Here is a 57,003-nt window from a genome sequence, read left to right as displayed (position 1 = left end):
CTCACTCAACGCCGCCCTGAGACGACCAAGCTTGCTCTGGGTATCGTCGATCAGCAGGATGCGCAACATGTTCGTCCCCCCCTCACGCGCCGACACGGGCATCGGGCAGGTCGCCCAAGGCATGCAAGCTGAAACTGCGGGCATAGCCGAAGGGGTCGCTGCCGTCCCAGCGGGAGCCATCGATCAGCAGGCTGCTGCGCATCGGTTGGTCCGGGCAAGTGATGTCCAGGCTCTGTGCGGCCTCGCTGTACAACTGCAGTTGCTGGACCTGCCGGGCCACGCCGAGGTAGTCGGGGTCCTCGCGCAGCAGGCCCCAGCGGCGGAACTGGGTCATGAACCACATGCCGTCGGACAGGTAGGGCAGGTTGGCCCGGCCCTGGTCGAACAGGCGCAGGGCGTGTGGGTCTTGCCATTCGTTGCCCAGGCCATCCTCATAGTGGCCGAGCAGGCGGGGGGCTATGCTGTCCAGCGGGGTGTCCAGATAGGCGCTTGCGCTCAGCAGTTGCGCGGTGCTGCGGCGGTTTTCCGGGCTTTGCTCGATGAACCGGCTGGCGGTGAGGATCGCCTTGATCAGTGCACGGGCGCTGTTGGGGTATTGCTCGGCAAAGACGCGCGCGCAGGCCAGGACCTTTTCCGGATGATCCGGCCAGATCGACTGGCTGGTGGCCAGGGTGAAGCCTTGGCCTTTGGCCACGGCGTCGGCGGCCCAGGGCTCACCAACGCAGAAGCCGTCAATGCGCCCGGCCTGGAGGTGTGCAGCCATTTGCGCCGGTGGCACCACGACGCTTTCGACGTCGCGCAGCGGGTGGATGCCCTGGCTGGCCAGCCAGTAATACAGCCACATGGCGTGGGTGCCTGTGGGGAAGGTCTGGGCGAACGTCAGGCGTGCGCCATGCTGGTGCACCAGGCGCGCCAGTGCCTCAGGGTTGGTCACGCCCTTGCGCTGCAGGGCAGGGGACAGGTTGATAGCCTGGGCGTTCTGGTTCAGCCCCATGAGCACGGCCATGTCGCTGGCAGGTACGCCGCCAATGCCCAGGTGCACGGCGTAGACCAGGCCATACAGGCAATGCGCGGCGTCCAGTTCGCCGCTGACCAGCTTGTCGCGCAGCCCGGCCCACGAGCCCTGGCGCTTGAGGTTGAGGGTAAGGCCGTGCTGCTGGGCGAAGCCCTGGGTGGCGGCGACCACTACCGAAGCGCAGTCGGTCAGGGCCATGTAGCCGATGTTCAGGCTGGTTTTTTCCGGCGCATCGCTGCCGTTGACCCAGGCCAGGGGCGTTGCTCGGGGTACAGTGTTCACAAGAGTCCTCGCCCTTACTGATAAGGCTGTGGGCTGAACGGGTGCAACCGATGTGCCAAGCGCTCCACGATTTGCTGTCCTGTCAGCCCCTCGCTGGCTATAATCGCCCCCTCACTCACCCTGAGCCTTGCCCGCCCATGTATACCCTGGCCCGCCAGCTGCTGTTCAAGCTTTCCCCGGAAACTTCCCACGACCTGTCCCTGGACCTGATCGGCGCCGGTGGCCGTATGGGCCTCAACGGCATGCTGTGCAAGCAACCGGCGTCATTGCCGGTTTCGGTCATGGGCTTGAACTTCGCCAACCCGGTGGGCCTGGCTGCTGGGCTGGACAAGAACGGCGCGGCCATCGACGGCTTCGCCCAGCTGGGCTTCGGTTTTGTCGAAATCGGCACTGTCACTCCGCGTCCGCAGCCAGGTAACCCCAAGCCGCGGTTGTTCCGTCTGCCGGAAGCCACGGCCATCATCAACCGCATGGGCTTCAACAACCTGGGCGTTGATCACCTGCTCGAGCGTGTACGCGCTTCGCGCTACAAGGGGGTGCTGGGCATCAACATCGGCAAGAACTTCGATACACCGGTCGAGCGTGCCGTCGATGACTACCTGATCTGCCTGGACAAGGTCTACACCGCCGCCAGCTACATCACGGTCAATGTCAGCTCGCCAAATACCCCGGGCCTGCGCAGCCTGCAGTTCGGGGACTCGCTCAAGCAGTTGCTCGACGCCCTGGCCGAGCGCCGCGAGCAACTGGCCGGCACGCATGGCAAGCGCGTGCCGTTGGCAATCAAGATTGCGCCGGACATGAGCGACGAAGAAACCGCGCTGGTGGCCGCTGCGCTGATGGAGTCGGGCATGGATGCGGTGATCGCCACCAACACCACGCTGGGCCGTGAAGGTGTCGAAGCATTGCCATACGGTGGCGAGGCGGGCGGCCTGTCGGGCGCGCCGGTGCTGGAAAAGAGCACCCATATCGTCAAGGTGCTGGCAGGTGAGCTGGGCGGCAAGTTGCCGATCATCGCCGCCGGTGGCATTACCGAAGGCCGCCATGCTGCTGAAAAGATCGCGGCCGGGGCGAGCCTGGTGCAGATTTACTCGGGCTTTATTTACAAGGGGCCGGCGCTGATTCGCGAAGCGGTGGATGCTATCGCGGCAATGCCGCGCTGACCTGACAGGCCCATTCGAGGGGGCGTGGATACAGCTGATGAGGTTTGCCAAGGCATAAAAAAGGGCCCCTTCAAGGGGCCCCTGGGCCTTCGCCCGCCGCCCGGATGGGGCGTGCATGGTAAATCGAATTCAGTGTCCTCGTTCAGCCAACGGCGTGATTTTCGTTGAGTCTATGGATGCCAGCGGTGCCAGTCATTCCGTCCCAGTTATCACCGCGACCTTCACGCCAGCCGTTGATCCAGGCTTGGCGAACAGAAGGAAGATTGAAGGGGCAAAGTTCGCGGGATTTGCCGGTGACCCCGTATTGGTAACCACGTGAATATGCTCTTTCCAACGGATCACGCTTAAGTCTTCTCATAGGGTGTTGCCCTCACTTGTTGACTGTAATGTCCCGTCGGCCTCTCCGAGGCCGGGCAGAGTCGTTCTGCCGGTTTGCGCTCGCTGCCGGCGTGGCGAGCTGAAAGTGCCGCCTCGTTGCGAAGTGGCCTGAGACCAGTTCTATCGAATGCGAGTCACGGTGTGAATGACCGTTTTGTCATAAGCACGTAACCTTTCCAAGGGTCAGGGGATAAGTAAATAAATGCGACTCAACCTTGTTTGGTGTTTAGCCCCGTAATGATCGGGTTTTGCCGTTCTTTGACGTCATTTCGCCAGCGTTGTTTGCGGATGACAGAAATAATTTGAAATGCGACGAAGGGTCACATCGGCCCGCAGATCGCCAGAATTTCTCGTACTGCCTGATGATCTAAGCTGTCTTTGCCACTGGGCCAGGCACGGATCGGTCAGGCGGCCCGGCTTTTCTGCTGCACTTTGTGTGCGCAGAGGGCCACCCGCACGCCTGCTGGAAAGGTGTACGGGCAAACATCGCGGGGCGATGCGTCGCCCCGTCAGTCAAATAGCCTAAGGCGCTGGAATACTCATGTCGGACCGTTTCGAACTTTACCTCACCTGTCCCAAAGGCCTTGAAAGCCTGCTCGCCGAAGAGGCCAAAAGCCTCGGCCTTGACGAGGTGCGCGAGCACACCTCGGCCATTCGCGGCGCCGCCGACATGGAAACTGCCTACCGCCTGTGTGTCTGGTCGCGGCTGGCCAACCGCGTATTGCTGGTGCTCAAGCGCTTCTCGATGAAGAACGCCGACGACCTTTACGACGGTGTGCACGCGGTTGACTGGGCCGACCACCTGGCAGCCGACGGCACCCTGGCTGTGGAGTTCAGCGGCCATGGCTCCGGCATCGACAATACCCACTTCGGTGCGCTGAAGGTCAAGGATGCCATCGTCGACAAGCTGCGTAACCGTGAAGGCCTGCGCCCGTCCGTGGAAAAGATCGACCCTGACGTGCGTGTGCACCTGCGCCTGGACCGCGGCGAGGCCATTCTGTCCCTCGACCTGTCCGGGCACAGCCTGCACCAGCGTGGCTACCGCCTGCAGCAAGGCGCCGCGCCACTGAAGGAAAACCTGGCGGCAGCGGTGCTGATCCGTGCTGGCTGGCCGCGTATTGCTGCCGAAGGTGGTGCGCTGGCCGACCCGATGTGCGGTGTGGGTACCTTCCTGGTCGAGGCAGCCATGATCGCCGCCGATATCGCCCCTAACCTCAAGCGCGAACGCTGGGGCTTCAGTGCCTGGCTCGGCCATGTGCCGGCGCTGTGGCGCAAGGTACATGACGAAGCGCAGGCGCGCGCGCAGGCCGGCCTGGCCAAGCCACCGTTGTGGATCCGTGGCTACGAGGCTGACCCGCGGCTGATCCAGCCGGGTCGCAACAACGTCGAGCGTGCCGGCCTGGGCGACTGGGTGAAGATCTACCAGGGCGAAGTCAGCACCTTCGAGCCACGTCCGGACCAGAACCAGAAAGGTCTGGTCATCAGCAACCCGCCCTACGGTGAGCGTCTGGGTGACGAAGCCAGCCTGCTGTACCTCTACCAGAATCTGGGCGAGCGCCTGCGCCAGGCCTGCATGGGCTGGGAAGCAGCGGTATTCACCGGCGCGCCGCAACTGGGTAAGCGCATGGGCATTCGCAGCCACAAGCAGTACGCGTTCTGGAACGGCGCACTGCCATGCAAGCTGCTGCTGTTCAAGGTGCAGCCTGACCAGTTCGTCACGGGTGAACGCCGCGAAGCGCAGCCTGAAGGCAGCGAAACCCGTCAGCAGGCGCCGCAGGCCAGCGAGCCAGCGCGGCTGTCGGAAGGCGCGCAGATGTTCGCCAACCGCCTGCAAAAGAACCTCAAGCAACTGGGCAAGTGGGCCCGTCGCGAGCAGATCGACTGCTACCGCCTGTACGATGCCGACATGCCCGAATATGCCCTGGCGGTCGACCTGTACCAGGACTGGGTACACGTGCAGGAATACGCCGCGCCACGTTCGGTCGACCCGGACAAGGCTCAGGCGCGCCTGCTCGATGCACTGGCGGCCATCCCGCAGGCACTGGGCATTTCGCCGCAGCGCGTAGTGCTCAAGCGTCGCGAGCGGCAGAGCGGCACGCGCCAGTACGAACGTCAGGCCACTGAGGGCCGCTTCCAGGAGGTGAACGAAGGTGGCGTCAAGCTGCTGGTCAACCTCACCGACTACCTGGATACCGGCCTGTTCCTTGACCACCGCCCGATGCGTATGCGCATCCAGCGCGAGGCCGCCGGCAAGCGCTTCCTCAACCTGTTCTGCTACACCGCCACGGCCACCGTGCACGCGGCCAAGGGCGGTGCGCGCAGCACCACCAGCGTCGACTTGTCGAAGACCTATCTGGACTGGGCGCGGCGTAACCTGGCGCTCAATGGCTATTCCGAGCGCAATCGCCTGGAACAGGGCGATGTAATGGCCTGGCTGGAAGGCAACCGTGACAGCTACGACCTGATCTTCATCGACCCGCCAACCTTCTCCAACTCCAAGCGCATGGAAGGCGTATTCGACGTGCAGCGTGATCATGTGCAACTGCTGGACCTGGCCATGGCCCGTCTGGCACCGGGTGGCGTGCTGTATTTCTCCAACAACTTCCGCAAGTTCCAGTTGGACGAGCACCTGATGGCGCGGTACGTGGTAGAAGAAATCAGCGCTCAGACCCTGGACCCGGACTTCGCCCGTAATAACCGTATCCATCGCGCCTGGCGTATGCAGCTTCGGTGAGGCGACGAGGTACATTGCGCGGCTAATGGCCAATAGCTATAACTGAGGGCAGGGCAAGATAATCCGCAGGACGCTGACGTGACGAGATGGGTGTATGTCAAAGTGTGGCGTGCGTGCGCGGTTGCTTGGCTTGTGCACAGAGAGGGTGTCTGCCTGGGCGATGGCGCTGATCGCACTGGTGGCCGGCGGCTTGTTGACCGCTGCCTTGGCATTTGCCGCGCATTCCTTCTACAAGCAGCAGCTGCGCCAGCGCTTCGAGCTGCTGGCCAGCGAGCGCTTCAGCCGTATTGCCGAGCGCTTTGACGAGCAGCAGCAGCGCCTGGACGGGCTTCGGCGGTTTTTCAGCTTTTCCAACGAAATCACCCCGCGCGAGTTCGACGGCTATGCCCGGCCACTGCTGCAGCGCACCCTGGCCTATGCCTGGGCGCCGCGCGTCGAGGCTGCGCAACGCGCCGAATTCGAGCGCATGGCCAGTGCCCACACCGGCCCAGGCTATGTGATCCGTGACCAGGACGCGCAAGGTCAGTGGCGCCCGGCGTCGCAGCGCGACCATTACTTCCCGGTACTCTATACCCAATCGGGCAAACTGCCCGGGTTGCCCTACGGCCTGGACCTCGCTGGCCGAAGCGAGCCTCAGGCGGCTTTGGCGCGCGCGCTGGGACCTGGCAGCATGGCGGTGTCCGAGCCATTGGCCCTGTTCGATACCCTCTCGGCAGAGCCCGGCCTGCTGATGGTGGCGCCGGTATTCTCCGATGCCGACCCCCGCGGTGCGGCAGCGGGCTATGTGATGGCCTTGCTGAGCATGCGCGAGCTGGTCAGCGATGGTCGGCCGGTAGCGGCTGATGACAACCTTGTCGTGCGCATCACGGACCCGTCTGGGTTACAAGGCCCTGTCGTGATGTTCGATTCGCAAAATCCGGTCGCGCCCTTGGCGCTGGCCAGCAACCCGGTGTTGCGCCTGGCCGATCACCATTTCCAGCTGAGCATTCAACCGAGCCAGGCGTTCGTGCAGGCGAACCGCACCTCGGCAGTGCTGGCGGTCGGTTTGCTGGGCGGGTTGTTGAGCCTGTTGCTCAGCGTGCTGCTCTACAGCCTGTTAAGCCAGCGTCAGCGCGCCCTGGCCCTGGTTGCACAGCGTACTGCCGAACTGCAGGTCAGCGAGCAGTCGTTGCGTGGCACCCACAACCAACTGCGCAGTGTGCTGGATGCCGCGACCCAGGTGGCGATCATCGCCACTAACCTCAAAGGGGTGGTCAGCACGTTCAACGCCGGTGCCGAACGCATGCTCGGTTACGCGGCCATCGAAGCGATCGGCCGGTTGCGCCTTGAAGATCTGGTGCTACCGGAGGAGCTGAACCTGCGTGCCCAGGCCTTGAGCTTGCGCTTTGGCCGCGCCATTGCTGGCGGCCAGGCGATGTTCGCTGAAACGGTGCAGGCGCACGGGGCCGAGCCTGGTGAGTGGACCTTGCTAAGAGCCGATGGCAGCCAGCTGGTCGCCAACATGCTGGTGACTGCCATGCTCGACGAACAGGGGTTATGGGTTGGCTACCTGGCCATCTGCATTGACGTGACCGAACGGCGCCGGGTGCATGAGGCGTTGGCCGCGCGTGACCGGTTGCTGGAAAAGCTCAGTGCCGAGGTGCCGGGCGGTATCTACCAATATCGCCTGGATGCCAATGGCCATTCGTGCTTTCCATACGCCAGCATGGGCCTGTATGACATTTATGAGGTCGACCTGATGCAGTTGCGTGAGGATGCCGCGGCGGTGTTCGAACGTATCCACCCTGATGACCTGGAGCGCGTGCGCCGCTCGGTGCGCTATTCGGCCGAACACCTGTCACCCTGGCGCGAGGAGTATCGTGTCTGCCTGCCACGGGCCGGACTACGCTGGGTGCGTGGCGAGGCGACGCCGGAAGTGGGCGAGCAGGGCTGCACCCTGTGGCATGGCTACCTGACGGATATCTCCGACCTGAAGGGCGTGGAAGAAGAGTTGCGGGCGCTGTCGGTCACCGACTCCCTGACCGGTATCCATAACCGTCGCTACTTCCAGGAGCGGCTCAAGATCGAACTGGAGCGGGCCCAGCGCGATGGTTTGGCACTGTCGGTGATCATGCTCGACATCGATCACTTCAAGCGCATCAACGACCGCTTCGGGCATGCTGTCGGCGACCGGGTGCTGCGCAGCCTGTGCCAGCGCATCAGTCAGCGTTTAAGGCGTACCGATGTGTTTTGCCGTTTGGGCGGGGAAGAGTTCATGGTGCTATGCCCGGGCAGCGATGTTGACCAGGCGCGGCTGCTGGCGCTGGAGTTGTGGCAAGGGGTGCGCAATGTGCCGGTGGAAGGCGTGGGCCAGGTGACCGCGAGCTTTGGTGTGGCGCAGTGGCGGTCGGGCGAGGGCGCCGATGCCTTGCTGTTGCGCGCCGATGCCGGCGTGTATGCGGCCAAGCAGGCCGGGCGGGACCGGGTGGAGGGGGAGCCGCTATAAAACCGCGCGCGCGGACGGCGTAGGGGCCGCTTTGCGGCCCTTGCACGACCCAAGGCCGCTCCTGCGTCGAGCGCGGGAGCCGGCCCGGGTGATGGCAGGTGGAGTCAGTTGGCCGCTGTGCTGCCAGCCAGCTTCGGCTGGCGATACAGGTCAAGCAGCACCTGGTCCAGCACCTGCGAGGCACCCCACGGTTTCGGGTCGTTGAGGATCGCCGCCACCGCCCAGGTATGGCCGTTGCGGTCGCGGCTGAAGCCGGCAATCGCCCGTACAGTGTTCAGTGTGCCGGTCTTGATGTGCCCTTCACCGGTCATCGCGGTGCGCTTGAGACGCTTGCGCATCGTGCCGTCCATGCCCACCAGCGGCATCGAGCTCATGAACTCGGCGGCGTAAGGGCTCTTCCAGGCGGCTTTGAGCATCTCGGCCATTTCCCGGGTACTGACCCGTTCGGCACGCGACAGGCCAGAGCCGTTTTCCATCACCAGATGCGGCGCGGTAATACCCTTTTTCGCCAACCATTGGCGTACCACGCGTTGGGCAGCACGGGCGTCGTCGCCATCGGCATCGGTGCGGAACTGCGCGCCAAGGCTCAGGAACAGCTGCCGGGCCATGGTGTTGTTGCTGTACTTGTTGATGTCGCGGATCACTTCCACCAGGTCGGGCGAGAAGGCGCGGGCCAGCAGGCGAGCACTCTTGGGCACATTCTCGATGCGGTCGCCGCCCTGGATGTTGCCGCCCAGTTCGCTCCAGATCGCGCGCACGGCACCGGCGGCGTAGGTTGGGTGGTCGAGCAGTGACAGATAGGTTTGCGAGTTGCAGCCGTCACCCAGTTGGCCGCTGACCGTTACACTGATGCCGTCGGCCTGAGGCACCGGGTTGTAGCGTACCTCTCCGGTGCATTTCTTCGAGGCTACCGGCTTGACCTGGTTGTCGATGCGGATGCGGGCAATCGGCGGCTCGACTGCGACGGTGACCTTGCCACCATCATTACGGGCCACGAAGCGCAGGGCCTTGAGGTTGACCAGCAGCGAGTCGGGTTTGACCAGGAACGGCTTGTTTTCATCGCCGCCGTCGTCGTTGAACTGCGGCAGGTTGGGTTGCACGAAGTGGCTGCGGTCCAGCACCAGGTCACCGGTGACGGTGCGCACACCATTAGCGCGCAGGTCACGCATCAGCAGCCACAGCTTTTCCATGTTCAGTTTGGGGTCACCGCCACCTTTAAGGTAGAGGTTACCGTTAAGCACACCGTTGCTCAGGGTGCCGTCAGTGTAGAACTCGGTTTTCCACTGGAAGGTCGGGCCAAGCAGTTCGAGGGCGGCATAGGTGGTGACCAGTTTCATGGTCGACGCCGGGTTCACCGACACATCGGCATTGAACACGGTCGGGGTGCCGGGGCCGTCCAGCGGCAGCATCACCAGCGACAGCGCTGTGTCCTGCAGCTTGTTGGCCTTGAGCGCCTGCTGCACTTTGGCAGGCAGGGTGGTATTGACGGCGGCGTGGCTGGGCAAGGCAAGCGGCAACAGCAGGCCGGCAAGAATGAGGGGTCGAAGCGTTTTGATCATAGTGAGCGAATACCCTGCGGCGAGGGAAAAGGGCTTTGGGGCTGGAAGAGATGATGGCCCCACGACGTAAACAGTACGCATTATGCCCCAAGCGTAGCCGCGATGCGTCACGTTCGACGGAAAAGCAACGCCAATAAAAAGGCCACCCGAGTGGGGTGGCCTTTTCAGCAATCAACCTTTTCAGCCCGAAGCTGACAAGTATCACTCAGCCTTGTTGATCGGCTTTTCCGGGTACCAGGCGTCCAGCAGCGGGCTGACTTCGATCTTGGTCAGTTCGCCACGGCCTTTGAGCCAGGCTTCAACAGCAGCGCGCTGTTCTTCGCTGACCGAGCCGCGTTTGACCGAGCACACCAGGCCGAAATCGTCACCGCCTACATAATCCAGGCCGTTGGCGTCCATGGCTTCTTCCAGGAACGCGTCGAGGAAAGCATCGATTGCCTGGTCATCCAGATCTTCCTTGAATTCCAGGTTCAGCTCGAAGCCCAATTCCTGAAACTCGTCGACACACAGCTTCTTGCGCAGACGACGGGAGCGGTTTGTGGCCATGAAACAATCCTCTTAGGTAATAACGCCGCGCAGTCTACCAGTTAACACGCCTGGCTGCCTGCCTGAGTAGCTGTGCTTGTGGTCAATTCCCTGGCCAGGGCACGTTCCACCCTGCACATATGCCGTGCCAGTGCCTGGCGCCGCAGGCGCACCTGGGCAGTGGTCAAGCCGCTGGCCTCGAGGGCTTCACAGGCCGCCATCAGGTCAGGGGCTTCCAGCATGCGCGCGGCGCTGAGCACTTTGTGGGCCTGCTCGGCAATGGCGCCGCTGTCATGCTGCGGGTGCAGCGCCATCAGGCTGGCCAGGTCGATCTGAAGGCTCTGTTGCAAGGCCTCCAGGAAGCGCTGGCGGTCGACCGGGTCAGGCCCGACCACAGCGGCCAGGCCGTCCAGTTGGTACAGCTTGCGTCGGGGGCGTTGCTGGCGGCGCGGGCAAATGCCAGCCAGGCGCTGGCTGAGGGTGCTCAGGCTGATGGGCTTGAGCAGGCAGTCGTCCATGCCGGCGTTCAGGCACTTGCGGCGTACCTCCGGCTGTGCGTTGGCGGTATAGCCGAGGATGGTGCAGCGTGGCCGCCTGCCATGGCGTTCTTCGGCGCGCACGGCAGTCGCCAGTTGGTAACCGTTCATGTGCGGCATGTTGCAGTCGAGTACCAGTACATCGAAGTCGCCTGCCCGCCAGGCGGCCAGGCCTTCCCGGCCATCGCGGGCGCTGGCGTGTTCCAGGCCCAGGTAGCCAAGTTGTTGCGCCATCAGTTGCAGGTTGGCCGGGTGGTCATCAATGACCAGCACGTTCAGCCGTGGGTCGGGCACGTCGAGCTGCTCGGGCAACGGTGTCGGCTGCGCTGCGGCATCAACCCGTTGCAGCGGCATTTTCAGGCGCACCTGGGTGCCGACATCCTCCAGGCTCTTCATGGACAGGCTGCCGCCCATCATTTCGCACAGGTTGCGGCAGATGGCCAGGCCCAGCCCGGTACCGGCGCGGGCGCCCTGGCTGTGCGGGTTGGCCTGGATGAACGGGTTGAACAGGCGCTGCAGGTCGTCGGGGTGGATGCCGATGCCGCTGTCGCGCACCTCCAGCTCCAGTACCGCTGGTGTGCTGGTACCGTCATCCAGCAGGCCGACGCAGATGCGTACCTGACCGTGCTCGGTGAACTTGATGGCGTTGCTCACCAGGTTGGACAGCACCTGCTTGAAGCGCAGCGGGTCAAGCAGGACATGGCAGCGTGCGGCCGGGGCGATCTGCACCTCCAGGGCGAGGCCTTTCTGCCGCGCCTGGCCATCGAACATGCGCCCCACCGATTCGACCAGCGCCGCCAGGTCGACCACCTCCGGGGCCAGGGACAAGTGCCCGGACTCGATGCGTACGATATCCAGAATGTCACCGATCAGGCCTAGCAGGTCTTTGGCCGAATGGTGCGCCAGTTCCAGCGCGCTGCGGTCCACCCGGCCCTGGTCGGCACGCTTGACCGCCAGTTCCAGCATGCCGATCACGGCGTTCATCGGGGTGCGGATTTCGTGGCTGATGGTCGCCAGGAACGTGCTCTTGGCGCGGTTGGCATCGTCGGCCTGCTGCTTGGCCTGGCGCAGTTCCATGACCAGTTGGCGGCGTTCGCTGATGTCGATCCAGCCGCCGATGATCCCCTGCACCTCACCCAGGGAGTCGCGGTACGGCAAGATCCAGTGGTAGATGGTCAGGTCCCGGCCCTTGATCCGTAATGGACGGTCCTTGATCAGTGGCGAGCCCGCAGCCATGACTTTCTGGTAATCAGCCTGGATCTGCAGAGCCTGCTCGGAATCGGCAAACAGGCTGTCGTTCAGTTTTCTGCCGATCACCTGATCGGAGCGGGCCTGCACGGCTTCAAGGTAGCTGTAGTTGCAGCTTTTCAGGCAACCCTCGCGGTCACGCACATACATGGGGTGGGGTGTACCGTTGAGCAGGGCGCGCATGAATGCCAGCTGGTCATTCAGCGCGCGTTCGGCGTGCTGGCGCTGGCGAATTTGCAGGCGCAGGCGGGCATTCCAGAGCAAGGCCAGCAACAGAAGCACGGCGGTGGCCAGCACTACCTGCAGGGCAAGGCGGCTGTAGCCTTTGGCGTTGTCATCCTCATGCCTGCCAAAGCCGCGCCAGCGGTTGTTGATTACCCCCAGCTCCTCCGGTGAGATGCTCAGCAAAGCCTTGTCGAGGATAGACAGCAGCGCCTGTGACGGGCCAGTGGTGGCCATGGCGAAGTTGGCGGGTTCGCTGCCGACCGAGGTGCGGATGACCAGTTCGGGGTTGCTGGCCAAGGCGTGGTTGGCGTCGATCAGGGTGGTGATCACCGCGTCGACGGCCCCGCTGTTGAGCAGCGCCATGGAGTAGAACGCGCTCTCGGTTTCGACCCAGCTTATTTTGGGGTAGTCCCGGGACAGCATGGCGTTCAGGGTGCTGTAGCGGGTAATGGCGATGCGGTGCCCCTGCAACTGCTCCAGTGAGCTCAGTGTGTTGTTGCCCTTGCGGTTTACCAGCACATAGGCGCTTTCGAGGTAAGGGCGGCTGATTTGCAGGTCGTCACCTGCTTTCCCGGCGCTGGCCAGTGCGGCGATGACATCAGCCCGGCCATCCTTGAGGCGGGCGACCATGTCGGCAATGCCACTGGCGCGCTGCACTTCGAAACGCAACCCGGTGCGCAGGCGAATGAGCTCCAGCAGGTCGGCGGTGATGCCTCGGAAATGCCCCGAATCATCGAAATAGGACAGTGGTGCAGCCGCGTCATCTGCCGCCACGCGCATCACCGGGTGCTTCTGCAGCCACTGCTGCTCGGCCTCGCTCAACTGCAGTTGGCGATCGCTCAGCAGCAGGTCGCTGCCAGCGCTCCAGCGTTTGAAGATACTGGAGCGTATGGCCGGGCTCTGCCTGTCCAGGATGGTGTTCACCAGGTCCAGCAGCAAGGTATCTTGCTGACGCAAGGCAAAGCCGAAGCCGATGGCCTCGTGTTTGCCGAAGTTGGCCATGCGCAAGCCGGGCAGGTGGCCGCGGTTGAGCTGGTAGTGCGTGGAGATGGTGTCGCCGATGAACACGTCGGCCTGGCCGAACGCGACGGCATTCAGTGCCTGGCTGGAAGAGCTGAAGGCCAGCAGCTCGGCCTTGGGGTAGGCGCTGAGGACTTCCTGTCTGGGCAAATAGTGGTAGAGCATGCTCAGGCGCATGCCGGCAAGGTCCATGTCCAGCGCCCGGTTTTCGTCTTCACGCGTTACCAGTACGGGTTGATCGACGGCATAGGGCTGCGACAGTGCCAGGCCGTCACTGGCCGCTTCGTAGCCATTGGCGCTGCCCAGCAGGTCGATATCGCCGTGCCTGAGCGCCTCTACCGCCGCCTGCCGGCTGGAGAAACGCAGTACCCTCACCGGCAACTGCAAGGCCTTGCCGATCAGGCTTGCATATTCGGCGGTCAGGCCCTGGTAGTCGTTGCCGCCACCGGTGATGTCGAACGGCGGATAGTCGGGGGCCGACGTACCCAGCACCAGTTCCTGACGGCCTTCGAGCCATTGTCGTTGTTCGGGCGTGAGCACGGGCTGGACCGGTCGGGCCGATGAGCGCGCGATCAACGTAAAGGACGCGGCTTCGCGATGGACAGCCTGTGTCGCGCCGCTGAACAGCAGCAGGGCGAGCAGCAGGCGATTGATGGCTCGGGCCATGACCACGTTCAGACCAGCGCGTTGCGCTTGGCCATCTCGATCAGGTCGACCAGCGTATTGACTTGTAGTTTGTGCATGAGGCGCTTCTTGTAGGTACTGACAGTCTTGCTGCTGAGGAACATGCCCTTGGCAATTTCCTTGTTGCTACGGCCTTGGGCGAAGAGTTGAAGTACCATCAGTTCGCGGTCATTTACCTGGCGGAAAAGTTGCAGGTCACTGTCGGTCGTCTGGTTGTTTTTTATTGCCTGGCTGGGGAAGTAGTTATAACCGGCCAGTACGGCCTTGATTGCACTGAGCAGTTCACTCAGGTCTTCCTGCTTGCAGACATAGCCTGCCGCACCTGAGTGCATGCAACGCACGGCAAACAATGCCGGGGACTGTGCAGTCAATACCAGAACCTTCAAGGGCAGGGCCATGGTCTGAAAGCGGGCCAGCACCTCCAGGCCGTCTAGCTTGGGGATGCTGATGTCGAGAATGACCAGGTCGGGGTTGCTCTCGCGGATCATCTGCATGGCATCTACGCCGTTGTCCGACTCGCCGACAATCTTGTAATTCTGGTTTTCCAACAGCATACGGACGGCCAGGCGAATCACCGGATGGTCGTCAACGATAAATATGGAGTGCATGTTCAATTTCCCTGCGATCGATTGAGGGTGACAGAGGGCACCTTATCGCAGTTGGAAGTCGTCGGGCGTGCGGGGAATGGCTGTTAGGCCTATATGGGAAACGGCTTACAAGATAAAACAAAATGGGCTACGTATTAGGTGTGATTAACTCGATGTCAAAGCGATTTTGGTAACTTTTCATTAGTTTATATTCGTGCCGTTTAGTCTGGCTCCAGTTGATGTAGGAAGTTTCCTGCAAGCGTGGTGCAGCGCCTGGCCGAGCCCGCGCTGCACGGACGCGTTTCAGGTCGGGCTGGAGCGCCCGGTCATCTCCCGGGCCATTTCGCTGGCATAGCTGTCGGTCATGCCGGCAATGAAGTCGATCATGCGCAGGAAGGCGCTGTGCAACGAGGCATGCGGGTCTGGCGCATTGTTGCCGATCAGGTCCAGCACCCTGCGACTCTTGAATGATGGCGTGCGTCCACCGTGCTGTTCGAGGGCCGCACCGCAGAACGTGTTCAGCAGAATCTCCAGGGTGGTGTAGGCGCCGATTTCGTGCAGGGTCTTGCGCTTGTCCTGGAAGATCTTGTTGCGTGCCATGTCTTTGGCTTGCAGTACGCAGCGTTTGGCTGGGCCATGCATGTGCTCCACCAGGTCGCCCGCCAGTTGCCCGGCCAGCAACGCCTGCTGCTGCTCGACGAAGGCATGGGCGGCGGCGTTGGTCAGGTGTTCGATGGCCTTGCCACGCAGGATTGCCAGCTTGCGCCGGCGGGAGTCGCTTGGGCCGAGCTGGCGGTAGGTTTCTGGCAGGTCATCGCCGACCAGGTCGAGCAACAGTCCTTCGACTTCCGCGTATTGCAGCAGCTCCATTTCCAGACCGTCTTCCAGGTCGATCAGCGCGTAGCAGATGTCATCGGCAGCCTCCATCAGATACACCAGTGGGTGGCGCGCCCAGCGCTGGTGTTCCAGCTGCGGCAGGCCGAGCTTGCGGGCGATCTGTTCGAGCAGCGGCAGTTCGCTCTGATAGCTGCCGAACTTGTGCTTCTTGTAACCCAGGGCGTCGGCATGGCGGGCGCTCCAAGGGTATTTAAGGTAGGTGCCGAGGGTGGCATAGGTCAGCCGCGTCCCACCATCGAACTGGTGGTATTCCAGTTGGGTGAGCACGCGAAAGCCTTGGGCATTGCCTTCGAAGTTGAGAAAGTCGGCCCGCTCGTCATCGCTCATGTCGTCCAGCCAGCCACGCCCGGCGGCCTGCTGGAACCAATGGCGAATGGCGTCCTCGCCGGAGTGACCGAATGGCGGGTTGCCGATGTCGTGGGCCAGGCAGGCTGACTGCACGATCATCCCCAGGTCACTGGGGGCGCACCAGTCCGGCAGGTTGTCGCGCAGGGTTTCGCCGACGCGCATGCCCAGCGAGCGGCCGACGCAGCTGACTTCCAGCGAATGAGTCAGGCGCGTATGGATATGGTCGTTGCTCGACACCGGGTGCACCTGGGTCTTGCGGCCCAGGCGGCGGAAGGCACCGGAGAAAATGATGCGGTCATGGTCTTTGTGGAAGGGGCTGCGCCCGAGTTCATCGGCGCTGTACAGGGCTTTGCCCAGCCGTTCGCGGGTAAGCAAGGTGTGCCAGTCCAAGGCGCGTACTCCTGTAGTTTGAAGGCAGCAGCATACCCCGCAGCAAGGGCATTGTGCTGCCGGGTCGCGCGCTGGTCAGGGGCGGCGGCCGCCTTGCAGGTAGAGGCGCACCAGCGGCAGCAGGGTGCTGCCCAAGCGCACCAGGCGCGTCAGGTTGCCGCTGCGTACGCCTTTGCCGGTGAGAAAGCCCAGCGCCACCACGGCGCCGATGCCCCACAGTGGCGCATGCTTGATACCCAGGCCTTCATGTAGTGAGCTGCCCATACCGCGCACGCGGCGCAGCGGTTCAAGCAACTGCCCGGACTCATGGCGGATTTCCTGGCGGTGCATCTCCATGCGCAGGCGCAGCAGCGCCTTGCGCAGTTCACGCGGGTTACGCGTGTTTGGCAGTTCTGGCAGGCTCATGGCAACAGGCGCTCCCTGTCCTTGGCAAGTTCTTCGAGGGTGGCGCCGAAGGGCGATGATTCGTCGAACACCGCCGCCTTCAGGCGCATGGCACAGTACAGTGCGGCAATGCCATAGAACACGCACAGGCCAATGATACCGGCCAGTCGATAGCTGTCCCACAGCAGCACCAGCAGCAGCCCGGACAGTGCAGTCAGCAGCAGCAGGGCGAACACCAGCGCCAGGCCGGCGAACAGCAGCAGGCTCAAAGTGCGGCCTTTCTGCTCCTGCAACTCGATACCGAACAGCTCGATGTGACTGTGCAGCAGCCCCAGCATGGCCGCACCCAGGCGCTTGCCCGAAGCGCCGGCGCCGTTGGCGTCATTCTCCATGGGTTCCCCTTAGCGCCGGTTGGCCAGCAGACCGATCAACAGGCCGACGCCGGCCGCGATGCCGATCGCCTGCCACGGGTTTTCCTGCACGTACTGCTCGGCGCTGCCAAGCGCCGCCTGACCGCGTTCACGTACCGAGTCCTGAGTCAGTTGCAGGGTTTCGCGGGCCTGGGCCAGGCGCTCGTGAATCTGCTCGCGCAATTCGTCGGCCTGGTCGCCGGCCAGGTTGGCGGTGTCGGCCAGCAGCTTCTCGGTGTCGCGCACCAAGGCCTGGAAGTCAGCCATCAATATCTCTTGTGCATTCTTTGCCGATTTGCTGGCCATGGGTCTCTCCCTGTCGATGAGTGTTGGTAGTTCGAGTGACAGCACGCATGGAAGGTTCAAGTGCGGCTGCTGGTATGGGCCTTGCTAAGTTTTTGCCACGTTGCGGAGCGCCTGTGGCCGGTTTTGCGCCGATTCAGGGCGCCGGCGCAGCGGATACCGATAAACCTTAACCCAATCCACGACAAACCCAAGAAAAAACCACGCAGGCTTCACCCCGCTCACGTGAACAGGGTAGGGGCTGGCACCGATTCGGTGCAGGGATGCAGGTTCTTGAACTGTCCTGGTGCCTTTTTCAGCAGGTCTGCCTATTTCATGGAAAACATGCACAGCGCTATGGACTCTCTGGTCCACGGTTCCAACACCCTGTTCATTCTCATGGGCGCCATTTTGGTGCTGGCCATGCATGCCGGCTTTGCGTTTCTTGAAGTGGGCACGGTGCGCCACAAGAACCAGGTCAACGCCTTGTCGAAGATCCTCAGCGACTTTGCCATCTCGGCGCTGGTCTACTTCTTTATAGGCTACTGGATCGCTTATGGGGTCAACTTCTTCCAGCCGGCAGCGACGCTGGCTGTCGACCATGGCTATGCACTGGTCAAGTGCTTCTTCCTGCTGACCTTTGCGGCGGCGATTCCGGCGATCATTTCCGGGGGCATCGCCGAGCGGGCGCGATTCGTACCGCAGTTGTGCGCCACGGCGTTGATCGTGGCGTTCGTCTATCCGTTCTTCGAGGGTGTGGTGTGGAACGGCAACCTGGGCGTGCAGGCTTGGCTGCAGGCTCGCTTCGGCGCACCGTTCCATGACTTTGCCGGGTCCGTGGTGGTACACGCCATGGGGGGCTGGCTGGCGCTGGCGGCGGTGCTGCTGCTAGGAGCGCGCCGTGGGCGCTACCGCGATGGCCGCCTGGTGGCGTTCGCGCCGTCGAGCATTCCCTTTCTGGCGTTGGGCTCGTGGATCCTCATCATCGGCTGGTTCGGCTTCAACGTCATGAGTGCCCAGACCTTGCAGGGCGTCAGTGGCCTGGTGGCGATCAACTCGCTGATGGCCATGGTGGGTGGCACCCTGTCAGCGTTGCTGGCCGGGCGCAACGACCCGGGCTTCCTGCATAACGGTCCGCTGGCCGGGCTGGTGGCGATTTGCGCAGGTTCCGATCTGATGCACCCGGTTGGTGCGCTGGTCACCGGCCTGGTGGCGGGGGCGCTCTTTGTCTGGACCTTCACCGCAGCGCAAAATCGCTGGAAAATCGACGACGTCCTGGGTGTGTGGCCGTTGCATGGCCTGTGTGGCGTGTGGGGTGGCATCGCCTGTGGCGTGTTCGGCCAGGTGGCGTTGGGCGGTATGGGCGGTGTCAGCCTGGTAAGCCAGCTGCTGGGCAGCCTGATGGGTGTGCTGGTGGCTTTGGCCGGTGGCTTTGCCGTGTATGGAGCAATCCGTGCGCTGCATGGCCTGCGCTTGAGCCATGAACAGGAGTTCCAGGGCGCGGACTTGTCGCTGCACCGGATCGGTGCTACCAGCCAGGATTGAGCCAGGTCAGGTGCAGGGTGGGCGTGGCGGGCCTAGAATAGGCTTTTGTGTACGCCAACCCGGGACCTGCCCCATGCTGCCTGAATGTCAACTGTTCGGTACCCTCGGCTGCCACCTGTGCGAAGTGGCCGAGGCCGTGTTGATGCCCCTCGTCGATCATGGCCTGCTGGTAGAGCTGGTCGACATCGCCGAGAGCGAGCCTTTGTTCGAGCGTTATGGCCTGATCATTCCGGTGCTGCGGCGCTGTGACAACGGCGCCGAGCTGCACTGGCCGTTCGATACCGAACAAGTGGTGGCCTTTCTTGGGCAATGATGGCTGCAGAGGAGTTGCAACCCTGCTCCATGATTTGTGAAGCGAGCTGATGATCTGTTGCAGGCGCACCGTCGCCGGCAACCTTCACCATCATCGGAATAGCTCGCCATGCTGATCACTCCACATTTCACCTTCGATGAAATGACCGTTTCCCAGCTCGCCGCCCGGGACGGGTTCGATAATGCACCACCCCTCGAAGCCAGGGCCAACCTGCAATTGCTGTGCTGTGCGCTGGAACAGGTACGTGCATTGTTCGACGCGCCCATCATCATCAGCAGCGGGTATCGCAGTGAAAGGGTCAACCGGTTGATCGGTGGCGCCTCCGACAGCCAACACGTGCAAGGGCTGGCGGCGGACTTCACGGTGATCGAGGTCAGCCCGCGCGAGACCGTCCGGCGAATCAGCGAAAGTGCGGTGCCCTTCGATCAGTTGATCCTGGAATTCGACAAATGGGTTCATCTGTCGGTGACGCGCGGCACGCCGCGCAGGCAGGTGCTGACCCTGCGCAAAGGCAGCGGCTACCTGGCGGGGCTGCAATGAAGCGCATTGACGGCAGCAAGGGGATGTTCGTATGCTGTATATAAATACAGTATCGAGGTGAAGCCATGCTCAATGTCGAGCAACTCAAGTACAGCGTTAACCGCATGCCCGTGGAGCGGGTGGCTGACGCCGTTCTGGAACTGCGCCTTGAGGGCCTGGTGACCGACGACTGTACGCCGTTCGGCAAAGTCCACTTCAATACCTGCTTCGCCGAGATCGAGGCCTTGTTCCAGCGGGCCGGTTACCACCGTGGGTTGGATGTGGTGGGCTATCAGGGGTTGCTCTATGCCCTCTATGACCCTGGCCGCTGGGAGCCGGTACAGGTACTGCGCTGGCTGAAGGAGCGCTGCGAGGCGATGGCCCGGGCTGGTTGAGGGAGCGGGCTTGGGCGATAATGCGCGGCCATTAACGTCTCGAGCCCAGCCATGACCACGTCTTTCGACCCCGCCCGCCAGCAAGCCAGTACGGTGTGCTTGCCGCCTGGTAACTGGGTGACCGTGCTCGATTGCTTGTGTGACCATTTCAAGGCCATCGACCGCGCCCAGTGGCTTGACCGCTTTGCCCGTGGCCGGGTGCTGGATGCCGAGGGGCAGGCAGTTGCCGCCGACCTGCCTTACAAGCGTGGCATGCGTTTGCATTACTTCCGCGAGGTGCCGAACGAACGGCCGATCCCGGTGCAGGAGGTGGTGCTGCATGTGGACGAGCACCTGGTGGTGGCCGATAAACCGCATTTCCTGCCAGTGACGCCGACCGGTGAATACGTCGAGCAGACCTTGTTGCGCCGCCTGATCCGTCGCCTGGACAACCCGCATCTGGTGCCGTTGCACCGCATCGACCGGCACACCGCCGGGCTTGTGCTGTTTTCCGCCAACCCGCACAGCCGCAGCGCCTACCAGCGGCTGTTCCCCGAGCGGCGTATCGACAAGCGTTACCAGGCCATTGCCGCTGCCATGCCACAGCATGTGTTTCCGCTGGTGCACAAAAGCCGCCTGGTGCATGGCGAGCCATTTTTCCGCATGCATGAGGTGGAGGGTGAGGCCAACAGTGAAACCCTGGCCGAGGTGCTGGAGAAGAACGGTGAGCAATGGCGCTATGGGCTGTCGCCAGTAACCGGCAAGACCCATCAATTGCGTGTGCACATGGCGGCTTTGGGGGCAGGGATCAGCAATGACCCGTTCTATCCGCAATTGCTCAATGAAGAGGATGACTACCAGCGGCCGCTGAAACTGCTGGCGCAGAGCCTGCGTTTCGAGGACCCGCTGAGTGGCGAAGAGCGCTACTTCGAGAGCCGCTTGCGGTTGGACTGGTAACACAGCAAGCGGGCTTGCCTGCGAAAGGGCCCGGCCTGCTGGCCAATCTCCACTCGTCGTTCACCGTTGCCGCCGCTACCGTATTCGCGGGTAAACCCGCTCCTACATACGCGGTGGTTCGGCACAGCCGTTGTAGGAGCGGGTTCACCCGCGAATGGGCCGGGCCTGCGGGCCAATTTCCACCCGCCGTTCACCGTTGCCGGCGCTACCGTATTCGCGGGTAAACCCACTCCTACGCGTAGGTGATTCGGCACATTCCGTTGTAGGAGCGGGCTTGCCCGCGAACACCGGCAGAGCCGGTGCCCATCCACAGCGGTGGCGTGCCAAGCCGTGAGCTTCAGCGGTTGAAGCGCTCCACCAGCGAATACTGGCTCCCCGCCGTGCTGGTCAGTTCCTCGCTCAGCAGTGCCGAGTGCTGCGCCTGTTCGGCGGTCTGGTCGGCCAGTTCGGCAATGGTGCTGATGTTGCGGCTGATCTCGTCAGCCACAGCGGTCTGCTCCTCGGTTGCAGCAGCAATCTGGGTGGCCATATCGGTGATATTGGCCACCGCTTCGCTGATGCCTACCAGCGCCTCGTCGGCCTGCATTACCCGGTCAACGCCTTCCTGTGCCTGGCGGTGGCCGGTTTCCATGGTCAGCACTGCGTTGCTGGCGGTCTGTTGCAGCTTGGCGATCAGGCCGTGGATCTGCCCGGTGGATTCGGCGGTGCGCTGGGCCAACTGACGTACTTCATCAGCTACCACGGCAAAACCTCGGCCCATTTCACCGGCGCGCGCCGCTTCAATGGCTGCGTTCAGCGCCAGCAGGTTGGTCTGATCGGCGATACCCTTGATCACGTCGACCACGCCACCAATCTCGTCGCTGTCTTTGGCCAGTTGCGTAACCGTCTGGCCGGTCTCGCCCACTGCCGCCGACAGACGTTCGATGGCCTCGCGGGTTTCTCCGGCAATCTGCCGGCCCTGGCTGGTCAGGCGGTTGGCTTCCTGGGTGGCATCGGCGGTGCGCTGCACATGGTTGGCCACTTCCTGGGTGGTGGCAGCCATCTGGTTTACCGCAGCGGCGACTTGCTCGGTCTCCACCCGCTGGCGCTCCAGGCCCGAAGAGCTCTTGTGCGCCAAGGCATCGGACTGCCGTGCCTGGTCGCTCAGGTGCTCGGCACTGTCTTGTAGGCGTGTCAGGCAGGTTTTCATGCGTGCGTCCTGGCTGAGCATGGCCATTTCCAGGCGCGCCTGCACGCCACGGCTGTCGGTGTACATCTGCGCGATCAGTGGGTCGGAAGTGGTTTGCTCGGCCAGGCGCAGCAGACGCTTGAGGCCGCGTTGCTGCCAGCTCAGGCCAAGCAGGCCCAGTGGTACCGAAAGCCCTGCGGCCAAGGCAAAGCCCCAGGAATGACCCAGCCAGTTGCCGATCAGGAAGCCCGCCTGGCTGATCAGGATGAACGGTAGCCAGTCCTGCAGCACCGGCAGCCACTTGTCGCGACGCGGTACCGGCGGCTTACCCTGATTGATGCGCTGGTACAAGGCCTCGGCGCGGCGGATCTGCTCAGCGGTGGGCTTGACCCGCACCGACTCGAAGCCGACGACCTGGTTGTTATCGAAGATGGGTGTGACATAGGCGTTGACCCAGTAATGGTCGCCGGACTTGCAGCGGTTCTTGACGATACCCATCCACGGCTGGCCCTGCTTGAGGGTTTGCCACATATGGGCAAACACGGCAGGCGGTACGTCGGGGTGGCGCACCAGGTTGTGCGGTGCGCCAGTCAGCTCCTCGCGGGTGAAACCACTGATTTCGATAAAGGCATCGTTGCAGTAGGTGACCACACCCTTGGCGTTGGTGGTGGAGATCAACCGCTGCTGGGCAGGGAAAGTCCGTTCTCTCTGGGTAATCGGCTGGTTGTTACGCATGGGTGATAGTCCGCAGGGCTTTCGACAGGTATCGGCAAGCCGCTGGTTTTATTGAATGGATATTTGGTTCATTGATTGCCATCAATGACGGGTGAGTCAGATGATGACCGAATGGGTGGCCAAGGGCCAGCCCTGTCGCGAGGGACTAGGACGCTTACGGCTGTGGGGCATCGGCGCCCATGTAACCAAGCGCCGCCCGCGCGGCGCTCGGTTTAGAGAACGGCACAAATCTTGTGCCAGGCTATCCGTCTCAGTCAGCGATCATCTGGCGCAACACATAATGCAGAATCCCCCCCGCCTTGAAGTACTCCACCTCGTTCAGGGTATCAATCCGGCATAGCACCTCGATCTGTTCCTGCTGGCCATCCTCGCGGGTAATGCGCAAGGGCAGGCTCATGCCGGGGTGGAGATTTGCGCCGTCCAGCCCCAGTACATCGATCTGCTCCTTGCCGGTCAGCCCCAGTTGTTTGCGGTTGTGCCCGGCTTTGAATTGCAGCGGCAACACGCCCATGCCCACCAGGTTGGAGCGGTGAATACGCTCGAAGCTTTCTGCCAGCACGGCCTTGACCCCCAGCAGGTTGGTGCCCTTGGCTGCCCAGTCGCGGCTCGAGCCGGTGCCGTACTCCTGGCCGGCAATCACCAGCAGCGGGGTGCCTTCCTGCTGGTAACGCATGGCTGCGTCGTAGATCGACAGCTTCTCGCCAGTGGGCACATGCAAGGTGTTGCCGCCTTCTTCACCTGGGAGCATTTCGTTGCGGATACGGATGTTGGCGAAGGTGCCGCGCATCATCACTTCATGGTTGCCACGCCGCGAACCGTAGGAGTTGAAATCGCGTGGCTCCACACCCTGTTCTCGCAGGTAGCGCCCGGCCGGGCTGTCGGTCTTGATGTTGCCGGCGGGGGAAATGTGGTCAGTGGTCACGGAGTCGCCCAACAGCGCCAGCACCCGCGCGCCGTGAATATTGGCAATTTGTGGTGGCGGCCCGCCGATGCCGTCGAAAAACGGTGGGTGCTGGATGTAGGTGGAGTCAGCCTGCCACACGTAAGTGGCGGCCTGTGGCACTTCGATGGCCTGCCACTGCGCATCACCGGCAAACACTTCGGCGTATTCCTTGTGGAACATCGCCGTATCGACCTTGGCCACAGCCTCGGCAATTTCCTGCTGACTCGGCCAGATATCACGCAGGTAGACCGGTTGGCCGTCCTTGCCTGAGCCTAGCGGGTCGCGTGTCAGGTCCAGGCGCACGCTGCCGGCCAGGGCGTAGGCCACCACCAGCGGGGGCGAGGCCAGCCAGTTGGTCTTGACCAACGGGTGCACGCGGCCTTCGAAGTTGCGGTTGCCCGATAGCACCGAGGCTACGGTGAGGTCAGCGCTGCCAATAGCTTTCTCGATCGCCTCGTCCAGCGGGCCGGAGTTGCCGATGCAGGTGGTGCAGCCATAACCGACCAGATCAAAACCCAGCTGGTCGAGGTAAGGCGTGAGCCCGGCAGCCTTGAAATAGTCGGTGACCACCTTGGAGCCCGGCGCCAGCGAGCTCTTGACCCAAGGTTTGCGTTGCAGGCCTTTTTCCAGTGCTTTTTTCGCCACCAGCCCGGCAGCCATCATCACGCTGGGATTGGACGTGTTGGTGCATGAGGTGATCGCGGCAATCACCACGGCTCCATCGCGCAGGGTGTGGGTCTGGCCCTGATGGCTGTAGTCGATTGCGCCGGTCTGGTCGGCGTTGCCCACCGCCACACCGCCGCCGCCCTCGCTTTCCAGGCGGCCAACTTCTTTGGCCAGCGGTTTGGGCTGCAACTCGATGAAGTGGTCGAAGGCTTGGCTGACCTGGCCCAGTGCTACGCGGTCCTGCGGCCGTTTGGGCCCGGCCAGGCTGGCTTCGACCTCGTCCATGTCCAGTGCCAGCGTGTCGCTGAATGACGGCTCATGGCCGGGCAGGCGCCACATGCCCTGCGCCTTGCAGTACTGCTCCACCAGCTGCACGGTCGCTTCGGGGCGGCCCGAAAGGCGCAGATAGTCCAGGGTGACCTGGTCGACCGGGAAGAAACCACAGGTGGCGCCGTATTCCGGTGCCATGTTGGCGATGGTCGCGCGGTCGGCCAGGGGCAGTTCGGCCAGGCCGTCGCCGTAGAATTCAACGAACTTGCCCACCACGCCTTTCTTGCGCAGCATCTGCGTCACGGTCAGCACCAGGTCAGTGGCAGTGATGCCCTCCCGCAGCTTGCCGGTCAGCTTGAAGCCGATCACTTCGGGGATCAGCATCGATACCGGCTGGCCGAGCATCGCCGCTTCCGCTTCGATGCCGCCGACACCCCAGCCGAGTACGCCCAGGCCGTTGATCATGGTTGTGTGCGAGTCTGTGCCCACCAAGGTATCGGGGAAGGCGTAGGTGCGGCCATCAGCCTCACGGGTCCACACCGTGCGGCCCAAGTATTCCAGGTTGACCTGGTGGCAAATGCCAGTGCCCGGGGGTACCACGCGGAAATTGTCGAACGCGCTCTGGCCCCAACGCAGAAAGGCATAGCGCTCACCATTGCGCTGCATTTCGATGTCGACGTTTTCGGCGAAGGCGTGCGGCGTGCCGTAGCGGTCGACCATTACCGAGTGGTCGATCACCAGGTCGACCGGTGACAGCGGGTTGATCCGTTGCGGGTCGCCGCCAGCCTTGGCCATGGCGGCGCGCATGGCCGCCAGGTCGACCACGGCGGGTACGCCGGTGAAGTCCTGCATCAGCACCCGCGCCGGGCGGTACTGGATCTCGCGGTCGGAGCGCCGTTCGCCTAGCCAGTGGGCAATGGCGCGCAAGTCGTCGCCGGTGACGGTTGTGCCGTCCTCCCAGCGCAGCAGATTTTCCAGCAGCACTTTCAGCGACATGGGCAGGCGCTGCAGGTCACCCAGCTGGCGGGCGGCCTCGGTGAGGCTGAAGTAGTGGTAGGTCTGGTCGCCGACCTTGAGGGGCTTGAGGGTGTTCAGGCTATCGAGCGAGGGCATTGCCAACTCCTTCTGCACCGGTGCCCGGCAAATATTCACGGTTTGCCGGCAGCACCGCTCTGTATCGGTCCGCACGGTACGGACCTGGCTGAGTGGTCAGGTTAGACCGGTTTAGGCTACCTGACCCTTTTCTGGACCGGCGGGGCGTGTCGCAGGTTCCGAACTTCCTTTATCATCGCCGCCCTGCCGGCGCCTGTGGTGCGCCAGCCGTAGTGGAGTGAGAGATGAATACCCTGTTCATGCATTGCCGGCCCGGTTTCGAGGGCGAGGTTTGCGCTGAAATCAGCGAACATGCCGCCCGCCTGGGCGTTGCCGGCTATGCCAAAGGCAAGCCGCAAAGTGCCAGCGCCGAGTTTGTCTGCAGCGAGGAGGGCGGTGCCGAGCGCTTGATGGGGGAACTGCGTTTCAACCAGCTGATTTTCCCGCGGCAGTGGGCACGTGGCGGTTACGTCGAACTGCCGGAAAGTGACCGCATCAGCGTACTGCTGGCGCAGTTGGCCGATCTCCCGGTGTTCGGTAGCTTGTGGCTTGAGGTGCTGGACAGCAACGAAGGCAAGGAATTGTCTACCTTTTGCCGAAAGTTCGAAGTGCCGTTGCGCAAGGCCCTGGAGAAGGCCGGCCGCCTGGTCGACGACCCTGGCCGCCCACGTTTGCTACTGACCTTCATCAGCGGCCGGCGGGTATTTGTCGGCGTTGCATCGGCCAGCAACAGCGCTTTGTGGCCCATGGGCATCCCGCGCCTGAAGTTCCCTCGCGAGGCACCTAGCCGTTCGACACTCAAGCTGGAAGAGGCCTGGCACCAGTTCATTCCGCGTGAGCAGTGGGAGCAGCGCCTGGGTGATGACATGACCGGTGTCGACCTGGGAGCCTCGCCGGGCGGCTGGACCTACCAGCTGGTGCGCCGTGGCATGCTGGTGACAGCCATTGACAACGGGCCGATGGCCGAAAGCCTGATGGACACCGGCCTGGTCCAGCACTTGATGGCCGATGGCTTTACCTGGCAGCCAAAGCAGCCGGTAGACTGGATGGTGTGCGATATCGTCGAGAAGCCGGCGCGTACCACCTCGCTGATCGAAACCTGGCTGGGTGAGGGGTTGTGCCGCGAGGCAGTGGTCAACCTGAAGTTGCCGATGAAGCAGCGTTATGCCGAAGTACGGCGCCTGCTCGACCGCATGGAGGCAACATTCAAGGCACGCAAGATCAGGGTGTCGATTGCCTGCAAGCAGCTTTACCACGACCGCGAGGAAGTGACGTGCCACCTGCGGCGGCTCGATCTGAAGCCACGCTGAGGCCAGCACGTCGTTCTGCTTCTGCTTCTGCTTTTGCTGTTGCTTCTAAGCGCGCGATAGTTCAGGCGACGCAGATTGCGACTTCAGGAGGCCGAGTGCAGGGTTTGCGAGGGGAGGTGACGGGCATGGATGCCCGTCAAGCGCTGGGCCCCAGGATGGGGCCTGCAGCGCGGTCCTCCCGGGAGCAAGCCCGGAGCGAGGGGACCCCGGAGCGCAGCGCAGGGGCCGGATGATGGGAGCCGACGGTTTTTGGTTCCTTTTTGCCACGACAAAAAGGGACCCGCCGTAAGGGCGGAAAGGTGACTATGCGCCACCTTCGCGAATGAATACCTACTTGATGTGGATGCTCACATCCAAGAAGCAAGAAGCAAGAAGCAAAGAGCGAACTCGTCTGTTTTGACTCGGCGAACCGTCCATTTGCGATGGCGACGCTGACTCACCTTTTCGCCCTTACGGCGAGTCACTTTTTGTCAAACGCGACAAAAAGTAACCAAAAAACGCTGCGCTCCCATCATCCGGCCCCTGCGCTGCGCTCCGGGGTCCCCTCACTCCGGCCTTGCTCCCGGCAGGACCGCGCCGAAGGCCCCATCCTGGGGCCTCAGCGCTTGACGAGCATCCATGCCCGTCACCTGCCTCCGCAAGGCCTGCGTTCGGCCTCCTGAAGTCGCGAAGATCAAGATCAAGATCAAGAGCGCTGGGTTTGAAAGCCGTGCTTGGACCGCGTCGCGCTATGCGCGACAATAGCGATCATTTTCGGAGCCCCCCATGACCGATTTCACCCCCGACGCCATCCTCGATGCCACCGGCCTGAACTGCCCGGAACCCGTGATGATGCTGCACCAGCACGTACGTAACCTGGCCGCCGGCGGCCTGCTCAAGGTCATCGCCACCGACCCGTCGACCCGCCGCGACATCCCCAAGTTCTGCAACTTCCTCGGCCACGAGCTGCTGCTGCAGCAAGAGGACGCCGGCACTTTCCTGTACTGGATCCGCAAGAAAGCCGACTGAGCCGCTCTGGAACACGCCCGGCGTTGCGCCTACACTGCGCTCCCCAGACAGGAGAGCGCCATGCTGATAGTTGCCGACGAAAACATCCCGCTGCTCGATGCCTTCTTCCAGGGTTTCGGTGAAATTCGCCGCTACCCCGGCCGAAGCCTCGATGCTGCCAGCGTCAAGGACGCCGATATCCTGCTGGTGCGCTCCGTGACCAAGGTCGACCGTCAGCTGCTCGAAGGCAGCCGTGTACGCTTTGTAGGCACTTGCACCATCGGCACTGATCACCTGGACCTGGATTACTTTGCAGAAGCCGGCATCCGCTGGAGCAGCGCACCTGGCTGCAATGCCCGCGGCGTGGTCGATTACGTGCTGGGCAGCCTGCTGACCCTGGCCGAGCTGGATGGCGTGGCATTGCCTGAGCGCGTGTATGGCGTTGTGGGCGCGGGTGAAGTGGGTGGCCGTCTGGTGCGGGTGCTGCACGGCCTGGGCTGGAAGGTGCTGGTGTGCGACCCGTTGCGTCAGGCCGCCGAGGGCGGCGACTACGTCAGCCTCGAAACCATCCTGCAGCAGTGCGATGTGATCAGCTTGCATACCCCATTGCAACGCGGCGGCGAGTACCCGACCTGGCACCTGCTGGGGCAGGCGCAGCTGGCACAGTTGCGCCCAGGTGCCTGGCTGGTAAACGCCAGCCGTGGCCCGGTGGTGGACAACGTCGCCCTGCGCGAGCTGCTGCTGGACCGCGAAGACGTGCACGCAGTGCTGGATGTGTGGGAAGGGGAGCCGCAGGTGGACCTGCAGTTGGCCGACCTGTGCACACTGGCTACGCCGCACATTGCCGGCTATAGCCTCGATGGCCGCCAGCGTGGTACGGCGCAGATCTACCAGGCGCTATGCCGCTTCCTGGCTGTGGACGAGCAGGTGCGACTGGCCGAGCTGCTCCCCAGGCCGCCGCTGGCGCAGATCGAACTGGATGCCAGCACCGACCTGTCCTGGGCCTTGGCCACCCTGTGTCGCGCCGTGTATGACCCGCGCCGCGATGATGCCGATTTCCGCCGTAGCCTGAGCGATGATCCGCAGCAGCAGCGAGCGGCGTTCGACCAGTTGCGCAAGCAATACCCGCCACGGCGCGAGATCGAGGGGCTGGCCGTGCGCTTGCACGGGGAGGCGCCGCAGTTGGCGCAGTTGGTCAGTGCCCTGGGTGGGGTGTTGGTCTAAGCAAACCTTGTCGTGACCTTGCAGGTATCTACGGTTACCTGTGGGGGTGGCCAAGCCCACTGGCTGGGCAGATAAAAACCCGGCGCAAGCGCCGGGTTGCAAAAAAATCGCCGATCAACCTTTGCGTACGCGCTCGACACGGCTTTCTTCCAGGGCCTTGCAGGCCTGCTGGATCATCTGCTCGGTGATCGGCACTTCGCGCCCCTTGGCATCGATGATCGAACCGCATACTTGCGGTTGCGGGGAGGTCTGGGGCTTCTGGTTATCATTGCCATGCTGCAAGCTCATGCACTGTCTCCTCTTCAGGTTCAAGCTCAGGGTAGCCCTGCGCCGTGACTGGCCTGTGACAGCTTCTGGGTCACGGCAGCAACAGTCCAGCAGAAACCCTGTGAAAGCTCCATAATCTGGTTAGATCGATGCGTTATAGCAACCTGCATGCAGTCTCCCGACCGGGATGAGTGGTAGGCTGCGGCTTCCCCACCCTTTGTGGTTGTGTTGTCATGCCTGAATCGGTTTCCCCGCGCCAACGCCGTGCCTTGCGCCTGGCTTGGCAGTTCGTTCGCCCTTATCGCCGGCAGGTGCTGCTGGCATTGCTGGCGCTGGTAGTCACCGCTGCCATCACCCTGTCGATGGGCCAAGGAATCCGCTTGCTGGTGGATCAAGGCTTCATGACCCGCTCCGCGCATCAGCTCAATCAGACTATCGGGCTGTTCCTGCTGCTGGTGCTGGCGCTGGCAGTGGGTACCTTCAGCCGTTTCTACCTGGTGTCGTGGATTGGCGAGCGCTGTGTGGCCGATATCCGTCGTGCCGTCTTCGACCACCTGATCGGCCTGCACCCAGGTTTTTTCGAAGACAACCGCAGCTCCGAGATCCAGTCGCGGCTGACAGCGGACACCACCTTGCTGCAATCAGTGATCGGTTCATCGCTGTCGATGTTCTTGCGCAACGCGCTGATGGTCATTGGCGGTGTGGCATTGCTGTTCATCACCAACCCCAAGCTCACCAGCATCGTGGTGGTAACGTTGCCGCTGGTGCTGGCACCGATCCTGTTGTTCGGCCGTCGGGTGCGCAGCCTGTCGCGGCAGAGCCAGGACAGGGTCGCCGATGTGGGCAGCTACGTGGCTGAGACGCTGGGGCAGATCAAGACCGTGCAGGCCTACAACCACCAGGCGCACGACCGCGAACTGTTCGCCGATACGGTCGAAGCAGCGTTTACTGTTGCCCGCAAGCGGATTACCCAGCGTGCCTGGCTGATTACCCTGGTGATCGTGCTGGTGTTGGGGGCGGTGGGGGTGATGCTGTGGGTCGGCGGCATGGATGTGATCGCCGGGCGTATATCCGCAGGTGAGTTGGCTGCATTCGTGTTCTACAGCCTGATCGTCGGCAGCGCATTCGGTACCCTCAGTGAGGTGATCGGCGAGCTGCAGCGGGCCGCGGGTGCCGCCGAGCGCATTGCCGAACTGTTGGCCGCGCGAAGTGCCATCCTGCCGCCCGTCGTGGCGCAGGTGCTGCCACAGCAGCGGGCGAGTGGGCGTATCGAACTGCAGCAGGTGGTGTTCGCTTACCCTTCACGGCCCACGGTGGCGGCTGTCGACGGCCTGAGCCTGACCATCGAGCCCGGCCAGACCGTCGCCCTGGTAGGCCCTTCCGGGGCAGGCAAGTCGACCCTGTTCGATTTGTTGCTGCGCTTTTACGACCCCCAGCAAGGCCGCATCCTGCTTGATGGCCAGCCAGTTACCGAGCTTGATCCCGACCAGCTGCGCCGGCAGTTCGCCTTGGTAGCACAAAACCCCTCGCTGTTCCGTGGCACGGTGGAGGCCAACATTCGGTATGGCCGGCCCGAGGCGACCTTGGCTGAAGTCGAAGCAGCAGCCCGCGGCGCCCATGCCGACGAATTCATCCGGCAACTGCCCCAAGGCTACCAGACACAACTGGGGGAAGGTGGCATAGGCCTTTCCGGCGGGCAGCGTCAGCGCTTGGCGATCGCCCGGGCTTTGCTGGTCGATGCGCCGATCCTGTTGCTGGACGAAGCCACCAGTGCCCTCGATGCACAAAGCGAATACTTGATCCAGCAAGCGCTGCCCAGCCTGATGGCCGGCCGTACCACGCTGGTGATCGCCCATCGCCTGGCCACGGTGCAGCATGCCGAGCGCATCGCGGTCATCGACCAGGGCCGGCTGGTGGCGGTGGGCACCCACCGTCAGTTGATCGAGGACAGCCCGCTGTATGCGCGGCTGGCAGCGCTGCAGTTCACCACGGGCTAGCGTGTCGTGGCTTTGTAACATTTCTGTAGTAATTGCCTGAGAAGATTTGCCTCAACTGTTGCGTAAGTGCTCGACCTGGCTGCCATTGCGTGATGGCAGCTTTTTTTTGGCCTGCCAGTAATGAGGCTGTACAGCGGCCTCAGCCTACTCCCTCTGGTTCCGAGACCCTCGATGTTGCGTAAATCCCTCAGAGTGCAAATTCTCTCGCTGCTCGGCGGCAGTGTGCTGGCGATGCTGCTGATCGCCTTGGTGTGTTTCCAGTTCCTGTCGTCCAGCGTGCGTGGCTACGCCGAGCTGGTCGACGGGCCACTGCGGGCCTCGCAATTGATTGACGAAGCCAACCTGCAGTTCAAGATCCAGGTGCAGGAATGGAAGAACGTGCTGTTGCGCGGGCGCCAGCCTGCGGAGATGGACAAGTACTGGCAGCAGTTCCAGGCCCGCGAACAGCAAGTACAACAACTGCTCGGGCAATTGATCGACAATAGCGATGCCAGGCTCAAGGCGTCGCTGCAGGAATTGCGCGACAGTCACCGCCAGTTGGGCCAGGCCTATGCGCAAGGCCGCCAGGCCTTCCTTGCGGCAGGCGGCGACCCGGTAGCGGGCGACCGGGCGGTCAAAGGCGTGGATCGTGCTGCCAGTGAGCAGATGAGCGAACTGGTGGAGCAACTGCGCGCCGATGCCCACCAGCGTGCAGCCAGCATCAATGCCAGTGCCGAGCGCACCGTATGGTTGGGCCTGCTGGTGATGCTGGCATCTGCGGTGCTGGTGGGGCTGCTCAGCCTGTGGCTGGTCAACCGTAGCCTGATCGAGCCGATCCGCCAGTTGATCGAGTACGTCGCGCAGCTCAGCCAGGGCCGCTTTGCTGCCCGGGTCGACAGCCGTCGGGAGGATGAGTTGGGGCGCCTGGCGCGGGCAGCCAACACCCTGCGAGACTTCCTTGCCGACACAGTCGGCCGGCTGCAGGACAACGCTCAGGAGCTGGAAGGCGCCAGCGGCCAGTTGCGCAATATTGCCGGTGACATGGCCCGCGGTACCCATGACCAGTTCCAGCGTACTGACCAGGTGGCCACGGCCATGCATGAAATGTCCGCCACTGCCCAAGAGGTCGCTCGCCACGCCGCTGAGGCTGCCCGTGCGGCCGATGACGCCGACCACAGCGCCCAGGCGGGCGAGCAGGTGATGCAGCAGACCATCGACATCATCGGGTTGGTCAACCGCGAAATCGCCGGCACGGCGACGGTAATTCGCGATCTGGAGCATGACAGCACACGTATAGGCAAAGTGCTGGAAGTGATCCGCGGCATTGCTGAACAGACCAACCTGCTGGCGCTTAACGCGGCCATCGAAGCGGCCCGTGCTGGCGAAGCCGGGCGTGGTTTTGCGGTGGTCGCCGATGAAGTGCGTAGCCTGGCCCAACGCACGGCAGCGTCGATTGCAGAGATCCACCAGATCATCGAAGCGGTACAGTCGGGGGCTGTGGAGGCGGTCAAGGCCATCGAAAGCGGCCAGCAACGTAGCCAGGAAGGGGCTGAGCAGGTCGAGCAGGCCGGGCAGATGTTGCAACGTATCACTCAGGCCGTGGAGGCGATTCGTGACATGAACCGGCAAATCGCCACAGCGGCCGAGGAGCAGACCAGCGTGGCCGAAGATATTTCGCGCAACCTGATCGAAATTACCCGCATTGCCACAGCCAACCAGGAAGCGGTCCAGCATACCGAGCAGGCGGGGCAGCGCCTGCATGGTTTGTCAGGGCAGTTGGGTGAAGTCACCTCCCGCCTGACCGCCTGACTCGGCCTGCAGTGGATGCAGGTGCCCACGGCGGCTTAAGTTGCGCACAGAGGTATTTTTAACACAACAAAAAGCCCGCACATGGCGGGCTTTTCGATAAGGATTTGGTCGGAGAGACAGGATTCGAACCTGCGGCCTTCTCGTCCCGAACGAGACGCGCTACCTGGCTGCGCTACACTCCGATGACCAAAATCCTACTGCATCCCGTTTTTGCCCGCAAGCCCTTGTTGTTTAAAGGGCTATGGCCTGAACGGGGCCGTGATCAGAGCTCTTTGACGGTGCGGATCTGGTCCTTGTTCAGGCGTGTGCGCTTGCCGTCGAGTTGCTCGAATTCATAGAAGCCAGAGTCTTCGTCGTAGGAAGGTTTGTCGGTTGCCTGGATCTCCCGGCCATCGTTCAGGGTAATGACGGTTGGGGTCGAGCAGCCAGCGAGGGCGCCCAAACCCAAGGCGAGCAGGAAGGCGGGTAGGGTCCGTTTGATCATCGTGTTTCTCCAAGTGCGATGGTGCTAGATGACATTTATGACGCAGGACGTTAGTGCAAGTTCACTCCAAGTGCAGCATAGCGACTAATTCGTCCCCTTGACCCAGGGCAAGGCTGATGGGGGCAACGCCGGAAAAGGTGCGCTGTGATATAACTGCGTCCATCTCATCCTGTTGTGACGGACACCCATGAAAGCCAAGGCAGATACCCCCTTCGTGGCGCTGAGCATCGCCGTGCTCACGGTCAGCGACACCCGTACCTTCGACACCGACACCTCTGGCCAGATGTTCGTCGACCGCTTGAGCGCCGCCGGTCATCGCCTTGCCGAGCGTGTGCTGCTCAAGGATGACCTGTACAAGATCCGAGCCCAGGTCGCCACGTGGATCGCCGATGACAACGTGCAAGTGGTGCTGATTACGGGCGGCACCGGGTTTACCGGTCGCGACAGCACCCCCGAGGCGGTGGCCTGCCTGCTGGACAAGCAAGTGGACGGATTTGGCGAGCTGTTCCGGCAGATTTCAGTGGCCGACATCGGCACCTCCACCGTGCAGTCGCGTGCCTTGGCCGGGCTGGCCAACGGCACGCTGGTGTGCTGCCTGCCGGGCTCGACCAACGCTGTGCGCACCGGTTGGGATGGCATCCTGGCCGAGCAGCTTGATGCCCGTCACCGCCCATGCAACTTCGTGGCGCACCTGAAGCAGGCAGCGGCCTGTGACAGCCGTGGCTGAGGTCAGCCAGGCCCGGCCGCTGATGCCGGTGGAGCAGGCGCTGGAGCAATTGCTGGCATTGGCCGAGGCTGCCCCGATCCGCGAGATCGAAAACCTGCCGCTGGCCGAAGCCGAAGGCCGCGTGCTGGCCACCGACCTGGTGGCCTCGCTCGACCTGCCGCCCTGGCCGAACAGCGCCATGGACGGTTATGCCTTGCGCCTGGCTGACTGGCAGGGCCAGCCGCTGCCGGTCAGCCAGCGTATTTTCGCCGGCCATGCGCCTCAGCCGCTGCAACCGGGTACCTGTGCGCGGATCTTCACCGGTGCGCCTGTGCCGGAGGGGGCCGACTGCGTCGAGATGCAGGAAAACACCGAAGTACTCGATGATGGCCGGGTGCGCTTTCTCGAAGCGTTGCGGACGGAGCAGAACATACGCCCTCAGGGCCAGGAAACCCGCAAGGGCGAGCAGGTGATGAGCGCCGGCACCCGCCTTGGGCCGATCGAACTGGGCCTGGCGGCGACCTTGGGGCATGGCCGCCTGGACGTGGTGCGCAAGGTGAAAGTGGCGGTGCTGTCGACCGGCGACGAACTGGTCGAGCCTGGCCTGCCGCTGGGGCCCGGGCAGATCTACAACAGCAACCGAAGGCTGCTGGTCAGCTGGTTGCAGCGGCTGGGTTGCGAAGTGGTCGATGCCGGCATCCTGCCGGACGATCTGGGGCGTACTCGCACATGCCTGGCGTCACTGGGTGACGTAGACCTGATTCTTTCCACCGGAGGTGTCTCGGTGGGTGAGGCCGACTACCTCGGTGCTGCCCTGCGCGAGGCCGGCGAACTGGCGTTGTGGAAGCTGGCGATCAAGCCGGGCAAGCCGCTGACCTTCGGCCACTTCCAGGGTGTGCCGGTGATCGGCCTGCCGGGCAACCCGGCCTCGACCTTGGTCACCTTTGGTCTGTTGACCAGGCCCTACCTGCTGCGTCGTCAGGGTGTAGTTGACGTCACGCCGCTGCGTTTCGACATGCCCGCTGGGTTTGACTGGCCCAAGCCTGGTGCGCGCCGCGAATACCTGCGCGCGCGCATCGAGCAGGGTCGGGTGCGCATCTACAAGAACCAGAGCTCGGGTGTGCTGCGTAGCGCAGCCTGGGCCGAGGGGCTGGTGGAAGTGCGTGAAGGCAGCACGCCGAAGCAGGGCGACAGCGTGCCATTCATCCCCTTCAGCGAGCTACTTGGCTGAGCGGCCCAGCCAGGCACTGGCCAGCGGTGCGGCCTCGGCCGGTGCCGCCTGGGTCAGGCGTATGTGCACATTCTCCAGTTGTTGGGCGGCCACGCTCCAGTCGTGGCGCTGGCGGGCAAACTGGCGTCCGGCAGTGCTCAACTGGCTCATGCGCCAAGGCTGGTTGAGCAACTGGGTGATCAGCAGTGCCAGCAGATCACCGTCGTCACTGCCCAAGTAGTGCTCGCCGTTATTCACGCTCAGGCCTGAAACGCCCTTGTCGGTGGTGATCACGGGTAAGCCGGCTGCCATCGCTTCGAGGATTTTCACCTTCGAGCCACCGGCATAGCGCAGGGGGGCGAAGAACAGCGCTGAACATCGTTGCAGTTCACGCAGGTCGGGTCGGTAGCCGAACCATTCGATGCGTGGGTCGTTCCAGTGAAGTTTCCAGTTGGCCGGCATGGCATGCCCGGCAATAGCCAGACGCACCGCCGGGTTGCTCATCCACACCTTTGGCATGATGTCATCCAGTGCCCACTCGATGGCCTCCAGATTGGCGCCATATTCGAAATTGCCGACGAACAACAGACGCTGGCTGTGCACCGCAGGTTGCACTTGCTGGTAGAAGTCACAATCCACGCCGTTGACCACCACATTCACCGGGCGCCCGCTGATCTGCGCGATCAGCTCGGCATCGTGGGCGCAGACTGCCACCAGTTCGTTGGGCTGGCGTAGCACACGGTGCTCCCAGCGCCGGTAGCGCCAGCGGTCGAAGGCGTTGAGCGGGCGCAGCCATAGCGGCAGGCGGTCGTGGCAGGCACCGCCCATTACCGACTCCAGGTTGTGCTCGGTCAGCATGAAGGGCAGCCCGCGAGCCTGCAAGGCTTTTTCGAACGGCTGGAAGCTGTAACTGTGCTCGATCTGGATCACGTCCCAGGGTTCGTCCAGCAATTGCTCGAACCGGTGCCGCAGGCGCGGCGCCAGGCCATTGATGATTGCCCGCATGGGGTAGTCGATGATGGGTGAAGCCAGCAGGTTGAGTGGGCTATGCAGCGGCCTGCGGGGTAGCACGATCAGGCGTTCGAGGAGTGGCTCCAGGGCCTCATGTGCTGCATCGCTGAGAGGGATTTTCGACTGCACCAGCAGGGTGATTCGGTGGCCGCGCTGCGCCAGCGCGCACAGCAGATGGTATTGCCGGGTTTTGTGGCCGCTGGTGGTCGGCCAAGGCAGATAGGGCAGTGTCCAGAGAATGCGCATGACCCGAAGTCCTCGTGAAAGGCTGCAGATAGCAAAACGCGCCCGTTGGCAGCAGTGGGGTAGCCACTGCCGGGCGCGTCCATGGCAATAGGGGTATCTGCTGAGCATAGCCGGGATTGCCACATGTGGAAAAAATGACCGGCAACGCGGTCAGTTGCAGAAGCGCCGCCTGGCTGATGTTTTTTTGCAGGGCATGCAACGATCCGGGCGTGCAAGTGGTCGAGATCTGGGTTGGTCCATTTTACGGAGATGCGCACATGCAAGGGCGCAAGGCAATGCTGGTGCTGCACGGCAAGCAAGCGATGAACGAAGACGTCCGCAGCGCCGTGCGCGACCTGCGCGATAGTGGCTGGGTGCTGGATGTCCGGGTGACCTGGGAGGCGGGCGATGCGCAACGGCTGGTCGCCGAGGCACTGGCGGCGGGTTACAGCCATATCGTCGCCGGTGGCGGGGACGGCACATTACGTGATGTGGCCGAGGCCATGGGTTTGGCCGCGTCCAAAGCCAGCCTGACCTTGTTGCCATTGGGCACTGCCAACGATTTTGCCAAAGCCGCTGGCATACCCCTGGAGCCGGCGTCGGCGCTGGCCTTGCTGAATGTCGCGCCACACCCCATAGACCTGGGGCAGGCTGGCGATCAGCTGTTCCTCAACATGGCCACGGGTGGCTTTGGCAGCCAGGTCACCGCCAATACCTCCGAAGACCTCAAGAAAGTGCTGGGCGCTGCCGCCTACCTGTTCACCGGATTGTCCCGCTTCAGTGAGCTTCAGGCCGCTTCGGTGGAGCTACTGGGGCCGGGCTTCCATTGGCAAGGGGATTTACTGGCGCTGGGTATCGGCAATGGCCGCCAGGCCGGTGGCGGGCAGGTACTGTGCCCCGAAGCCATGGTCAACGATGGCTTGCTTGACATCGCCATTCTGCCGGCACCACAGGAGATGGTAGGGGCTCTGCGTGACCTGTTGGGCGGTGACGGTCTGTTCGTTCGGGCCAGGCTGCCATGGGTCGAGATCAAGAGTTCGCAAGGGTTGGACATCAACCTCGATGGCGAGCCGTTGCAGGCTGCCAATCTGCGCTTTCAGGCGAGGCCGGCGGCGTTGTACCTGCACCTGCCCGCCGGGTCGCCGTTGCTCAGTCATCCAGGCTGATGATTTTTTCGCGTACGGCGAACAGCACCAGGCCGGCCACGTCGTGAATCTGCAGGCGCTTCATGATTTGTGAGCGGTGAGTTTCCACGGTCTTGATCGACAGGCCAAGGCCTGCAGCGATTTCCCGGGTGGACTTGCCGCGCACGATCAGGCGCAGGATCTCAAGCTGTCGTGAAGTCAGATTATGCCGTTCGCCAGCGCTTTGCTTGCCTTGTCTGGTGTGCCGCAGCGCCTGGTTGATGACGGTGTGGGCGATGGCCGGGCTGAGGTAGCGCTCACCGTGGCGTACCGCACCCAGCGCCTGTTCCAGCTCGGTGGCGCTGGTGTCTTTGAGCAGGTAGCCGTGGGCGCCGCTTTCCAGGGCGCGCATGATCAGGTCAGGGTCGGTGTGCATGGACAGGATCAGCACTTTGCAGGTACTGCCGCTGGCCCGCAGTTGGGTGAGCGCGTCCAGCCCGCTGGTCGAACGCATGGAGATGTCCAGCAAGATGATGTCGGGCGTCAGCGTGCGTACCTGGTCGAGTAGCTGGTTGCCGTCGTCGGCTTCGCCGATCACGTCATAGCCGGGGATATCGCAGACCAGTGCGCGCACCCCGGCGCGGATCAGCGAGTGGTCATCTACCAGCAGTAGTCTACAGGTCATGGTTGGTAATACTCCTGGCGCGTTGCTGGGTGCGCGGGGACCACGGGAACATCGCTTCGATCTGCGTGCCTCGGCCAGGCTGACTGGTAATGTCAAGGCTGCCCTGCAGCGCGATTACCCGCTCCTGCATGCCGGCCAGGCCGCGTTGACCGGCCTCGGCCGGGTGCCGGGCAGGGGCGAAGCCACGACCATCGTCGTGGATCGACAGCATCAGCCCCTCAGGGGTGCGCTGCAGGCGGATGACCAGGTTGTGTGCCTGGGCGTGGCGCAGCATGTTGGTCACTGCCTCCTGGGTAATACGGAACACTGCCATGGCCACGGCTTCGTCGATGCCGCCCAGGCGCTGGTTGCACGCCAGGCTCCAGTGCACGCCGCTGCTGGCCAGGGTGCGTACCAGGTGTGCGCGCAGGCTGGCTTCCAGACCAAGGCTGGCCAACTGCCGGGGGTTGAGCAGCGCGGAAACATCGCGCACATTACCGAGGGTGTCATCCAGCGTGCTGCGCAGGGCGTCGCAGTGCCCCTGCAACTCGTCGGGCATGCGCCGCTGCAGCCACTGCAGTTGCAGCTTGGCAGCGGTGAGCAGTTGACCGATGTCGTCGTGCAGTTCCCGGCCCAGATGCTGACGCTCGTCTTCTTGCACCTTGAGCATGCGCTCGGCCAGCTCTGCCGGGCGCAGGTGGATCGACCTGGCGCCCAGACCCAGTTGTACAACAGCACCCAGCGTGGCGACCAACTGCAGCACCAGCAGGGTGGCCGGGATTGTCTGGTTGGCCAGGTACAGCGCCATGTTGGCAACCAGTGAGGCCACGCACAGCCCGACCGTTGCCCAACGCAGCACGGCGGCGCGGGAGCAGCAATGCAAAGAAGTCTTCAAGCGTGGAAACATAGGTAGGGAGGCCACTGAAGTATTGCTGATGGAGGCCTTGCACAATGCTGCTCAGAGGCTTTGGCGCAGTACTTTCGTTGTTTTTTTGAACACGTATTCTTGCCACCTTTGTTCCGGTCGCAAGCGTTTGTGGGGGCGCATATTACCACTTTGTATTGCATCGGTCGCGGCCGGGTAACGCGTTGAAACGCCTACTGGTCGGGCGCTTTCGGGTAGCAAAGTGCCACCCTTTAATCGCGCTGTACCCACTTGTGCTGTAACTAGTGCGGCAATGATTCAACGGCATGCACCGAAGGCCTGGTGAACTTTCCAAGTTCGACCATGGTCGGGTTTCAATAAAGTTGCTTAGTTGCACTTTGCGTCAGGTTAATGCATGCGGTTAGAGGGGTTAGAGCGGGTGCCGGTTGCCGCGTCACTGTGCGGGTGAATGCAGGTGCTGCCTTCTTCATCGCAGGACGCGCAGGCTGGCGCAAAGGGGGGTTGTACGACCTTGGCCAATTCACCCAGCAGCACCAACTGCTCGCCGATGTCCAGGTTCAGCCGCCCTGTACGGCTATCGACCAGCTCCAACTGCCAGGCCAGCAAGGTCAGGCACGCCCCTATCGCGGGTAGGGCTTCACGCTGCAGGCAACCACCGTGGCAGGCCGGGGCGAGCAGCTGTTGCAGGGCGGTGGTGTAGTGGGCGACTTCACGCAGGCCCAGGCGCGTAGCTTGACGGGCGATAGTGTCGAGGGCGCCGTTCAGGCAGCTGCAGGCATCCGGGTCATTGTCTATCAGTTCCAGATGCTGCAGGCATTCCTGGGCCTGGGTCAGCAGTACCTGGGCATCCAGCAGGAAGCCCTGCAGGGCGTCATCGAACGATAAGGCAGTGTCCATCAACAAGTCCCCGCGCGTGGGGTAGGCGCAGGGGGCGGGCACGCCGAAACGATAGCTAGCAAAAGCCTGACTCCATTCATGCAATGAGAATGGCGTCACATTAATGGCTAAAGGATATCGCGAACATCAGGTTGCACCCGATTGCCGCTAAGGGTTTCCCTGATCAAAGGCTAGGGTAGGGAACTTTTGCCGTGCCCTGATTTGCCTCGGCGTGTCGGCAGTAAAGCATGATGGTAAAGTGATATCAATTATCCGCGCGGCATTTTCCCGCAAGGGTCAAGGTGTGCGTGAAGCCGCCGATACAGGGTAAATGATTTCACCTTTTTCGACTCAAGCCTGGGGGCTTTCCAATGGCTGGCATTCTCGACACGGTAGACCAACGCACGCAACTGGTGGGTGAGAACCGCCTGGAAATTCTGATGTTTCGCCTGGCCGGTCGCCAGCTGTTCGCGATCAACGTGTTCAAGGTGCAGGAAGTACTGCAACTGCCCAAGCTGACCCTGATGCCCCAGCGCCACGCCTATGTCTGCGGTGTGGTCAACCTGCGCGGGCAGACCCTGCCGGTGATCGACCTGTCCCAGGCGATCGGTATGCGCCCGCTACAGCCGGGGCCGGACAGCACCATCATCGTCACCGAATACAACCGCTCGGTGCAGGCCTTCCTGGTAGGCGGTGTCGACCGCATCGTCAACATGAACTGGGAGTCGATCATGCCGCCGCCTTCCAGTGCCGGTCGCCAGCACTACCTGACTGCCATCACCAAGGTCGATGAGAAGCTGGTGGAAGTGATCGACGTGGAAAAAGTGCTGGCCGAAATCGTGCCCTACAACGCCCGGGTTTCTGGCGACAAGCTCGCCGACCCGGTGCTGGCCCGGGCCCGCGGCCGCGAGGTGCTGCTGGTGGACGACTCCAGTGTGGCCTTGGCGCAATTGCGCGACACCCTGTCCCAACTGGGCATGAAGCTGCATGTGGCCAGTGATGGCCTGAAGGCGCTGCGCATGCTCAAGGGCTGGGCCGATGCTGGCGAGGACGTGTGCGAGAAACTGCTGATGGTGTTCACCGATGCAGAAATGCCGGAAATGGACGGCTATCGGCTGACCACCGAGATCCGCAGCGATGCCCGCCTGCGCCAGCTCTATGTGGTGCTGCACACTTCGCTGTCGGGCAGTTTCAACGAATCCATGGTGAAGAAGGTGGGTTGTGACAACTTCCTTTCCAAGTTCCAGCCTGATCGCCTTGTCGATGTGGTCAAGCAGCGCCTGTTGCTGGATACCACCGCTGCGTGAACGTTGTGCCGGCCAGGTATAAGCTTGGCTTTTGGCATGACACGAGGCAGCAAGGATGTTTCTCAGTGAGTTGTATCGATACCCGGTGAAGTCGGGGCAGGCGCAAAGCCTGAAGGCATCACCGGTGGGGTTGCTGGGGCTGCAAGGCGACCGGCGCTGGATGGTGGTCGAGGAAGAAAACGGACGCTTCCTGACCCAGCGTGCCTGGCCACAACTTGGCCAGATCTGCGCGAATGCTGACGACAGCGGCCTGTTGCTGCAAGCCCCTGGGCAGGCGCCGTTGCGGGTGCCTGTACCGCCTGCCGATGACGCCCTGCGCGGCGTGACGATCTGGCGCGATACCCTGCGTGTGCCGGACGCTGGTGATGCTGCGGCGGCCTGGTTGAGCGAGTTGCTGGGCAAGGCAGTACGCCTGGTGCATTGCCCGGAGCAGCGTGCGCGTTACCTGCCCAATGGTTACGGATTCAACAGTGACCGTGCGGCGTTTCCAGATGGCTTCCCCTTGCTGCTGATTGGGCAGGGCTCGCTGGATGAGCTTAATCGGCGTATTGGCCGGCCCATGTCGATGCTGCGCTTTCGGCCCAACCTGGTGGTGCACGGCGCGGAGCCGTTTGCCGAGGATGGCTGGAAGCGGATTCGCATCGGCAGCTTGGTGTTCCGCGTGCTAAAGCCCAGCGTGCGGTGCATCTTCACGACCATCGATCCAGCCACTGGGGAGCGCAGCGCTGACCGTGAGCCGATGGCTACGCTGAAGACTTTCCGCGAAAAAGAAGGCGACGTGCTGTTCGGCCAGAACCTGGCGGTGGATGGCAGTGGGTGGCTGGAGGTGGGGATGGAAGTAGAAATCCTGGAATAGGTGTGTTGCCTGTACCGGCCTCTTCGCGGGTGAACCCGCTCCTACAAGGGTTACGCGGTCGTTGTAGGAGCGGGTTCACCCGCGAAGAGGCCGGTACAGGCTCAACAGCAATCACATGTCATCGAAATACCGTTCATGCCAATCCACCAGTGGCTGCGGCGAATTCAGCTTTTGCCCGTAGATCACCGAATACGACAGCACGTTCTGCACATATTGGCGTGTTTCGTCGAACGGGATCGACTCCACCCACACATCGAAGCTCAGGTGCTTGGCGCCTTTGAGCCACTGGCGCACGCGCCCGGGCCCGGCATTGTAGGCTGCCGAAGCCAGCACCCGGTTGCCGTTGAACTGGCTATGTACCTGGCTCAGGTAGGCCGCACCCAGTTGGATGTTCTTGTCCGGGTTCAGCACTTGCGCCGGTGATGCCAGCGGGATACTGAACTTGCGTGCGGTTTCCTTGGCCGTGGCCGGCATCAGTTGCATCAGGCCGCTGGCGCCCACGGGTGAGCGGGCGTCCTCCATGAAGGCGCTTTCCTGGCGAGTGATGGCGAATACCCAGCTCGAATGCAGGCCGCGAGCCTTGGCTTCGCGCACCAGCGTGTCGCGGTGGGCCATGGGGAAGCGGATGTCCAGGTCGTCCCAGTAACGGGCCTGGCTGATGGTGCGGATGGCCGGGAAGTACCAGCGCAGCTCATAGGCCAAGCGTGCCTGTGCGACCATTTCGTCACGGGTGAAGTGGCGGCTGACGTGGTACCACTCACGGCGGCCATCAACGATCTGGCCGCGGGCGTGGAATTCCAGTGCGCGCTGGATACCGGGTGTGTTGCGCACCTTCTTGACCAGTTGCGGGCTCAGCAGCAGCGGCTTGTTGTTCATCTGGTACGGTGTCTGTGCCCGGTCGGCGGCGAGGAAGCCATAGAAGTCACGCTCACGCGCGGCGGTCTTGTAAAGCAGCGGGATCTGCGGGTTGTTTGGCTGTGCCAGTTCCAGGCTGCGGGCCTGCCAGTACTTCCAGCGGCTGGTGCTGGCCAGGTCCTGGGGAAGGCGCTTGGTCAACTCGTAGGCGTCCTCCCAGCGGCCCAGGCGCAGCAGCAGGCGAAGGCGCCATTCGCTGACGGTGTTGTCACGCAGCTCGGGGTCGTAGCGGGTCATCAGGTCGAGCGCGCGTGGGTCGTAGCGGCGTGCGAGGGTCAGGCCGATTTCACGGGCGATGGCCACCTTTTCGTCACGCGAGAAGTGCATGCGCTGGGCGTAATCGTCGAGCAGTGCCATCGCCCGCTCCGGGTTCTGCCGGGCCAGGCGGCGAAGGCCGAGGCTGACCACGTCGGACATGGCCTCGTTGACCGGGGTAAAGCGCGACGGCTGGTTGAGCAGCTCAGGCTTCTGCGCGACGTCGACCAGCAGGCGCCCCTGCGAGCGGAGGGTGGTCAGGGTCTTGGCCAGTGTGTTGGCCAGGCCGTAGTTGCGCGCCTGGGCTGCCAGCTTGGTGCGTGCCCAGCGCTTGGCCTCGGTCAGCTGGCCTTCGGCTGCCCACATGCCGAACAGCGTGTCACAGGCGGCAGGTTGCGATTTGCCGACGTTCCACAGCTTGTCGGCGGTGGCGTAACCTTCGGCGCGCAAACCGTGGCTGAGCTGGTATTGGCCGTTGAGGCAGTCCAGTTCGGTGAAATTGAGCTTGGGGTCGTAGTACTTGACGAAGGTATCCCACTCGCCGCGTTCGGCCAGCCAGCGCAACCAGCGCAGCTTCATCCAGTTGGCCTGGGGCAGGTCGCCGTGCTTGGCAAGGAAACCTTCGATTTCCTGGTTGCTGGCGGTTTTCAGGCGGGCAGTGAGTTCATCGTAGGCCAGGTAGGGCGTCAGCGGGTAGTCCTTCAAGGCCTGGGCATAGCGCAGGTACGGGCCTTTGTCGCCTTTGGCCAGCGCGCGCTTGGCCTCGTCATAGTACTGGCGTTGCAGGGTCAGGTCGGCGGCCTGCGCCACGCAGGTGGCAGCGGTAAGCAGCAGGCAGGATGCAATATGTAACAGGCGGCTGCGCATGATACGTCCGGGCAGTTGAACCATGGGGAGTGTCGGCGGAGCCAGCACTGTTGGAAGCTATTGCCTTAGCTTAGCCGTTTGCCGGCAGTGGGTGAAAGCGCTGTGCGTGTATCGGGATATTAAGTTCGACCAGATGTCGCCAGGCGCTCACCGGTTGGCCTGGCGGATGCCGTCGGGGGCCAAGTCAGGTAGAATGCGCGCCCGATTTATGGAGACGAACATGACCCTGCTCAAATTCAGCGATGTGTCCCTCGCATTCGGCGCCATGCCGCTGCTGGACAAAGTGTCCTGGCAGATCGCTCGTGGCGAGCGGGTGTGCATCATCGGCCGCAACGGCACCGGCAAGTCGAGCATGCTGCGCCTGGTCAAGGGCGAGCAGAAGGGCGACGACGGCGAAATCTGGCGTGCCCCGGGCCTGAAGATCGGTGAGCTGCCGCAGGAGCTGCCGGTGGCCGACGAGCGCACAGTGTTCGACGTGGTAGCCGCAGGTCTGGACGGCGTCGGCGAGTTGCTGGCGCAGTTCCACCACCTGAGCATGAACATCCAGGGCGATGAAGACCTCGAAAAACTCATGCACGTCCAGCATGAGCTGGAAGCCCGCGACGGCTGGCGCCTGCAGCAGGTGGTGGAAAGCACGCTCAGTCGCCTGCAACTGCCGGCCGACAAGACCCTGGCCGAGCTGTCCGGTGGCTGGCGTCGCCGCGTACTGCTGGCCCAGGCGCTGGTGTCCGAGCCCGACCTGCTGCTGCTCGACGAACCGACCAACCACCTGGACATCGGTGCCATCGCCTGGCTCGAAGAGGCCCTGCGTGGCTTCAACGGCGCGGTATTGTTCATCACCCACGACCGTTCGTTCCTGCAGAACCTGGCTACCCGCATTCTCGAGCTGGACCGCGGCGGCCTGATCGACTGGAACGGCGACTACGCCAGCTTCCTGGTGCACAAGGAAGCCGCACTGGCCGCCGAGGAAACCGCCAACGCGCTGTTCGACAAGCGCCTGGCCCAGGAAGAAGTGTGGATTCGCCAGGGTATCAAGGCCCGGCGTACCCGCAACGAAGGCCGTGTGCGTGCACTGAAGGCCCTGCGTGTGGAGCGTGGCGAGCGCCGCGAACGACAGGGCAAGGCCAACATCCAGATCGAAGCAGCGGACAAGTCCGGCAAGCAGGTAATGGTGCTGGAAAATGTCAGCTTCCATCACCCGGACGGGCCTCTGCTGGTCAAGGACTTTTCCATGGTCCTGCAGCGGCAGGACCGCATTGGTCTGCTGGGCGCAAACGGCACTGGCAAGACCACTTTGCTCAAGATGATGTTGGGCGACCTTGAGCCCACGGCGGGCAAAGTGGAGCGCGGTACCAAGCTCGAGGTGGCTTATTTCGACCAGATGCGCCACCAGCTCGACCTGGAAAAGACCGTGATCGACAACCTGGCCGAAGGCCGTGATTTCATCGAGATCGATGGCCAGAACCGCCACGTGCTGAGTTACCTGGGCGACTTCCTGTTCAGCCCCCAGCGTGCGCGCACGCCGGTCAAGGCGCTGTCGGGTGGTGAGCGTGCGCGGCTGCTGCTGGCCAAACTGTTCAGCAAGCCGGCCAACCTGCTGGTGCTCGACGAACCGACCAACGACCTGGACGTGGAAACCCTCGAGCTGCTGGAGGAGGTGCTGTCCAACTACAAAGGCACCGTGCTGATGGTCAGCCACGACCGGGCCTTCCTCGACAACGTCGTTACCAGCACGCTGGTGTTCGAAGGCGAGGGCAAGGTGCGTGAGTATGTGGGCGGCTACGAGGACTGGATTCGCCAGGGCGGCTCGCCGAAGCTGCTGGGTGTAACCGAGAGCAAGGGCGGCAAGTCTGCACTCAACAGCGCGGTGGTGGAGAAGGTCGAGGCCAAGCCTGAACCTGCTGTTGCAGCGGTGGTGGAAGAGGCTTCGAAGAAGAAGCTCAGCTACAAGCTGCAGCGTGAGCTGGAAATGCTGCCGGGGCAGATCGACGAGCTGGAACAGCGTATGGCCGAGGCTCAGGAAGAAGTGAATGCGGCGGGCTTCTACCAGCGGCCGATTGCAGAAACTTCGGCGGTGCTGGCACAGATCGAGAAGCTGCAGGGCGAGCTGGATGTATTGGTAGAGCGCTGGGCTGAGCTGGAAGGCTGATTGGCGTTAGCCTGTTCCGGCCTCTTCGCGGGTAAACCCGCTCCTACAGGGATCGCCATATCCCTGCAGGCGCGGGCTTGCACGCGAAGAGGCCGGTTCAGGTCAAATCAATCCTTCTTCAGCAAGCGTACCGCCAGCACGTCACACGGCGCACCGTGCAGTACATCGTTGGCCGTGGAGCCCAGCAGCAATGCCAGGCCGTGACGGCCATGGCTGCCGACCACGATCAGGTCGCAGTTCTGGTCCTTGGCCAGCTGGTGGATTTCCTGGCGCGGTTGGCCGTAGGTCAGGTGCGAGTCGCCGCGGTTGATTTCCGGGTATTTGTTGAACAGGCGGTCCATGCGCTCCTTGGCCTGGTCGAACTGCTGCTGTTGCAGCTGCGACAGGTCCATCGGTACGTCACCGCCGAAAGCCATGGCCATCGGCTCGACAATGTGCACCAGAGATACCTTGGCATTTGAAGGTTCTGCCAGCGCCATGGCGCGCTTGATCACCGGGTCGCACTCTTCGGTCAGGTCGACGGCGACCAACAAATGTTCGTATTTCATGAGCGGTACTCCTGACAATCGCGATAGAAGAAGTATGGTCGCTTTAGGGCGGGTCCACCGTGAAAATGGCTAACCAGCGCATTTGCAACGCTTTATGGGAACTACTGATATGACGGTATTGCTGGTGGTGTCAATCCTTGCGCTGATTCTCAGCCCGCTTTCCTGGCTGCGCAGTTCGCGCAAGCAGAGCGAGCAGATGAAGTTGCGCCTGGAGGCACGGCGCATGGGGCTGGCCATGCAATTGGCGCCGCAGCAGTGGCCGCACTGGCTGGAAAAGGAGCCGCCAAGCCCCTGCCCGCAGTATCACCGGGCCCGGCGCCGTGGGAATGAGGACAGCTTCAGCTTCTGGCAGGTCAGCCCCGGGGTGTGGTGGAACCAGTGGCGTGAACCCTGTGAAGACCCACGCTTCATGGGCGCCTTGTCGCGTCTGCCGGCGAGTGTTTACAAGGTAGAGGCTGATGCGCGGATGATTGCCTTGTACTGGACCGAGCGCGGCGATACTGCTGTGTTGCAGGATGTTGCCTACGCCCTCGAAACCTTGGCTTGAGCTCCGCCCATATGCGCCCCTGTAGGCGAGGATTCACCTGCGAACACCGGCAGAGCCGGTGCCAAACTCCGCGGTGCCTGCTTCGCGGGTAAACCCGCTCCTACGGGATCGGCATCCAGCCTGGTCAATCTGTTCCATAACGACAAAGCGGCGGCTCGGCATGACCCTGAAGGGGTGGGGTGCCAAGTCGCCGCTTTGCGTTCTGCTGCGCAGAAAAGGCCAGGCAGGCCGGGTATTCATTCAAGCAAGAGCCAGTGTAGTCGCCCTGGCTCGCTGCGCAAGCACAAAGCACTCCAGCCCATATGTGTGGTCAATCGCTGACATGAATGACCGGCGATCACTGTCATCATGTTTTGTACCCGAACGATAGAAAATGACTGGAAAGTCGCGTTTTCGCCGTGCTCGTGAGCATTTGACAACGCCCATCTTTTCGGAGAATGTGTGCACACCCAAATCAAACGGGCGTATGAATTGAGCGTTTGTATGTCATGACGCCAAGCCATACTTCCGACTAGCGCGCTGACGGGTGTGCCTGGGGCAGGGCAGCTAGGCCTGCTTCTGCTGCAGCGATCGGCGTGTACAGTTCAGCTTCCATATCGTGGAGATCAGTTGATGATTTACGAAGGTAAAGCCATCACGGTTAAGGCTCTTGAAAGTGGCATCGTCGAGCTCAAGTTCGACCTCAAGGGTGAGTCCGTCAACAAGTTCAACCGCCTTACCCTGAACGAGCTGCGCCAGGCCGTCGATGCCATCCAGGCCGATGCCTCGGTCAAGGGCGTGATCGTCAGCAGTGGCAAGGACGTGTTCATCGTCGGCGCCGACATCACCGAGTTCGTCGACAACTTCGAGCTGCCTGAGGCCGAACTGGTCGCTGGCAACCTGGAAGCCAATCGCATCTTCAACGCCTTCGAAGACCTCGAAGTGCCGACCGTTGCCGCCATCAACGGCATCGCGCTGGGCGGCGGCCTGGAAATGTGCCTGGCGGCCGACTACCGGATCATGTCCTCCAGCGCCAGGATCGGCCTGCCGGAAGTCAAGCTGGGTATCTACCCGGGCTTTGGCGGTACCGTGCGCCTGCCACGCCTGATCGGCTCGGACAACGCCATCGAGTGGATCGCCGCCGGCAAGGAAAACCGTGCCGAAGACGCCCTGAAAGTGGGGGCCGTCGACGCCGTGGTCGCCCCTGAGCTGCTGATGGCCGGTGCCCTCGACCTGATCAAGCGTGCCATCAGTGGCGAGCTGGACTACAAGGCCAAGCGCCAGCCGAAGCTGGAAAAGCTCAAGCTCAATGCCATCGAGCAGATGATGGCCTTCGAGACTGCCAAGGGCTTCGTCGCTGGCCAGGCCGGCCCTAACTACCCGGCCCCGGTCGAAGCGATCAAGAGCATCCAGAAAGCCGCCAACTTCGGTCGCGACAAGGCGCTGGAAGTCGAAGCCGCCGGCTTTGCCAAGTTGGCCAAGACCTCGGTCGCCGAGAGCCTGATCGGTTTGTTCCTCAACGATCAGGAACTCAAGCGCAAGGCCAAGGCGCATGACGAGATCGCCCACGACGTGAAGCAGGCCGCCGTGCTCGGCGCCGGCATCATGGGTGGCGGTATCGCCTACCAGTCGGCGGTCAAAGGTACGCCGATCCTGATGAAGGACATCCGCGAAGACGCCATTCAGCTGGGTCTGAACGAAGCTTCCAAGCTGCTTGGCAACCGCGTCGAAAAGGGTCGCCTGACCCCGGCCAAGATGGCCGAGGCGCTCAACGCCATTCGCCCGACCCTGTCCTATGGCGATTTCGCCAATGTCGACATCGTCGTCGAGGCTGTGGTCGAGAACCCGAAGGTCAAGCAAGCGGTACTGGCGGAAGTGGAGGGCCAGGTGAAGGACGATGCGATCCTAGCTTCCAACACCTCTACCATCTCCATCAACCTGCTGGCCAAGGCGCTCAAGCGCCCGGAAAACTTCGTCGGCATGCACTTCTTCAACCCGGTGCACATGATGCCGCTGGTTGAAGTGATCCGTGGCGAGAAGTCCAGTGAAGTGGCGGTTGCCACCACCGTGGCCTACGCCAAGAAAATGGGCAAGAACCCGATCGTGGTCAACGACTGCCCGGGCTTTTTGGTCAACCGCGTGCTGTTCCCGTACTTCGGCGGCTTTGCCAAGCTGGTCAGCGCCGGTGTCGATTTTGTGCGCATCGACAAGGTCATGGAAAAGTTCGGCTGGCCGATGGGCCCGGCCTACCTGATGGACGTGGTCGGCATCGACACCGGTCACCATGGCCGCGATGTGATGGCCGAAGGTTTCCCGGACCGCATGAAGGACGAGCGTCGCTCGGCCGTTGACGCGCTGTACGAGGCCAACCGCCTGGGCCAGAAGAACGGCAAGGGCTTCTACGCCTACGAAACCGACAAGCGCGGCAAGCCGAAGAAGGTCTTCGATGCCACCGTGCTCGACGTGCTCAAGCCTATCGTGTTCGAGCAGCGTGAAGTGACCGATGAAGACATCATCAACTGGATGATGGTCCCGCTGTGCCTGGAGACTGTGCGCTGCCTGGAAGACGGCATCGTCGAAACCGCCGCCGAAGCCGACATGGGGCTGGTCTACGGCATTGGTTTCCCTCCCTTCCGCGGTGGTGCGCTGCGTTACATCGACTCGATCGGTGTGGCCGAATTCGTTGCCCTGGCCGATCAGTACGCCGACCTGGGGCCGCTGTACCACCCGACCGCCAAGCTGCGTGAAATGGCCAAGAACGGCCAGCGCTTCTTCAACTGAGCGGTCAACGAGCTAGAGCGAGAGATTTGATATGAGCCTGAATCCAAGAGACGTGGTGATTGTCGACTTCGGTCGCACGCCAATGGGCCGCTCCAAGGGTGGCATGCACCGCAATACCCGCGCTGAAGACATGTCGGCGCACCTGATCAGCAAGCTGCTGGAACGCAACGGCAAGGTCGACCCGAAAGAAGTCGAGGATGTGATCTGGGGCTGCGTCAACCAGACCCTGGAGCAGGGCTGGAACATCGCCCGCATGGCGTCGCTGATGACCCCAATCCCGCACACCTCTGCGGCGCAGACCGTCAGCCGCCTGTGCGGTTCGTCGATGAGCGCCCTGCACACGGCTGCCCAGGCGATCATGACCGGTAACGGTGATGTGTTCGTGGTGGGTGGCGTGGAGCACATGGGCCACGTCAGCATGATGCACGGCGTCGACCCCAACCCGCACCTGTCCTTGCATGCCGCCAAGGCTTCCGGGATGATGGGCCTGACTGCGGAAATGCTCGGCAAGATGCACGGCATCACCCGTGAGCAGCAGGACCTGTTCGGCTTGCGTTCGCACCAGCTGGCCCACAAGGCCACTGTCGAAGGCAAGTTCAAGGATGAAATCATCCCGATGCAGGGCTATGACGAAAACGGCTTCCTGAAGGTGTTCGATTTCGACGAAACCATTCGCCCGGAAACCACCCTCGAAGGCCTTGCGTCGCTCAAGCCTGCGTTCAACCCGAAAGGCGGTACTGTCACTGCCGGTACCTCGTCGCAGATTACCGACGGCGCATCGTGCATGATCGTGATGTCCGGCCAGCGTGCGATGGACCTGGGTATCCAGCCATTGGCGGTCATCCGCTCGATGGCGGTGGCGGGTGTCGACCCGGCGATCATGGGTTACGGCCCGGTGCCATCGACCCAGAAAGCCCTCAAGCGTGCCGGTCTTACCATGGCTGACATCGACTTCATCGAGCTCAATGAAGCCTTCGCTGCACAGGCCCTGCCAGTGCTGAAAGACTTGAAAGTGCTCGACAAGATGGATGAGAAGGTTAACCTGCACGGCGGCGCGATTGCCTTGGGCCACCCGTTCGGTTGCTCCGGGGCGCGGATTTCCGGCACCCTGCTCAACGTCATGAAGCAAAATGGCGGTACTCTGGGTGTTGCGACCATGTGCGTCGGCCTGGGCCAAGGTATCACCACTGTCTTCGAACGCGTCTGATCGCGTAGCGGGACAGCAACCGGGGCCTTGTGCCCCGGTTTTGTTTTTTTCAGGTTTTATTCAGGAGGTGTGCAACATGCAGATACAACCAGGCGTCTACCGGCATTACAAAGGGCCTGAGTACCGTGTCTTCAGTGTTGCGCGGCACTCCGAAACCGAAGAGTGGATGGTGTTCTACCAATGCCTGTATGGTGATTACAGCTTCTGGGTACGCCCCCTTTCGATGTTCGAGGAGTCCGTAGAAGTTGACGGCGAGCAGGTGCCACGCTTTGCTTTGGTCAAGGCCGAAGAAGGGCTGCCCGGGTTGCTGGGCAAGTCGCACGACTGATCGTCCGAGCTTGACCTCACACTTTTGCCACTATATATAGCGGTGCCGCGTCTGGCACTTGGCGCGTTTTTTATCTTCAGATTCAGGAATACTCCGATCCATGGGCAAATCGCTGGTCATTGTGGAATCCCCGGCCAAGGCCAAGACCATCAACAAGTACCTGGGTAACCAGTACGTGGTGAAGTCGAGTATCGGCCATATCCGAGACCTCCCCACCAGCGGTTCGGCCAGCGCGAGCAAAGAGCCGGCCGCCAAGCGTGGCAAGGCTGCGGGTGAGGCGCCGGCGCTTTCGCCGAAAGAAAAGGCCCGCCGCCAGCTGGTGGCGCGCATGGGCGTCGACCCCGACCATGGCTGGAAGGCCAAGTACGAGATCCTGCCTGGCAAGGAAAAGGTGATCGAAGAGCTGCGCCGCCTGGCCAAGGATGCCGACACCATCTATCTCGCAACCGACTTGGACCGCGAAGGGGAAGCCATTGCCTGGCACCTGCGCGAGGCCATCGGGGGTGACGACACCCGCTACAAGCGCGTGGTGTTCAACGAAATTACCAAGAAGGCCATTCAGGAGGCCTTTTCGCAGCCGGGCGAGCTGGACATCGACCGGGTCAACGCCCAACAGGCGCGGCGTTTCCTCGACCGCGTGGTCGGTTACATGGTTTCGCCGCTGCTGTGGGCCAAGATTGCCCGCGGCCTGTCCGCTGGCCGTGTGCAGTCGGTAGCGGTAAAGCTGGTGGTGGAGCGCGAGCGCGAGATCCGCGCGTTCATCCCGGAAGAGTACTGGGAAATCCACGCTGACCTCGGCACCGCCAAGAACGCCAAGGTGCGTTTCGAGGTGGCGCGGGAGAAGGGCGAGGCCTTCAAGCCGCTGAACGAAGCTCAGGCCATGGCGGCGCTGGATAAGCTCAAGGCTTCCAGCTACAGCGTGGTCAAGCGCGAAGACCGTCCGACCAGCAGCAAGCCATCGGCACCCTTCATTACTTCCACCTTGCAGCAAGCGGCCAGTAACCGCCTGGGCTTCGGTGTGAAGAAAACCATGATGATGGCCCAGCGCTTGTACGAAGCCGGTTACATCACCTACATGCGTACCGACTCGACCAACCTGTCGGCTGACGCCCTGGATATGGCACGCAGCTACATCGAGCGGGAGTTCGGCAAGCAGTACCTGCCGGAGGCGCCACTGGTTTACGGCAGCAAGGAGGGCGCCCAGGAGGCACACGAAGCGATTCGACCTTCTGACGTGAATACCCACCCGACCAAGCTCAGCGGCATGGAGCGTGATGCCGAGCGCCTGTACGAGCTGATCTGGCGCCAGTTCCTGGCTTGCCAGATGCCGCCAGCGCAGTACCTGTCCACCAGCGTCACCGTCGCGGCCGGCGATTTCGAGCTGCGTGCCAAGGGCCGCATCCTCAAGTTCGACGGCTACACCCGTGTGCTGCCCCAGCAGAGCAAGCCGGGCGAAGACGACGTGCTGCCAGAAATGGTTCAGGGTGAAGCGCTTAAACTGATCCAGATCGACCCGAGCCAGCACTTCACCAAGCCGCCGGCGCGCTTCACCGAAGCCAGCCTGGTCAAGGAAATGGAAAAGCGCGGCATTGGCCGCCCATCGACCTACGCGGCGATCATTTCCACCATCCAGGACCGTGGCTATGTGACGCTGCACAACCGCCGCTTCTACTCCGAGAAGATGGGCGACATCGTCACCGAGCGCCTGTCGGAGAGCTTCTCCAACCTGATGGACTATGGCTTTACTGCCGTCATGGAAGAGAACCTCGACGACGTGGCCCAGGGCGAGCGTGACTGGAAGAACGTGCTCGACGAGTTCTACGGCGACTTCAGCAAAAAGCTGCAGACTGCCGAGTCCAGTGAAGACGGCATGCGTGCCAACCAGCCGACCATGACCAACATTCCGTGCAAGGAATGTGGCCGGCCGATGATGATTCGCACCGCCTCTACAGGCGTGTTCCTGGGTTGCTCTGGCTACAGCCTGCCGCCGAAAGAGCGCTGCAAGGCCACCGTCAACCTGGTGCCGGGCGACGAGATTGCTGCTGACGACGAGGGCGAGTCGGAATCGCGCGTGCTGCTGGGCAAGCACCGTTGCCCGATCTGCGCCACGGCGATGGACGCCTACCTGCTGGACGAGAAGCACAAGCTGCACATCTGCGGTAACAACCCGGATTGTGTAGGTTACGAGATCGAGGAAGGCAACTACCGCATCAAGGGCTACGAAGGGCCGAGCCTTGAGTGCGACAAGTGCGGTAGCGAGATGCAATTGAAGACCGGCCGTTTCGGCAAGTTCTTCGGCTGCACCAACCCGGCGTGCAAGAACACCCGCAAGCTGCTCAAGAGCGGCGAGGCGGCGCCGCCGAAGATGGACAAGGTAGACATGCCGGAGCTCAAGTGCGAGAAGGTCGACGATACCTACGTGCTGCGCGACGGTGCTTCGGGGCTGTTCCTGGCTGCCAGCCAGTTCCCCAAGAACCGCGAAACCCGTGCGCCACTGGTGCTGGAGATTGTGCCGCACAAGCATGAGATCGACCCGAAGTACCACTTCCTGTGCGATGCGCCGCAGAAAGACCCGGATGGTCGCCCGGCGGTGATCCGCTACAGCCGCAAGACCAAGGAGCAGTACGTGCAGTCCGAGGTCGATGGCAAGCCGACCGGTTGGAAGGCGTTCTACGACGGCAATGCCTGGAAGGTTGAAGACAAGCGCTGATCCATCGGTGCTGTGATATGGGGCCGCTTTGCGCCCCTTCGCGGGCTTGCCCGCTCCCACAGGTATCGCGCCGCCCTTGAATGTGGCGCTGTACTGGTGGGAGCGGGCAAGCCCGCGAAGGGGCGCAAAGCGGCCCCAATCATTTATGATGCAGATATTCGCCTTGTAGCCTTATGGGAGGGCACTGAAATGGCCCAGGAACTCTACACCCGCACCAACCAGAAACTGTTCTTCGCCGGCCTCGCCCTCGAGTCCATGGCCAAGGCTGAACAAAGCCAGGCCATGAATGCCCAAGGCTTGGTTCAGGCTGAACGCGAGTCGGCGCTGTTCCACCTGTATGGTGCTCTGTTGGGGCTGTGCCATGAAATCGGGGGCTTCTACCGCCTGCCGATTGTCGCGACGGTGGAGCAGGCCCTGGCCGACGATGCCCTTAACGGTATAACCATCCCGGAAGTGGCCGAGTTGCTGGAACTGGCCCGCCAGCGTGAAACCTGGCTGGCGCAAATGCTCGGTGCTTATGCCGATTTGTTCCGACCACCGGTCGCTAGAAAAGCGCCGAAAACCGACGTTACCCAACCACTGATTCAGGCCGTCAATCTTGATGAGCCTGAGCATCCAGCGCTCTCGCGTGCCGAGCTGGAAAGCTGGCGAAATGACCTCAAAAGTCTGGTGAGACGTTTCCGTGACGCGTTGAGTGAGTGCTGATAGCCGCAACGGCTGGTACAATAATCGCCTTTCGCGGAGAACTGCCATTTATGTCTACGTCTTTTCTGGAAATTGTCGAGTTGCCTGATGGCCGCATCGAACTTCGTCGCGCCGAGGATGAGGGCTCTCTGGTAACCCTGGATTTCTCGGAAGACGCCAAGGTGTTCCTGCAGGGTCAGCATGTGGAAGTGGCCAAGGCCATGCTCAGTGTGGGCGTGCAGATGGCCGGTCGCCTGATGGATGGCGAGCTTGAGCGTGATGAAGGGCCGCGTGTGCTGCACTGAGTGTGCAGCAGCGTATCAGGCTATTTGAAGTGACAGGCAAAGCCTGAACATCAGCCGAGGCGGATGTTCAGGCTTTGTGCGTTTCCGGCACTGGCTGCACGTAGCAGTTGCTGGCGTGCAGTGGCGTTGACGTTGCCCAGCCAGCTCACCACGGTGTGGCTGAGGCCCAGGCGCAAGGCCTCACAGGCCAGCTGCAGCGCGCTTTGATTGCTGCGGGGTTGCAGCAGCAGAATACGTTCACGGTTGAGCCCGGCATCGCGCAGCCAGGCCTGGGTCAGGCTTGGCGGCGGGGCGATCAGGGTCAGCCAGCGGGCCTCGTCCTCTTCGCTCAGCTCGCGCAGCACCGGCGCCAGCAGGCTTTGGCAGTGGCCAGGGGCGCCGCGCAGCGACAGTTCGCTGAACAGTTCGGGCTGGCTGCTCTTGCGCGCTGGCTCCTTGGCTTTCAGGCCTGGCAGCACGGGCTGTGCGAGGAATGCTTCGAACAGGGGCAACTGGGCTTGCTCGGGTGCGTGAATGAACTGCTGCATGACGCCTCCTGGATCAGCGGCGAATGACGCCGACGCTCAAGCCCTCGATCACCAGTTCCTGTTCTTTCAGGTCGACTTCGATGGGGGCGAATTCGGGGTTTTCGGCAAGCAGCCAGACTTTGCTGCCTTCGCGCTTGAAGCGCTTGACGGTGACTTCGTCGCCGATACGCGCCACCACGATCTGGCCGTTGCGGGCCTCACGGCAGGTGTGCACCGCCAGCAGGTCACCGTCGAAGATGCCGACGTCCTTCATGCTCATGCCGTGTACGCGCAGCAAATAATCGGCTTGGGGGTGGAAGAAGGCAGGGTTGATGTTGCAGGATTGCTCGATGTGCTGTTCTGCAAGGATCGGCGCACCGGCAGCTACCCGGCCGATGATGGGCAGGCCGGCTTCTTCGGCCTTGGCTTCCAGGCCAGGGATGCGGATGCCGCGGGAAGCGCCCGGCGTCATTTCGATCGCGCCCTTGCGGGCAAGGGCCTTGAGGTGCTCCTCGGCGGCATTGGGCGACTTGAAGCCCAGCTCCTGAGCAATCTCCGCGCGGGTGGGC

At 62.6% G+C, this 57,003-nt stretch carries 49 protein-coding genes, 1 tRNA gene and 1 pseudogene (2 of these 51 running past the window's edge); 27 read left to right on the top strand and 24 right to left on the bottom strand.

Translation table 11 applies throughout. The features are described 5' to 3' along the window. Positions 1-69: the beginning of an ANTAR domain-containing response regulator gene (locus INQ47_RS14235; RefSeq protein WP_176684431.1), read on the bottom strand. The gene continues 507 nt to the left of window position 1, outside the view; 69 of the gene's 576 nt are visible here — the first part of the coding sequence; its start codon is at positions 67-69; its stop codon lies beyond the left edge, outside the window. Between the two features lie 13 nt (positions 70-82). After that, entirely contained in the window at positions 83-1,297 is a 1,215-nt protein-coding gene (locus INQ47_RS14230; RefSeq protein ID WP_404701947.1) for a CmpA/NrtA family ABC transporter substrate-binding protein, read from the bottom strand. Between the two features lie 137 nt (positions 1,298-1,434). On the opposite strand from INQ47_RS14230, the gene INQ47_RS14225 reads away from it, so the two are divergent. Further along, positions 1,435-2,457 (top strand): quinone-dependent dihydroorotate dehydrogenase, encoded by a 1,023-nt coding sequence (locus INQ47_RS14225; RefSeq protein ID WP_021785461.1) that lies wholly within the window; start codon positions 1,435-1,437, stop codon positions 2,455-2,457. A gap of 142 nt (positions 2,458-2,599) precedes the next feature. Here INQ47_RS14225 and rmf read toward each other — a convergent pair whose 3' ends face one another. Beyond that, the gene (rmf, locus tag INQ47_RS14220) at positions 2,600-2,815 is read right to left on the bottom strand and encodes a ribosome modulation factor (RefSeq protein ID WP_003248687.1); all 216 of its coding nucleotides are present in this window, start codon (positions 2,813-2,815) and stop codon (positions 2,600-2,602) included. Between the two features lie 561 nt (positions 2,816-3,376). Here rmf and rlmKL point away from each other — a divergent pair. Together rlmKL and INQ47_RS14210 are read left to right on the top strand one after the other, a co-directional pair. Then, complete coding sequence (gene rlmKL, locus INQ47_RS14215) at positions 3,377-5,569, top strand: bifunctional 23S rRNA (guanine(2069)-N(7))-methyltransferase RlmK/23S rRNA (guanine(2445)-N(2))-methyltransferase RlmL (RefSeq protein WP_404701946.1); 2,193 nt, start codon at positions 3,377-3,379, stop codon at positions 5,567-5,569. A gap of 94 nt (positions 5,570-5,663) precedes the next feature. Then, complete coding sequence (locus INQ47_RS14210; protein ID WP_252459831.1) at positions 5,664-8,054, top strand: GGDEF domain-containing protein; 2,391 nt, start codon at positions 5,664-5,666, stop codon at positions 8,052-8,054. Positions 8,055-8,158: 104 nt separating this feature from the next. Here the strand turns inward: INQ47_RS14210 and dacB are convergent, their stop codons facing one another. The 8 genes from dacB to INQ47_RS14170 form a co-directional block, all read right to left on the bottom strand. Then, positions 8,159-9,613: a D-alanyl-D-alanine carboxypeptidase/D-alanyl-D-alanine-endopeptidase gene (gene dacB, locus INQ47_RS14205; RefSeq protein WP_404701945.1), complete on the bottom strand. Its 1,455-nt coding sequence runs from the start codon at positions 9,611-9,613 to the stop codon at positions 8,159-8,161. 201 nt (positions 9,614-9,814) lie between these two features. Then, complete coding sequence (locus tag INQ47_RS14200) at positions 9,815-10,159, bottom strand: YggL family protein (RefSeq protein ID WP_021785458.1); 345 nt, start codon at positions 10,157-10,159, stop codon at positions 9,815-9,817. A 41-nt stretch (positions 10,160-10,200) separates the two neighbouring features. Continuing rightward, the gene (locus INQ47_RS14195; RefSeq protein WP_404701944.1) at positions 10,201-13,833 is read right to left on the bottom strand and encodes an ATP-binding protein; all 3,633 of its coding nucleotides are present in this window, start codon (positions 13,831-13,833) and stop codon (positions 10,201-10,203) included. 8 nt (positions 13,834-13,841) lie between these two features. Continuing rightward, the gene (locus INQ47_RS14190) at positions 13,842-14,459 is read right to left on the bottom strand and encodes a response regulator transcription factor (protein WP_021785456.1); all 618 of its coding nucleotides are present in this window, start codon (positions 14,457-14,459) and stop codon (positions 13,842-13,844) included. A gap of 282 nt (positions 14,460-14,741) precedes the next feature. After that, positions 14,742-16,073, bottom strand: a complete 1,332-nt coding sequence (locus tag INQ47_RS14185) for a deoxyguanosinetriphosphate triphosphohydrolase (RefSeq protein WP_404701943.1) — start codon at positions 16,071-16,073, stop codon at positions 14,742-14,744. A 75-nt stretch (positions 16,074-16,148) separates the two neighbouring features. Next, on the bottom strand, positions 16,149-16,478 hold the full coding sequence (locus INQ47_RS14180; protein ID WP_003248704.1) for a hypothetical protein: 330 nt from the start codon (positions 16,476-16,478) through the stop codon (positions 16,149-16,151). Further along, a complete protein-coding gene (locus INQ47_RS14175; protein WP_021785454.1) occupies positions 16,475-16,849 on the bottom strand; it encodes a phage holin family protein in 375 nt (124 codons plus the stop codon). The genes INQ47_RS14180 and INQ47_RS14175 overlap by 4 nt, the downstream gene beginning before the upstream one ends. Positions 16,850-16,858: 9 nt before the next feature. Next, on the bottom strand, positions 16,859-17,173 hold the full coding sequence (locus INQ47_RS14170; RefSeq protein WP_021785453.1) for a YqjD family protein: 315 nt from the start codon (positions 17,171-17,173) through the stop codon (positions 16,859-16,861). A 312-nt stretch (positions 17,174-17,485) separates the two neighbouring features. Between INQ47_RS14170 and INQ47_RS14165 the strand changes: the two genes are divergently transcribed. The 5 genes from INQ47_RS14165 to INQ47_RS14145 all read left to right on the top strand — a co-directional run bounded on the left by INQ47_RS14165 (position 17,486) and on the right by INQ47_RS14145 (position 20,857). Next, on the top strand, positions 17,486-18,694 hold the full coding sequence (locus INQ47_RS14165; protein ID WP_404701942.1) for an ammonium transporter: 1,209 nt from the start codon (positions 17,486-17,488) through the stop codon (positions 18,692-18,694). Positions 18,695-18,767: 73 nt separating this feature from the next. Continuing rightward, positions 18,768-19,007 (top strand): glutaredoxin family protein, encoded by a 240-nt coding sequence (locus INQ47_RS14160; RefSeq protein WP_010953106.1) that lies wholly within the window; start codon positions 18,768-18,770, stop codon positions 19,005-19,007. Between the two features lie 108 nt (positions 19,008-19,115). Further along, positions 19,116-19,547 (top strand): D-Ala-D-Ala carboxypeptidase family metallohydrolase, encoded by a 432-nt coding sequence (locus INQ47_RS14155; RefSeq protein WP_021785451.1) that lies wholly within the window; start codon positions 19,116-19,118, stop codon positions 19,545-19,547. A gap of 65 nt (positions 19,548-19,612) precedes the next feature. Continuing rightward, a complete protein-coding gene (locus INQ47_RS14150) occupies positions 19,613-19,921 on the top strand; it encodes a hypothetical protein (RefSeq protein WP_021785450.1) in 309 nt (102 codons plus the stop codon). Positions 19,922-19,972: 51 nt separating this feature from the next. After that, entirely contained in the window at positions 19,973-20,857 is an 885-nt protein-coding gene (locus INQ47_RS14145; RefSeq protein WP_404701941.1) for a pseudouridine synthase, read from the top strand. A 337-nt stretch (positions 20,858-21,194) separates the two neighbouring features. Here INQ47_RS14145 and INQ47_RS14140 read toward each other — a convergent pair whose 3' ends face one another. Together INQ47_RS14140 and acnA are read right to left on the bottom strand one after the other, a co-directional pair. Continuing rightward, positions 21,195-22,760, bottom strand: coding sequence for a PAS domain-containing methyl-accepting chemotaxis protein (locus tag INQ47_RS14140; protein ID WP_252459824.1), 1,566 nt, complete (start codon positions 22,758-22,760; stop codon positions 21,195-21,197). 250 nt (positions 22,761-23,010) lie between these two features. Then, positions 23,011-25,752 (bottom strand): aconitate hydratase AcnA, encoded by a 2,742-nt coding sequence (gene acnA, locus INQ47_RS14135; RefSeq protein ID WP_404701940.1) that lies wholly within the window; start codon positions 25,750-25,752, stop codon positions 23,011-23,013. A 224-nt stretch (positions 25,753-25,976) separates the two neighbouring features. On the opposite strand from acnA, the gene rlmM reads away from it, so the two are divergent. From rlmM to pdxB, 3 genes are all read left to right on the top strand, one after another. Further along, positions 25,977-27,041: a 23S rRNA (cytidine(2498)-2'-O)-methyltransferase RlmM gene (gene rlmM / locus INQ47_RS14130; protein WP_252459822.1), complete on the top strand. Its 1,065-nt coding sequence runs from the start codon at positions 25,977-25,979 to the stop codon at positions 27,039-27,041. Between the two features lie 765 nt (positions 27,042-27,806). Further along, positions 27,807-28,049 carry a sulfurtransferase TusA gene (tusA, locus tag INQ47_RS14125; protein ID WP_209964605.1) on the top strand — a complete coding sequence of 81 codons (243 nt, stop codon included), beginning with the start codon at positions 27,807-27,809 and terminating at the stop codon, positions 28,047-28,049. 60 nt (positions 28,050-28,109) lie between these two features. Beyond that, positions 28,110-29,252 (top strand): 4-phosphoerythronate dehydrogenase PdxB, encoded by a 1,143-nt coding sequence (gene pdxB / locus INQ47_RS14120; protein WP_404701939.1) that lies wholly within the window; start codon positions 28,110-28,112, stop codon positions 29,250-29,252. Positions 29,253-29,366: 114 nt separating this feature from the next. Here pdxB and INQ47_RS14115 read toward each other — a convergent pair whose 3' ends face one another. Continuing rightward, the gene (locus INQ47_RS14115) at positions 29,367-29,540 is read right to left on the bottom strand and encodes a PA1571 family protein (RefSeq protein ID WP_176684833.1); all 174 of its coding nucleotides are present in this window, start codon (positions 29,538-29,540) and stop codon (positions 29,367-29,369) included. A gap of 212 nt (positions 29,541-29,752) precedes the next feature. Here INQ47_RS14115 and INQ47_RS14110 point away from each other — a divergent pair, with 212 nt between their 5' ends. The 3 genes and pseudogenes from INQ47_RS14110 (at position 29,753) to INQ47_RS14100 (ending at position 33,304) form a co-directional block, all read left to right on the top strand. Beyond that, positions 29,753-31,516 carry an ABC transporter transmembrane domain-containing protein gene (locus INQ47_RS14110; RefSeq protein WP_209964613.1) on the top strand — a complete coding sequence of 588 codons (1,764 nt, stop codon included), beginning with the start codon at positions 29,753-29,755 and terminating at the stop codon, positions 31,514-31,516. 120 nt (positions 31,517-31,636) lie between these two features. Beyond that, positions 31,637-32,419, top strand: a pseudogene (locus INQ47_RS14105) (HAMP domain-containing protein); the annotation flags it as partial. Between the two features lie 117 nt (positions 32,420-32,536). Continuing rightward, positions 32,537-33,304, top strand: coding sequence for a methyl-accepting chemotaxis protein (locus tag INQ47_RS14100; protein WP_404701955.1), 768 nt, complete (start codon positions 32,537-32,539; stop codon positions 33,302-33,304). A 105-nt stretch (positions 33,305-33,409) separates the two neighbouring features. Here INQ47_RS14100 and INQ47_RS14095 read toward each other — a convergent pair. Together INQ47_RS14095 and INQ47_RS14090 are read right to left on the bottom strand one after the other, a co-directional pair. Continuing rightward, a tRNA-Pro gene (locus tag INQ47_RS14095) sits at positions 33,410-33,486 on the bottom strand. A gap of 80 nt (positions 33,487-33,566) precedes the next feature. Then, positions 33,567-33,788 (bottom strand): YgdI/YgdR family lipoprotein, encoded by a 222-nt coding sequence (locus tag INQ47_RS14090; RefSeq protein WP_003248738.1) that lies wholly within the window; start codon positions 33,786-33,788, stop codon positions 33,567-33,569. 187 nt (positions 33,789-33,975) lie between these two features. Here INQ47_RS14090 and moaB point away from each other — a divergent pair, with 187 nt between their 5' ends. Together moaB and glp are read left to right on the top strand one after the other, a co-directional pair. Further along, positions 33,976-34,515, top strand: coding sequence for a molybdenum cofactor biosynthesis protein B (gene moaB, locus INQ47_RS14085; protein WP_014591793.1), 540 nt, complete (start codon positions 33,976-33,978; stop codon positions 34,513-34,515). Next, positions 34,499-35,725, top strand: a complete 1,227-nt coding sequence (gene glp / locus INQ47_RS14080; protein ID WP_404701938.1) for a gephyrin-like molybdotransferase Glp — start codon at positions 34,499-34,501, stop codon at positions 35,723-35,725. Before moaB ends, glp begins: the two co-directional genes overlap by 17 nt. Here the strand turns inward: glp and INQ47_RS14075 are convergent. Next, complete coding sequence (locus tag INQ47_RS14075; RefSeq protein WP_252458326.1) at positions 35,714-36,961, bottom strand: glycosyltransferase family 4 protein; 1,248 nt, start codon at positions 36,959-36,961, stop codon at positions 35,714-35,716. The two genes, glp and INQ47_RS14075, sit on opposite strands and share 12 nt — an antisense overlap. Before the next feature lie 257 nt (positions 36,962-37,218). On the opposite strand from INQ47_RS14075, the gene yegS reads away from it, so the two are divergent. Then, on the top strand, positions 37,219-38,106 hold the full coding sequence (yegS, locus tag INQ47_RS14070) for a lipid kinase YegS (protein WP_252458327.1): 888 nt from the start codon (positions 37,219-37,221) through the stop codon (positions 38,104-38,106). On the opposite strand, the gene INQ47_RS14065 is transcribed toward yegS, so the two are convergent. The 3 genes from INQ47_RS14065 to INQ47_RS14055 form a co-directional block, all read right to left on the bottom strand. Next, the gene (locus INQ47_RS14065) at positions 38,090-38,749 is read right to left on the bottom strand and encodes a response regulator transcription factor (RefSeq protein ID WP_252458328.1); all 660 of its coding nucleotides are present in this window, start codon (positions 38,747-38,749) and stop codon (positions 38,090-38,092) included. The two genes, yegS and INQ47_RS14065, sit on opposite strands and share 17 nt — an antisense overlap. Next, on the bottom strand, positions 38,739-39,635 hold the full coding sequence (locus tag INQ47_RS14060; protein ID WP_404701937.1) for a sensor histidine kinase: 897 nt from the start codon (positions 39,633-39,635) through the stop codon (positions 38,739-38,741). Before INQ47_RS14060 ends, INQ47_RS14065 begins: the two co-directional genes overlap by 11 nt. Positions 39,636-40,001: 366 nt before the next feature. Continuing rightward, positions 40,002-40,511: a histidine kinase gene (locus INQ47_RS14055; RefSeq protein ID WP_252458330.1), complete on the bottom strand. Its 510-nt coding sequence runs from the start codon at positions 40,509-40,511 to the stop codon at positions 40,002-40,004. Between the two features lie 350 nt (positions 40,512-40,861). Between INQ47_RS14055 and INQ47_RS14050 the strand changes: the two genes are divergently transcribed. Next, entirely contained in the window at positions 40,862-41,797 is a 936-nt protein-coding gene (locus tag INQ47_RS14050) for a chemotaxis protein CheV (protein ID WP_003248753.1), read from the top strand. A 55-nt stretch (positions 41,798-41,852) separates the two neighbouring features. After that, positions 41,853-42,653, top strand: coding sequence for an MOSC domain-containing protein (locus INQ47_RS14045; RefSeq protein WP_252458331.1), 801 nt, complete (start codon positions 41,853-41,855; stop codon positions 42,651-42,653). Positions 42,654-42,764: 111 nt separating this feature from the next. Here the strand turns inward: INQ47_RS14045 and INQ47_RS14040 are convergent, their stop codons facing one another. Continuing rightward, positions 42,765-44,690 (bottom strand): transglycosylase SLT domain-containing protein, encoded by a 1,926-nt coding sequence (locus tag INQ47_RS14040; protein WP_404701936.1) that lies wholly within the window; start codon positions 44,688-44,690, stop codon positions 42,765-42,767. A 220-nt stretch (positions 44,691-44,910) separates the two neighbouring features. On the opposite strand from INQ47_RS14040, the gene INQ47_RS14035 reads away from it, so the two are divergent. After that, positions 44,911-46,839, top strand: coding sequence for an ATP-binding cassette domain-containing protein (locus INQ47_RS14035; RefSeq protein WP_404701935.1), 1,929 nt, complete (start codon positions 44,911-44,913; stop codon positions 46,837-46,839). Positions 46,840-46,946: 107 nt separating this feature from the next. On the opposite strand, the gene INQ47_RS14030 is transcribed toward INQ47_RS14035, so the two are convergent. After that, complete coding sequence (locus INQ47_RS14030; protein ID WP_135192526.1) at positions 46,947-47,387, bottom strand: universal stress protein; 441 nt, start codon at positions 47,385-47,387, stop codon at positions 46,947-46,949. A gap of 109 nt (positions 47,388-47,496) precedes the next feature. Between INQ47_RS14030 and INQ47_RS14025 the strand changes: the two genes are divergently transcribed. The 7 genes from INQ47_RS14025 to INQ47_RS13995 all read left to right on the top strand — a co-directional run bounded on the left by INQ47_RS14025 (position 47,497) and on the right by INQ47_RS13995 (position 55,928). Continuing rightward, a complete protein-coding gene (locus tag INQ47_RS14025; RefSeq protein WP_404701934.1) occupies positions 47,497-47,934 on the top strand; it encodes a hypothetical protein in 438 nt (145 codons plus the stop codon). A 612-nt stretch (positions 47,935-48,546) separates the two neighbouring features. Continuing rightward, positions 48,547-50,694 (top strand): fatty acid oxidation complex subunit alpha FadB, encoded by a 2,148-nt coding sequence (gene fadB / locus INQ47_RS14020; protein ID WP_404701933.1) that lies wholly within the window; start codon positions 48,547-48,549, stop codon positions 50,692-50,694. A gap of 31 nt (positions 50,695-50,725) precedes the next feature. Continuing rightward, positions 50,726-51,901: an acetyl-CoA C-acyltransferase FadA gene (gene fadA, locus INQ47_RS14015; protein ID WP_010953128.1), complete on the top strand. Its 1,176-nt coding sequence runs from the start codon at positions 50,726-50,728 to the stop codon at positions 51,899-51,901. 76 nt (positions 51,902-51,977) lie between these two features. Further along, positions 51,978-52,229, top strand: coding sequence for a DUF1653 domain-containing protein (locus tag INQ47_RS14010; RefSeq protein ID WP_021785428.1), 252 nt, complete (start codon positions 51,978-51,980; stop codon positions 52,227-52,229). Positions 52,230-52,329: 100 nt separating this feature from the next. Then, positions 52,330-54,939, top strand: a complete 2,610-nt coding sequence (gene topA / locus INQ47_RS14005; RefSeq protein ID WP_103443938.1) for a type I DNA topoisomerase — start codon at positions 52,330-52,332, stop codon at positions 54,937-54,939. A gap of 189 nt (positions 54,940-55,128) precedes the next feature. Further along, positions 55,129-55,644, top strand: a complete 516-nt coding sequence (locus INQ47_RS14000) for a DUF6586 family protein (protein ID WP_404701932.1) — start codon at positions 55,129-55,131, stop codon at positions 55,642-55,644. Between the two features lie 50 nt (positions 55,645-55,694). Then, positions 55,695-55,928, top strand: coding sequence for a hypothetical protein (locus tag INQ47_RS13995; protein ID WP_003248777.1), 234 nt, complete (start codon positions 55,695-55,697; stop codon positions 55,926-55,928). Positions 55,929-55,978: 50 nt separating this feature from the next. Here the strand turns inward: INQ47_RS13995 and sulA are convergent, their stop codons facing one another. Next, positions 55,979-56,455, bottom strand: a complete 477-nt coding sequence (gene sulA / locus INQ47_RS13990) for an SOS-induced cell division inhibitor SulA (protein WP_404701931.1) — start codon at positions 56,453-56,455, stop codon at positions 55,979-55,981. Positions 56,456-56,468: 13 nt separating this feature from the next. Further along, positions 56,469-57,003 carry the 3' portion of a transcriptional repressor LexA gene (lexA, locus tag INQ47_RS13985; protein ID WP_010953131.1) on the bottom strand. The gene runs 74 nt beyond the window's last position, so only the last 535 of its 609 coding nucleotides appear in the window; its start codon lies beyond the right edge, outside the window; its stop codon occupies positions 56,469-56,471.

This window comes from Pseudomonas sp. 3HC3 (genome assembly GCF_044904505.1).
GTDB lineage: Bacteria > Pseudomonadota > Gammaproteobacteria > Pseudomonadales > Pseudomonadaceae > Aquipseudomonas > Aquipseudomonas putida_Y.
The sequence above is the reverse complement of the archived record's forward strand: the minus strand, read 5'-3'. Positions and strand labels throughout refer to the sequence as shown.

Coding starts and splice junctions, on each gene's coding strand:
- INQ47_RS14225 (WP_021785461.1), top strand. CDS start 1,435: ATGTATACCCTGGCCCGCCAGCTGCTGTTCAAGCTTTCCCCGGAAACT.
- rmf (WP_003248687.1), bottom strand. CDS start 2,815: ATGAGAAGACTTAAGCGTGATCCGTTGGAAAGAGCATATTCACGTGGT.
- rlmKL (WP_404701946.1), top strand. CDS start 3,377: ATGTCGGACCGTTTCGAACTTTACCTCACCTGTCCCAAAGGCCTTGAA.
- INQ47_RS14210 (WP_252459831.1), top strand. CDS start 5,664: ATGTCAAAGTGTGGCGTGCGTGCGCGGTTGCTTGGCTTGTGCACAGAG.
- dacB (WP_404701945.1), bottom strand. CDS start 9,613: ATGATCAAAACGCTTCGACCCCTCATTCTTGCCGGCCTGCTGTTGCCG.
- INQ47_RS14200 (WP_021785458.1), bottom strand. CDS start 10,159: ATGGCCACAAACCGCTCCCGTCGTCTGCGCAAGAAGCTGTGTGTCGAC.
- INQ47_RS14195 (WP_404701944.1), bottom strand. CDS start 13,833: ATGGCCCGAGCCATCAATCGCCTGCTGCTCGCCCTGCTGCTGTTCAGC.
- INQ47_RS14190 (WP_021785456.1), bottom strand. CDS start 14,459: ATGCACTCCATATTTATCGTTGACGACCATCCGGTGATTCGCCTGGCC.
- INQ47_RS14180 (WP_003248704.1), bottom strand. CDS start 16,478: ATGAGCCTGCCAGAACTGCCAAACACGCGTAACCCGCGTGAACTGCGC.
- INQ47_RS14175 (WP_021785454.1), bottom strand. CDS start 16,849: ATGGAGAATGACGCCAACGGCGCCGGCGCTTCGGGCAAGCGCCTGGGT.
- INQ47_RS14170 (WP_021785453.1), bottom strand. CDS start 17,173: ATGGCCAGCAAATCGGCAAAGAATGCACAAGAGATATTGATGGCTGAC.
- INQ47_RS14165 (WP_404701942.1), top strand. CDS start 17,486: ATGGAAAACATGCACAGCGCTATGGACTCTCTGGTCCACGGTTCCAAC.
- INQ47_RS14160 (WP_010953106.1), top strand. CDS start 18,768: ATGCTGCCTGAATGTCAACTGTTCGGTACCCTCGGCTGCCACCTGTGC.
- INQ47_RS14155 (WP_021785451.1), top strand. CDS start 19,116: ATGCTGATCACTCCACATTTCACCTTCGATGAAATGACCGTTTCCCAG.
- INQ47_RS14150 (WP_021785450.1), top strand. CDS start 19,613: ATGCTCAATGTCGAGCAACTCAAGTACAGCGTTAACCGCATGCCCGTG.
- INQ47_RS14145 (WP_404701941.1), top strand. CDS start 19,973: ATGACCACGTCTTTCGACCCCGCCCGCCAGCAAGCCAGTACGGTGTGC.
- INQ47_RS14140 (WP_252459824.1), bottom strand. CDS start 22,760: ATGCGTAACAACCAGCCGATTACCCAGAGAGAACGGACTTTCCCTGCC.
- acnA (WP_404701940.1), bottom strand. CDS start 25,752: ATGCCCTCGCTCGATAGCCTGAACACCCTCAAGCCCCTCAAGGTCGGC.
- rlmM (WP_252459822.1), top strand. CDS start 25,977: ATGAATACCCTGTTCATGCATTGCCGGCCCGGTTTCGAGGGCGAGGTT.
- tusA (WP_209964605.1), top strand. CDS start 27,807: ATGACCGATTTCACCCCCGACGCCATCCTCGATGCCACCGGCCTGAAC.
- pdxB (WP_404701939.1), top strand. CDS start 28,110: ATGCTGATAGTTGCCGACGAAAACATCCCGCTGCTCGATGCCTTCTTC.
- INQ47_RS14115 (WP_176684833.1), bottom strand. CDS start 29,540: ATGAGCTTGCAGCATGGCAATGATAACCAGAAGCCCCAGACCTCCCCG.
- INQ47_RS14110 (WP_209964613.1), top strand. CDS start 29,753: ATGCCTGAATCGGTTTCCCCGCGCCAACGCCGTGCCTTGCGCCTGGCT.
- INQ47_RS14100 (WP_404701955.1), top strand. CDS start 32,537: ATGGCCCGCGGTACCCATGACCAGTTCCAGCGTACTGACCAGGTGGCC.
- INQ47_RS14090 (WP_003248738.1), bottom strand. CDS start 33,788: ATGATCAAACGGACCCTACCCGCCTTCCTGCTCGCCTTGGGTTTGGGC.
- moaB (WP_014591793.1), top strand. CDS start 33,976: ATGAAAGCCAAGGCAGATACCCCCTTCGTGGCGCTGAGCATCGCCGTG.
- INQ47_RS14075 (WP_252458326.1), bottom strand. CDS start 36,961: ATGCGCATTCTCTGGACACTGCCCTATCTGCCTTGGCCGACCACCAGC.
- yegS (WP_252458327.1), top strand. CDS start 37,219: ATGCAAGGGCGCAAGGCAATGCTGGTGCTGCACGGCAAGCAAGCGATG.
- INQ47_RS14065 (WP_252458328.1), bottom strand. CDS start 38,749: ATGACCTGTAGACTACTGCTGGTAGATGACCACTCGCTGATCCGCGCC.
- INQ47_RS14060 (WP_404701937.1), bottom strand. CDS start 39,635: ATGTTTCCACGCTTGAAGACTTCTTTGCATTGCTGCTCCCGCGCCGCC.
- INQ47_RS14055 (WP_252458330.1), bottom strand. CDS start 40,511: ATGGACACTGCCTTATCGTTCGATGACGCCCTGCAGGGCTTCCTGCTG.
- INQ47_RS14050 (WP_003248753.1), top strand. CDS start 40,862: ATGGCTGGCATTCTCGACACGGTAGACCAACGCACGCAACTGGTGGGT.
- INQ47_RS14045 (WP_252458331.1), top strand. CDS start 41,853: ATGTTTCTCAGTGAGTTGTATCGATACCCGGTGAAGTCGGGGCAGGCG.
- INQ47_RS14040 (WP_404701936.1), bottom strand. CDS start 44,690: ATGCGCAGCCGCCTGTTACATATTGCATCCTGCCTGCTGCTTACCGCT.
- INQ47_RS14035 (WP_404701935.1), top strand. CDS start 44,911: ATGACCCTGCTCAAATTCAGCGATGTGTCCCTCGCATTCGGCGCCATG.
- INQ47_RS14030 (WP_135192526.1), bottom strand. CDS start 47,387: ATGAAATACGAACATTTGTTGGTCGCCGTCGACCTGACCGAAGAGTGC.
- INQ47_RS14025 (WP_404701934.1), top strand. CDS start 47,497: ATGACGGTATTGCTGGTGGTGTCAATCCTTGCGCTGATTCTCAGCCCG.
- fadB (WP_404701933.1), top strand. CDS start 48,547: ATGATTTACGAAGGTAAAGCCATCACGGTTAAGGCTCTTGAAAGTGGC.
- fadA (WP_010953128.1), top strand. CDS start 50,726: ATGAGCCTGAATCCAAGAGACGTGGTGATTGTCGACTTCGGTCGCACG.
- INQ47_RS14010 (WP_021785428.1), top strand. CDS start 51,978: ATGCAGATACAACCAGGCGTCTACCGGCATTACAAAGGGCCTGAGTAC.
- topA (WP_103443938.1), top strand. CDS start 52,330: ATGGGCAAATCGCTGGTCATTGTGGAATCCCCGGCCAAGGCCAAGACC.
- INQ47_RS14000 (WP_404701932.1), top strand. CDS start 55,129: ATGGCCCAGGAACTCTACACCCGCACCAACCAGAAACTGTTCTTCGCC.
- INQ47_RS13995 (WP_003248777.1), top strand. CDS start 55,695: ATGTCTACGTCTTTTCTGGAAATTGTCGAGTTGCCTGATGGCCGCATC.
- sulA (WP_404701931.1), bottom strand. CDS start 56,455: ATGCAGCAGTTCATTCACGCACCCGAGCAAGCCCAGTTGCCCCTGTTC.